This is a genomic window from Enterococcus sp. DIV2449a, assembly GCF_051711225.1.
Classification (GTDB): Bacteria; Bacillota; Bacilli; order Lactobacillales; family Enterococcaceae; genus Enterococcus_D; species Enterococcus_D casseliflavus.
The window spans coordinates 1-48,776 of the sequence record NZ_JBIOME010000004.1; the positions used below are offsets into that span (position 1 = coordinate 1).

Here is a 48,776-nt window from a genome sequence, read left to right on the forward strand (position 1 = left end):
TCACTAGGGGATGAGGGCAAAAAAAATCAGGGATCCTATGAATTAGTAGTGACACATTTGGGAGAAATAATTGCCCAGCAAACAGATGCATGGCAGACAATCAACGGTCGAGGAGAGCTAAAGATTGAGTGGGAGCCACCACATACCGATTTTCAAGGATATCTATTGCAAATCAATGTAAATAACGAAGCAGGTAAGACAGTTACACAAGCAAATAAAGCAATTGATGTCTCTAGCACATGGACAAAATTTCCGAGATATGGGTATTTGACGAATTTTGGCAAAGATGTAGATACAAAAGCAATCATTGAACAAATGAGTCAATGGCAATTAAATGGTATTGAATATTATGATTGGAAATATCTTCATCATCAATTAATTCCTGAAGATGGTTCAATGGAATGGCAAGATTGGGCGGGACGAAAAATTAGTGGAGAAACAGTCAAGCGTTATATTGCAGATGCCACAGCCAAAGGTATGACAAATATGTCATATAATATGATTTATGCAGCGACCAATAATTATGCTCAATATGGTATTAAGGAAGAGTGGGGATTATGGTATGCAGAAGATCACGATGTTGGTAAAAATAAAGGGGATCGTTTTCAATTTTCAATGGGGGCAAGTCCTACTGGTCAATCCAATCTTTTTTTCTTTGATATACAAAATTCCGAGTGGCAGGACTATATTCTTACAAAAAACTTAGAAGCCTTACAGATAATGGGTTTTGATGGCTGGCATGGAGATACCGTCGGCGAATGGGGTAAAATGTGGACCTATGACATGATTGGGGATGAGACCAAAGGCATTTATGTGAAGGATGGCTATAGAGCATTCTTAGATAAGGTAAAAGACGAATTAGATGGCTATCAATTATCATTTAATCCCGTAGGCGCTCAAGGGATTGAACAAGTAAATACATCAGCTGTGGATGTTTTATACGCAGAAATTTGGCCATGGGATACATCGAGTGATGGAGAACAGTACAATACCTATCAAAGTCTAAAAAATGTGATTGATACATCAAGGGCTCAAAGTGGAGGAAAATCTTTGATAATTCCAGCATATATGGAATATGACTATGCAGAAAGTGTGTTAGATGAACCTTTTAATTTGTCAGCTGTACTTCTAACAGATGCTGCCGTATATGCGGCTGGTGGGTCACGTATAGAGCTAGGTGATGGTGATAAAATGCTATCTAACGAATATTTTCCTAAGCACAATTTGTATATGTCTGATGAACATAAAGAACGTCAAAAAGAATTACAGAATTTCATTGTTGCATATCAAAATCTTTTACGAGATGGATTAGAAGATAATGGACATCTGATTGAAGTTGTCAACCATGAGCAGTCAACAGATGGACAGCCGAATAGAGTCTGGGTATATAGTAAGTCAGGAAATGGTTTTGATACCATTCAAATGATTAATTTGCTTGGTGTGTCAGATAATGATTGGCGAGCCAATGAGGGCAAAAAAGAAACGCCGACTATAGTTGAGGATGTGACCATTAAGTATTATACGGATGCCTCATTTGAAAGTGCTTGGGTTACTTCCCCAGATCCCGCATACAATTCTGTTGCTAAAGAATTAAAGATGGCATATGGCTCTGATACGCAAGGGAACTTTATTGAAATCACAGTTCCTTCATTGGAATATTGGGATATGATTTATTTTCGTTCTACAAAGGAATGAAAACTAAGCGAATACTTTTGCTGATAAGCATGATTCACACCTTGAAAAGGTAAAGTAGAATATGAACCAACTGTTCTTAATTATGAAATAATTGAAGAACAGTTGGTTTTCTACTAAAAATCTCTCGCATTTCCTAGATATTTGTGTAATACTATAGCTAATAACGTAAGCGTTTACTCAGGAGGTTTTTATGCAATATACAATTAAAGATATTGCCAAGAAGGCGAATGTCTCAATAGCTACTGTTTCCCGAGTGATTAATGATCGTGGTGGATATAGTGAAGAAACAAAACAAAAAATTTTAGCTATCACGCACAAGTTAGGATACAGTCAGAATAAATCCGCAGTATCATTGGTAAGTAAAAAATCCGACCTACTTGGTATTATTATGCCACAGTATGCGACTACTTTTTATGGAGATATTATTAGTGGTATCGAAGATGAGGCGTATCAAAGAGGCTACAATGTTATATTGACCCACGCAGGTGTAGACGGATCCAGAATGAAGGAAAGTATAACACTTATGAAGGAGAGAAATGTTGATGGATTTATTATTTTCTCTGTGGACTTATCAATCGATGAAATTAATTTGATCAAGCAACATAACATTCCGTGTGTTTTACTTTCCGCAGACACGGTGAGTGGCGATATTCCTTTTATTAAGGTCAATGATGAAGAGGCGATTGCTGATGCGACTTCTTATTTAGTCAAGAAAGGAAGTCGAAAGTTAGCTTTGATTGGTGTAAATCCATCAGATCGTATTGCGGGTAAAGCACGGATAAAAGGATTTAAAGAAGCATTAATCCATCATCAAATTGCATACTCTGATATGGATATTTATTTTGGTGATTATAGTTTTGATTCTGGAAAGCAGAATATGAAGAAAATTGTACAAGCAGGTCTTGCCTATGACGGAATTGTCTGTGCCAGCGACGAGACAGCATTAGGAGTAATGTCAGCTTGTTCTGAAGTAGGGATTAAAATTCCCAATGAACTTTCAATAATAGGTTATGACAATTCATTAGCTGCAAGAATGAGTACACCAGCATTAACAACAGTGTCACAACCTTTTCATGAGATGGGTAGTGATGCAATTGGTATGTTACTAAAAATCGTGGATAAAGATGAAAAAGTAAAATCCAAAATTGTAAAGCACAAAATTGTAGTAAGAAATTCTGTTAAGTGAAATCACTCTAAAACGATAATTAAACAATGCGAAAATAATATTTAAATTTAACTTAGATTTTTAAAATGATAAATAATTTTTAAATTACATCCAAATCACTGGTCAAGTTTATGTTCACTTGTCATTTAAAAAGTGTATAAATTTTTTTATATTTTTAAATTAAGTTTAATGCCTTATCGCTAGTTTAATAGTTTGAAGGTTCTATGTAAATCTTTTGAAACAAATGTGACACAATCTGATTCTGTCACATTCGTTAAAATTGCTCAATCCTTAGAGGCTCTAAGAGGAAATCACTTTTCTTTTAGAGCCTTTTTTCTATAGCTTGTTTAAATGTGACTTATTATCTGTTATAATCATATTAAGTAACATTTGAGAGGGGACTAAAAATGAAGAGCGTGGAACCGATTCGCGACAAAAAAAAGATCGATGCCATGAAGGCCATTTTGGCTTCCGGAAAATATGGGCAACGAAATTTGGTGCTTTTTTCGATCGGGATCAATACAGCGTATCGAATCTCCGATTTAAGGCAGTTGAAATTAAGTGATGTGTTAGAAATTTCCCGTGGGCGGGTGATTGTCAAAGAACGTCTGGCCATGAAGGAACAAAAAACGGCCAAACATAATTCGGTCTTCATTTCAAACAAATTACGAAAAGTGATTCTCGATTATGTCCAATCAGAATTTCCTGAGCAGCTGCAAGTACAAGACTTCAGCAATTATTTGTTTCCAAGTCGCAAAGGAGCAGATACGCCTTTGACCCGACAAAGTCTTTGGCGGATCATTCATGAAGCAGGAACGGCGGTTGGGTTAAAAGAAATTGGTCCCCATTCGATGCGCAAAACCTTCGGCTATTTTTTGTACAAACAAGGGACCAAAACAGAAATTATTCAGTCGCTGCTCAATCATTCTTCACAACGGGAGACCTTACGCTATATTGGGATCACTCAGGAAGACAAAGATACTGCCGTAAAGAGTTTGGATCTATGACAGAATAATACGCTATATAATAGAAGGAAAAATTCAAGAGGTGAGAAAATGAACGAAGAAAAGCGACCTAACTTTCCGGATAAATACCACTTATCGCGCAAAGAGTCGGTGTATTTATTGAAGAAAAATATTGTGGAACTGGTGTATAATGCGGGGAAATTTGAAGGATTGAATACAACGCTATTACAAACAGAAGAGATTATCAAGTATAATCGGGCCAATAACGTGGCGGTAGATGATGTCCTGACCGTCGTTAACTTAAAAAGAGGCTTTGAAATGCTTTTAAACGACGTACAGGAGCCCCTGTTAGAGACAAGTAAGCGGATTAATCGGATCGTTGCAGCGGAGGATGCCCTTTTTCCTGGTGAAATACGAACCGGGGGAGTAGAAGTCTCGACTATTCAGGGAAGGTATGTTCCTCCAATGTTAACTGAAGATGAGATAAAGAATCAATATGACGAGATAATGAATCAAGAGATATCAGAGACAGAAAAAGCATTGCGACTGTTTCTATTCATTGCGAAAAATCAAATATTTTGGGACGGCAATAAGCGAACAGCATTGTTAACTGCTAATAAGATCATGTTTAGCCAAGGATTAGGATTGTTGTCTATTCCTGAAACGAAATTTGTAAAGTTTAATGAACTTCTATCCAATTATTATAATAGTAATCTATTATTGGATGAGTTAACTATAATTTCATATATGTATGAGTATTGTATTTTTGGCATATATTACGGTTAAAATTTTCAGGTGGATACTAGCAAATATGCTATTCTCACCTAATTGTAGATAATAAGGAGAATTTAAATGGAAGTTTTTCAAGATGTTAGGGGAGCTATTGTAGGAATACTTGTTACAGCCATGATTACTAATAGAAAGAAAATAGTTACAAGAATTAAAGGACTCTTTTTAAGCAAGAAAAAAGTAAGAATGAGTTTATCATATTTATTTTCTATTTGTATAGATAATAAATATTTGTTGATTAAAGGAGGCAGAGTTGACCAATTTCAACCATTAGGTGGAGTTTTTCATTATTTTGATAGTTTTAATGAAATAAAGAACAGATTGAATATTTCTGATGTAACATCCAGTCAATTCCATGACAAAAATGATTTAAGAATTTTTGTTCCAGGTAATAATGTATTAAGTGTTGTTGATTGGTTTCATTCTAGAAAAAATAGGGAATGTACAGTTACTAGAGAATTTATTGAGGAGTTGGTAGATACAGGCGTACTTGAAATTCAGGATTTGAAGGAAGTTCAATTTGAATTTAAAAAAAGTATTGAAACGGGTATAAGATTTAGTGAACCATTTAAAATGAATGAGTACAATATTTATGAGATTTATAAAGTTACTTTTAGTGATAAGTCATTAGAAACCAAAATTTTGGCAAATACAAGTAAAAATAAACAGTATTTATGGTGTGATAATTTAGATATTGAAGCTACAAAGGTGTCTCTAGATGGTTTGGATAGAAAAATAGGTCAACATTCCAAATACATCGTATAGATTAAATATTATATCTATAGTATATTAAAGTTAGTTATGCTTTTAAATATATTCAAATTAATAATTTGAGGAATGAGGCAACTATGATAAATGAAACTTTGAGTAAAATTTTTCATCATATTTCAGAGTCTTTAAATATTTCAAGAACGGATAATGAAGAAATTGTTAACTCATATAAGGCTGTAGGATCCTATTTAGGAGAATTAGAAGAAGAGTTAAATATCTCTATATTTCCACAAGGATCATTGAGCTTAGGGACAATTATTAAGCCATTAGCCACAGATCGAAATGGTGAATATGATGTTGATCTTGTATGTCGTATTACTAATGGACAAAATTTAACACCCAAAGAAGTGAAAAATATTATCGGTAATAGACTAAAACAAAGTAAGCTCTATTCAGAAAAGCTTGATAGTGAGGGGAAAAGATGCTGGACTTTAAACTATTATAAATATCATATGGATATATTGCCATGTATCCCTTATTCCACAAGTGAGTTTGATACAAAAATTGTATTGACTGAAAAAATTGACTCAGGTGAGTATGTATTTGGTCTTAGTAATCCAAAGGGGTTTCGCAATTGGTTTACTAATGAGATGTTAGACATTTTTAACGAATCTAGAGAAGCTTTTTCCAAAAGAAACAATGTTGATATAGAGGAAGTGAAACTATATCAGGTAAGAACTCCTTTACAAAAAGTTATTCAAATACTTAAACGTCATAGGGATATAGCATTTGAAGGAGAAAAATACAGACCAAGCTCAATAATAATTACTACGTTGGCAGCAAAAGCATATAATGGTGAACAAGATCTATTTATAGCATTATCAAACATTATATATAATATGGAAAAATATATCGAGATTGATCAATATGGGAATTACAATGTTTATAATCCGGTAGATTCTACTGAAAACTTTACAGATAGATGGCGGGATAATCCCGAAAGAAAAGATGCTTTTTTTTCTTGGCTTTTAAAAGCCAAATCAGATATCGTAGATGATCCTGTAAACTTTATTGAAGGTTTGGATTCTCTTAAGGAAAGACTCTCAAGAAATTTTGGTCAAGATTTAGTTAACACTTCCTTTGAGTCTTATGGAGAATCAATTTCTAAGATCAAAAACAACAATGGATTAGGGTTGAATGAGAACGATTTCTTATCGACCGATAGTAATAACAAAAAGAAACCAATAGCTAACCATACATTCTATGGCGGTGAATAAGTATTAAAAAAACTTTAGCCCAACAATATTTAGATATGAAGATTCACTATCCTAATGCTAATATTAAATTGAAAAATAATAGATTAATTATCAATATATTGTTAAAACCTACGGAAATTTCTAAAAAGTATTCTATTGAAATTATCTATAACATTGATGGTATTTGTGAATCGTGGCTTAATAACTTACCAACGAATATAATAAAAAAAGAAATACCTCATATTTATAAGAAAGATATAAAAAATAAAAAAATAAGTTTGTGTCTTTATAATCCTGGGAAATTTGAATGGAAAAGGGATAATTGGATTTCTAACACAATCATCCCTTGGATTATAGAGTGGTTATTCTTTTTTGAGCTTTGGTTAGCTACAGATAAATGGTATGGTGGTGGAGATCATCCGCCATTATAGGTAACATCAAATAATAAGGAGGTAATATTGTTATGATTAAAGCAACGAAGATAAAAATGAATGATGGTAAAGAAAATACTGATTCCTTAACAGAGATAAAAGAAATTTATTTAGAAGGTGTTGTAAACTCTGGCTTTTATATGAAGGAAACCATTCACGACTTCATTGTTGAAAATCCAGATTCTAAAATTGTTGTAGATTTAAAGCCGTTTCCTGTATTGTTAGCTGCTAAAAATGGAACTCAGAAATATGTTAGATCGCAACCAAATAGCAGTGAAAATGATAACTTATTAAAATTGCCGAGAGTATAATTAATAAAACCAAAAAGAAGCTTGTATAATATTTAAAAGCTTCTTTTTTTGTTTTGTTAGTTTACATAAGATATATTATGCAAAGTTATCGGTGATAGGCGAATGTTAAGATTAAGCGCAACTATACATTGCTTTTATATAAACATAGTTCGTCTTTTGCTCTTTTTATCCCTATTGATAAACTTGAATTGATACGATTGTTCGACAAAATCATTTCATAACGAATGAAATGTTCTCTTGAAAATATCATGTAATTCTCGCGTATTCTAGTTTAAACTTTTGAGCTGGTGTTTTCCACTTTAGAATTTTTCTTGGTCTAGTATTTAAGTTTTCTACAGCGTCATCGACGATACGTTGCGAGACATTCTTAAAATTAAACGGTTTAGGGAAATATTCTCTAAGTAATCCATTATGATTTTCGTTAGAACCACGTTCATGAGGTGCATACGGATTTGCATAGTAAATTTTGCACCCGAAGGTGTCTTCAATAAGACCGACTTGAAATTGATTTACAAATTCAGTTCCTCGATCACAAGTAATAGATTTTACCCCTTGAGGATACATTTCTATTAGTTTTTTAATCGCTGCCATCATAGCGCGACCTGTTTTATTAGGGAGTTTAATCGCTACGTATTGTCGTGTCTTTCTTTCGATAAAAGTTGCGAGACAGGTTGATATGCCTCGTTTTGAAACTACTGTATCAGCTTCCCAATGACCAAATTCTGTACGAAGCTGAACAGCTTCTGGGCGCAAATCAATGGTTCTATTTTCAAAGAAAGCTCGATCAATGCGAATCTTCGATCCAGATGACTTTACTTTATATCTTTTTCCATGTCTCCTAAGCTTTTTGATGTTGAAATCAATGGTTTTTGAGTAAATCCAGTTATAGATCGTGGATGTACATACCTTTACGCTTTTAACGGAATGTGCAATTTGTTCTGGAGAATATTTTAGATTCAGATATTTTAAAATAGTTTTAGTATTATGAATCGTGGCTTTTTTAGTAACTCCACAGTTCTTTTTCCGCAATTTAGCGATATTTTGTGCACTTGAAGCTTGATAAGGCAACCGTGCGATACTGTTGGCTTTTCTAGCTTCAGTCCCCCGTTGAATCTCCCGAGTGATTGTTGAACGATGGCGATCTAATCTACGTGCTATTTCAGCTGGTCGTAATCCTTCGTCAAGATAGGCCTCAATTTTCCCACGCTCTTCAGCGGTTAAATGCTTATATACCATGTATCAAACTAGCTCCTTTGCTCTATTAATTACTACGGCAACGAATGATTTGACAATGAACCTTCACAGATATGAGATCCGCTTCCAACTAGGACCTAACTTAAGACAAGTCAGCTCAGCCGATACAAGGCTATCATATCTGTGTTCATAATCAAATCGTATTACCTACCGTATGCAGGCACATCGTATCATATTAAATAACGAGCATCAATATAAGTTTGCGGAGGTTTGTTGCGCTTTATTTTGCTATCCAGCAGTTATCGGTGATAAATAGCTTTAAATCAGCATGATTATTGTGTTGATTATATTTATGTCAACTAATTTCTCGTTATCATAAATATAATCAACTTAGCTAGATGAATTTTACTTGATTGGCTATCTTGATAACAAAGCTATTCATAATTACGTGATTTAAAAAAGAAATCATACAATTAGTTGATCCATTTCTTTTTTTATTCGGTAAACTGTTTGCCTAGTCACATTATAGTCTTTTGCAATCTTTGAGATAGCAACTCCATTCTCCAGATCCTGAACGATGCTTTTATAAACAAGGCGTCGCTGAGGATCTTTTGTTTCTGCACTGTATAACTTAGGACGACCTTTATAGACGCCGTTTGCTTTAGCAATCTTAATTCCTTGTGCCTGGCGTCGTTTAGATTCAGTACGCTCTTGTTCGGCAATCATGGCTAAGATTTGAATGATTAAGTCTTTGATGAATTTATCCAGGAGAGGATTTCCGATTGCTTCAGCCATGATTGGTAAACTGGTGATAATAAGTCGCACATTCTTCTTCTTTAGATAATTAACTGAATCGATAATTTCGTCATAATTTCGTCCAAGTCGATCAATGGCTTCTACAATAAAAATATCTTGCTCTCTGACAAAATCTAAAGCTTCCTGAAAAATTGGCCGATGACTGATAGTTGCTCCAGATTGCTTTTCTATAAAAATTTTTTCAGCGCCAAACTTTTCCATTTCTTCAATTTGGCGTTGTTCATTTTGATCGATGGATGAAACTCGAATATAAGCAATTTTCAAATTTATTTCCTACTTTTCTTAAGCATTTAAAATACACCCTAATCATACGTCAGAACGCTAGATTTTTCAACATAATATCAATGTGTATTTAGGGTACACTTTAAACATGCAATGAGCTTTTGAATTGTAAATACTAAATAGTTTATAATAGAAGAAAAAATGGAGTGGTGAATCCCTAGATTGAAAAAAAAGATAAGTACTATAGATTATTACATATGACATCTGAGTCAGGATGGATGAATTTTCCAGAAATTGTAAAAGAAGTTCAAAAGATAAGAGCAGCTATTTCTGATGGTCGAGCTTCTCCTATGAACTACCATGATGCAAATGGAATAAGAGTGATTGATCAAGAAAGCAATGTAAGGAAGTACTCAACAATTAACGAGTGCGTGATCAATGAAAAATTATGTAGAGCGACCATAATGAAACACATTAAGAATAGAAGCAAAGCAAAAGACGGTAGAACATTTAGCACCTTCTAAGTTTTTTCATAATTGTTTGTTATGATATACTTAGATCTTCGTCATTAGACTTGCGCTGCCCGTTATTGAAGTTTCAGGCAGCGTTCTTTTTGGGGGATCGATAATGGAAGAAGAAAAAATATTTGAAAAGCGCTGGCAACTGGCTTCAAGTGAGCAAAGAGCAAGGTACACCAATTTGCTGTCGTCCTACCCTACTGTCGACTGGACATATAAGGAAAAGAAATACTTGCTTTGGCTGTGCCAGTTAGATATAGATACCTTTGAAACATTTGAAGTGATCCTAGATAGAATTAAACAGAATTGATCATAAACAAGCGAATCTGAACTGCTCCCTGTCAAGTAGACAGTCAAAAAAAACAAAAAGATTTGTTCGAGTTTCACTCGAACTGGCCTTCAGAGGAGATAGAGAAAGTCCCTTTCTCTATCTCCTCTTACAGGTTAATAAAAAGACTTAAGCGACAGCCTTACTTCTGATTTCCATCGGAGTGAGTCCGTCGTGTTTTAGTGTGATACGTTTGTGATTATAGAAGTGAATATAGTCTTCCACGTCCGTGACCAAAGCTTCTCTGGTCGCATAGTTATTCAGGTAGTAACGCTCTGCTTTTAAAGTGCCCCAAAAGCTTTCGATTGGTTGGTTATCTAGACATTTCGAAACTCGTGACATACTTGCGGTAAATTTGTACGTATCTCTCAATGTTTTGTAAGCATGAGAAGTATACTGGAACCCACGGTCACTGTGGATCAGTGGTCGTGCTCCTGGGTTGGCTTCAAAGGCCTGTTTTAGTGTATCCATGACGATTTCATTATCATTTCTAGGACTCAATACATAGGCGATGATAGACTTGTCCCAAAGATCAACGATCGCACTCAGAAATTCTTTCTGACCATTCCCATATTTAAACTCAGTGATGTCTGTACACCAAATCTGATTTGGGGACGTGGCGGCGTCGAAGTTACGATTCAAAATATTCTCTGCTAGATGAATAGGATTTGACCGTTGCCAAGACGGACGCGGTCTTCTAATAACCGAATAGAATCCTAGAATACGCATAATACGGTGAATTCGTTTGCAATTATAGCGCGTTTCCAGCTTTTTATTCACAGCCACTGTCATTCGGCGATAACCGTAGATTTTCTTACATCCAAGATGGATTTCAGTATTGACTTCAGCGATGTGTTGCGTTTCTTCATCCTGGCTAGTCGGAACACGTTTGCTCCATTTGTAATACCCCTGCGTTGAGACAGTTACTAGTTGGCAAAGTCGGCTGATTGGCCAACCACGCTCTTCATTAAGCTCTTTGACTGCTAAAAATTTCGCTTCTTTTCGAGATAGCGCTAGCGTTTGAATCGATCCCGAATTTCTTGCAACTTTTTTTGGATAGCCACCTCCATCTCAAGGTGTTCTTTTTCTGCTTGAAGCTTCTTATTTTCTAGTTTGAGACAATCTAGCTCTGTTAGTTCCTCTAGACTCTTTTTGCGACCACGTCCGTCTTTCAATCCTTCTTGTCCAAGTGATTGGTATTTTCGCACCCACGAATAAACCTGTTGGTAACTCACCTGATACTTCTCGATTGCCTTATCATAGGCAAGTTCATGAGCAATCGTGTACTGCACGATTTCAATTCGTTCTTTATAGTCGGTTTTTCTGCCTTTAGTCATACGGGATTTTGACCTTCCTTTGCTAGTGGATTTAACTTCGCTACCACTAGTATACTTGGAAATCCACTTATTCAAAACACTGTTACCTGAAATAGAATACTTTTTGACTACAGACAGTTTGGATTCCCCTCCGTCTATGACGGCTTTAACAGCACATAACTTGGTTTCCTCTGAGTATGTCGTCCACGTTCTAAGTTCCTTAAGTCGTTCAGAACCACCTTCTTCGAACTTACGAAGCCAATCATGCAAAGTCCCGATACTGATACCGATTCTTTTTGCTTCAGCATTTCTAGATATCCTCCCTTGTAACACTTGATTAACAGAATATAATTTTTCATCAACGCTAAACTTTACTCTTTTTGACATATAAAAAACTCCCAACATAGTAGTCTAGAAATTTTTGTTTTTTCTAGTGTCTACTATGTTGGGAGCATATCAAAACAATTGCTGGATTTTCTGGTTTATTGTCGCTGAATCATTCTATCTCAGCCTCTTTACTATTTTGTATCATTTCGTGCTCGTAAAGCCGATAAAATCGCAACCGTATCTATCACTTCTTGTAAAGCCGCCCCTAATAATGTTGGAATGATTCCAAAGCTAGCTATTACCATTAATACACAACAAATAATGATACCAATCAATACCGATTGTTTCGCTACGACCATTGTTCGTTTAGCAATGTCTCTGGCTTGAGCTACTTTAGCCAAATCATCTTTCAAAATAACAATATCTGCACTTTCACTGGCAGCTGTCGAACCATGCGCCCCCATCGCTATTCCGATATCCGCTACGGAAAGAGCTGGAGCATCATTTACTCCATCACCGACCATGACTGTTGGTCTAAGTGGCGCTGGGATTTCTTGAATATAGGCGATTTTATCTTGCGGTAGACAATCAGCATGCACCACATCAATGCCTACTTGGTCTGCAATACTATCTGCTACTTCTTGCTTATCTCCTGTTAATAAATGGATGCTCTCTACTCCTTCCGCCTTTAGCATTTGCATCGTTTCCTTTGCCTCTTGACGGACTTGATCTTTCATAGTCACATGTCCTATCATGACACCATTCACAGCAACAAATACCGCGACTTCGTTTGTTAAGCGATGGACATCTTTCTTCCCTACGAAGGTCGATTTACCTACTTTTACTTCGTTTCCTTCAATAAAGCATACGACACCTTGACCAGTCACTTCTTCCAAATCTTTCACTGGCAATAATGCCACACCTTTTTCTTTGGCTTCCCGAACAATGGAGCGTGCAATGACATGCCCCGATTCTTGCTCCGCACTGGCTACGAGTTGTAAAAATGTTTTTTCCGTATAACCACTCGTATAAGATAATTGATCAATGTAGAGCGCTCCTTCTGTTATTGTCCCCGTCTTATCAAATGAAAAGCTTTTAGCGGTTGCAAGTTTTTCGATGGTTGTCCCATTTTTCACCACGATACCATTGCGGCTAGACCGACTCATACCTGCGACTAGCGCAATCGGAGCAGCTAAGATTAAAGGACACGGTGATGCGACTACTAGGACTTCTGCAAAGCGTACCGGATCTTTAGAGAAAAACCATGCCAAACTACCAATCACATACGCAATAATCGTGAAAGGTACCGCATACCGATCTGCTAAACGAACAAAATTGGCCGGTTTTTGAGCCGATTCTTTTACTAATTTGACCAATAATTGGTATTGACTATCAGCAGCTACTTTAGTTACTTTAAAACGAAATGCTTGATCGCCATTTAGCGACCCTGACATCACTTCATCGCCAATTCCTCTTTCGACTGGTAATGACTCACCTGTTAAAGAAGATTCATCCAACGTCGTCTGACCTTCTTTAATCACACCATCCACTGGTACAAGCTCACCTGGTTTAACTAAGACAAGCTCACCGAGTTGCACCGTCTCAGCTTTGCAATCAATGATTTCCGCTCCCTTAATCACATGAGCAAGTTGAGGGGAATGGCTTAACAATTCTTGTAATTCTTTACTAGCTTGTCGGCTAGCATAATCTTCTAGACTATCTCCACCAGTAAGCATAATTAGCACAACTAAACTAGCCCAATATTGACCGACCGCCAATGTCGCTACAATGGCAGTAATAGCTAAAATATCCACACCGTATTTTCCCGAACGCAGTGTAGCAATCATGCCAATCAACATTTGAATGGCAATTAACCCACCCGTAATCGCTACAATCATATAAGCTATTGTCGGATTTTTGAATAGAAATTCAGCTAGTAAGGCTGCGAAACCGATTGTTAAAGTTAGAATAAATCGTTGGTAATTTTTCATTGTTCTCCTCCTCTATTTCACAAAAAGAGTGTAGCACCACAACTTTTCGAATGATAATATAATCCTCTAATTGATAACGATAATCAGATGCAACTATCAAAATCCTATTTTATATTATATTTATTTCAATTTAATACGTTAATCCACTAGGTAGTTAGAGTTAAACGTCGATGTGCCTATCATTTTTTTTAGGCATTCCGAAAAAAATCCTTTTTTTTTTTTCATTTGAGGAGTAAACTAGCGTTGAAAAGAAATGAAAGGTGGTTATCTTCTTGAGTAAAAATGAAAATCATGCTCATAAGCACAAGTTGATGGAACACGCCAATGGTCCATCACTTGAGGAAATAAATGGGACGGTCGTTGTTCCTAAAGGTATGGGATTTTGGAAAACATTGTTCGCATACTCGGGGCCGGGTGCACTTGTGGCAGTCGGCTACATGGATCCGGGAAACTGGTCCACTTCTATTACTGGTGGACAAAATTTTCAATACCTATTAATGTCGGTGATCTTAATGTCTAGCTTGATTGCTATGCTTTTACAATACATGGCAGCTAAACTAGGAATCGTCACTCAGATGGACTTGGCGCAAGCGATTCGAGTGCGTACGAGCAAATCATTAGGTATTATTTTGTGGATTTTAACTGAATTAGCGATTATGGCCACAGATATTGCCGAGGTTATCGGGGCAGCTATTGCCTTATACCTACTATTTGATATTCCCTTATTGTATGCTGTTTTTATTACCGTCTTTGATGTCTTGTTGCTTTTATTGTTGACAAAAGTCGGATTCCGTAAGATCGAAGCAATCGTGGTTTGTTTGATTTTTGTCATTCTTTTTGTCTTTGTCTATCAAGTTGCTCTATCAAATCCAGATTGGGCTGCCGTGATGAAAGGCTTTATTCCAACAAGCGAAACATTCTCTTCATCGAAAAGTATCGGCGGTCAAACTCCTCTAACAGGCGCACTAGGAATTATTGGAGCAACTGTGATGCCGCATAATCTGTACTTGCATTCGGCTGTTTCTCAAACACGTGCCATTGATCATAGCGATGAAGATGATGTTGCCGAAGCAGTTCGCTTTACCACATGGGATTCTAATATTCAATTAACGATGGCTTTCTTTGTTAACTCGTTGCTTCTTATTATGGGTGTTGCTGTATTTAAAACTGGAGCTGTCCAAGATCCATCCTTCTTTGGATTGTATGAAGCCTTATCAGATCCTTCAACTTTAAGTAATGGTATCCTAGTTCAGGTTGCGAAATCTGGTTTATTGTCTACTCTCTTTGCAGTTGCGCTACTTGCATCTGGTCAAAATTCTACGATTACTGGTACTTTGACAGGACAAGTAATCATGGAAGGTTTCATTCATATGAAAATGCCGATTTGGTTACGGCGCCTTGTTACTCGTTTAATCTCGGTGATTCCGGTTTTAGTCTGTGTGGCGTTAACCAGTGGTAAATCGGCTATTGAAGAACATACTGCGTTAAATACGTTAATGAATAATTCTCAAGTCTTTCTAGCTTTTGCCTTACCATTCTCAATGGTCCCACTACTCATGATGACGGATAGTAGTCTTGAAATGGGTGATCGCTTCAAAAACTCATGGATCATTCGCTTATTAGGTTGGATTTCAGTCATCGGATTAACATATTTAAATCTAATCGGATTGCCCGGACAAATTGAAGGGTTCTTCGGTGACAACGCAAGTAAAACAGATCTTGTCATTGCAGATAGCATTGCCTACTTTACGATAGCTATTGTGCTTCTTTTGTTGGCATGGACAGTTTATGATCTATATAAAGGAAACAAAAAATTAAATGCGCGCATTCAATTAAATAATATGCGTGAAACGGAGTAGGAGGAGCAATATGTATGCGTTCAAACGAATTTTAGTTGGTGTGGAAGAGTCAGAAGATGCGTTAAAAGCCTTCCATTATGCTGTCCATCGCGCGAAACTAGAAGACTCTTCGCTTATCATCGCACTTGTTTTAGAAAACGAAGACATTAATACGTATGAAATTCTGGATAAGACCTTTTTAAAGAACGCTCGAGAAAAATTAATTCGCCAAGGTGAAACCTATCGTACTTACGCAAAAGAGCAAGGACTAACAGATGTGGAAGTTCTCATTGGTCAAGGAAATCCGGGTGAAGTTATTGTCAAAGAATTTATTCCAATTTCAAAGGCTGATTTATTAATCATTGGTTCTAAATCACGTAACCCTATCCGGAAATACTTAGGCACACAGGCTAGTTACATGGCGAAAAATGCGACAATTTCTGTTTTAGTATATCGTTAAAAAGAGGCGGAAACAGAATTATTTATCTACGAGCAAAAAGACCATAAAATCCAAAAGTTATTTTGAACTGCTCCCTGTCAAGTAGACAGTCAAAAAAAACAAAAAGATTTGTTCGAGTTTCACTCGAACTGGCCTTCAGAGGAGATAGAGAAAGTCCCTTTCTCTATCTCCTCTTACAGGTTAATAAAAAGACTTAAGCGACAGCCTTACTTCTGATTTCCATCGGAGTGAGTCCGTCGTGTTTTAGTTGGCGCACATGTGCGTTTCAATCACAAAGCTTTTTCTTTTGCGTACCAGTTTCATTGTGAATCCGAGAAAATCAGATTTCTGTTTCTTTAGATTCACTACCTTTGATTTTTCAGCACTTATATCAAGTTTCAGTCGGTCTTTTAACCATAATTTAGTGGCTAGAAAGATTTTGTCTGCGTCACTTCGTTTTCTACAGAAGATTTTGAAGTCATCTGCGTATCTAACAATATAAATCTCTTTTAGTTTCGAAGCACGCAGTGCTCGATATTTGTTGCTCTTAATCCATTGCTTTCTTGTTTGATGATAACAATCGTAGTTTTTCCTAGTCGGGTGTGTTTCCCATTGAGAAGATATCCACCAGTCCAGTTCATTCAAAACAACATTGGCAAGAAGTGGAGAGAGAACACCGCCTTGCGGGGTTCCTTTCTTTGGATGTTCAATGCGTCCATCCCTATGAATAATAGGTGCTTTAAGCATTGCTCGGATAACACCTAGAAGCCATTTATCACGTACCCCTAATGTCCAAAACTGTTTAATAAGTTTTGAATGGTTTACGTTATCAAAGAATCCTTCTATGTCTATGTCTACTACAAAAGTTAGTTTTGAAAGTTGCGCCATTCGTACTGCTTGAGCGAATGCATGATGTGCCGACCGGTTAGGTCGGAAACCATAGTTCTTATCATGAAACTTTGCTTCCATGATCGGTTCTAAAACTTGTAGTAGACACTGTTGTATGATTCTATCCCATATTGTTGGTATACCTAGTGGTCTAGTTTTCCCATTTGGCTTAGGAATATCTACTCGTTTAACTGGTTGCGGTTTATATTCTGAAAATTTTGTTTGAACAGTTTTTATAAACTCGATATTCGGTATTGCTTTTAAATCATCAATATTCTTTTTGTCGACGCCTGGGGAAGTACTACCAGAATTTCCTTTAACATTCCGAAATGCCAATAGAATGTTATTAGGAGAAGTGACAATTTCCATAAGGTTACTGAAAATTTTGTTCTCGCTACTCTCTTTGTAAAGAGAATCAAAGCTATCAATAAGACCATAATATTCCATATGGCGAATTGAATGTGATGCTGATACGTTTTCCATAGCACCGCCTCCTTTCGGACGTCGGCGTTTATTTTGTCATACTCGATTCTATGGATTGTATCATAACTGTTAGTAAAGCAAATTGACTTGTGGCTATCCCTCCACAGCTTATTATCACTGCTTCATAGGTACTGTGCCACTACTCTCACTAGTGTAAATGAGCTTATTATTCTTCGTCTCAACCGTTTCAAAGGAAGTTAGTCCTCCACGACACTAGCTTTCAACGTTCCAATGATTTTATCCCTACATTTACTTTTAGGCGCTCACTCTGAACCTGTAACTTTCCAATGCCTACTACATTGCACGGTTGTTCATATCTACGATTCTTACTTAACCGCAAGCTACACCCTTTGTCACAGTAATATTTGTGCGGGTAAGATACATTTCTGTACCCCAAGCTTATAGATTCGTACATTCGCGAGTTCGTCAGTGCAGCTGCACATTCTCACCATGAGTAATTTCTGGACTCCCGGCCTATAGGTTACACCATTCACCGCTGAACAGCTTTCGATTGCATAATGCAACTGCGGTAACTCTCAGCCGACTTTACCGAGCTTTTGACAATTCCTATTCTAACTTAAGGTATTGCCAATCGGAGTATCAGAGGGAGCGCTTCAGGGCGTTACACCGTCATTTCACTCCTCAAATCATTAGTTCTACACAAGAAAATCTTGTGTGCCTAACCTTTTCAGTTAGGAACGTTTCGCACCATAAAATGACTTACAGTCGATACAAAGAATATCTCGTGAGGGTTCTTTAGTATAGTCAAACCTTGGATTTACGCCAAATTGCATAACCATGATAAATCCCCTTTTCTAAAAAAAGATACGTTTTATATACGCAGATTGTCAAATTAAGTGCAACACCTTGTCATAAAAGACCTCATAAGGTGTTTTCCAACCCAAACACTTCTTGGGTCGTAGATTTAGTTTAGAAACAAATAGATCCACTGTACTGTCTAATACTTCAGTTAAATCTTGCCCTTTGGGTAGGTATTCTCGCAGTAGTCCATTAGTATTTTCATTTGTTCCCCGTTGCCAAGGACTATAAGGATCCGCAAAAAAACAGTCAATACCGCATGCTTTACTAAATTCATGATAAAGCATAAACTCTTGTCCCCTGTCAGGCGTAATCGTTTTAAGATTTGCTTGTTTGACCCCGGAAAACAAATCAATAATTGTCTTCTTGACCGATTTAGAGTCTTTTTTTGGTGTCTTCTTTGCCAGAAGAAAACGTGATTTCCGATCAACAAGTGTGACCAAACAAGTTTTCCCTTAAGCACCAATCACTGTGTCGGCTTCCCAGTGACCGATTTCACTTCTTTTTTCTGCTGAAATTGGTCGATCGTGAATTCTAGGGGCATCGTTGAATTGTCCTCGTCCATCAAGAGCGCTTTTTTTAGGCTTTCCTTTGCGACGCAGCTTCCTTCTAGCCTCTTTACTATCTTTTGTAAAACCATCATTGAATAATCCACGATAGATAGCGCGATAAATCGTGTTATAGCTAATCGATTCACCGTTATTTTCTAACTTGATTCTCTGAGAAATTTGTTCTGGAGACCATTGGTTTTCTAAAAATAACTTTCTAACACATTCTTTTAATGGAGAGGAATCTAGCAATCGCTTCTTACCACAACGTTTCTTATTTTTCTTGTATGTTTTTTGAGCAACAGATGGTGAATAAGCGCGTTTCTTTGTCGAGTGACGTTTTAACTCACGCATGACAGTTGAAGGGTTTCTTTTGATAAGCCGTCCGATACGGCGATAAGAAAATCCAAATCCGTGGTATAAGAATATCAATTCTCTTTCATGTGTAGTAAGATGTGTGTATGAAGCCATGGCTAAATTCCTCCTAATGATTGTTCGTCAAACACCATTATACAGGAATTTAGTTTATGGCTTTTTTTGGTGTTGCACTTAAATTGTACATTCACCATACACATTAGAACACACGTTCGCTTTTCTAGTCAAGAGAACACGGCTGGGTATATTTATAAATTATAAAATATAAATTATAAAACAATATTTATAAAACCTCTGCCAGCGAGTAATTATGTGTATTTAAAGGCTTAATTTTTGTTACAATTTATAATTTGCAAAATATAAATTATAAATTGTACTTTACAAAATATAAAAAGGAAGAAGATTTATATCTTCTTCCTTTTTTCTTTCTTATATATCCGTTCTCTTTCCTGATCTTTCTTACGCTCTAATATTCGGTTGTAGGTTGTTTTTTGATTGTGATCGAAACGTGCAGTTCTTTCGTGAATTAATTCTTCGAGTAGTTCATAGGTATAATCATTATCAGTAGTATCAAGCAAAGCAGTAAATTCGCACCAGACTATGGCTGGTATACCAAGCGACTTGTTGTTTATCTTTAATACGTCTTCTTCAGGGTGAATATTTTCTAGTAAATCTGTGTTGTCAGAAGTAAATGCTGATTTCGGTTTAGGGATTTCTTTATAAGAATTATCAGGTTTTTGCTTTGAAAAGAAACCTGGTTTTGCATTATCGGTCATGTTAGTTTTCTCCTTCGAATAACTTTATTCTATGAATGAAATCTTTTGCTAAAGGTACAAAAACTTCTTCATAAGCAAGTTTGTCCCAATAAGTGTCAGTATTTAAACCTGTCCTCGGTGTTGTTTGCACTCGCTTAACATGTGGTAAAATATTATCAAAAAGGTTTTGATCACCAAACTTTTCGATAGCATCATTGACAACTTGGCGATCTATACTACCTTTACTCAACTGATTTGGAAGTATTCCAACTATTTCAGTCTTACAATCAAATTTTTCAACAAGTGGAGTGACTTCTTCTGATATATAATCTTCAACGCCATCTAAGCTGTCAGATTGAGTTTGAAAAGCCATAATAATATAGTCAGAAGCGTAAGCAGCATTCCTAGTGAAATCAGACATAGTAGGTGGGGTATCGATGAGAACAAAATCGTAATCCGGCTTGACTGGTTCAAGTAAATCTTTCAAGACTGAAATTCTGTTTTTTTCGACCTCGATATAATCAGCGTCTATTCCTTCTATAGCGTCCCCATAAAGCTTAGTTAAATATTTTGGAAAGTTTTTAAAATCTATATGTGATGGAATGCAATCCAAGTTTTCAATTATTGGAAGAACTAATTGTTTCAAATCTCGTTCAACGATTCCAGCTAGCATAGTTTTTTCAATAATGAAAATGTCATCGTCTTTAGAGTGATAATTTTTAGTCAACAACATTGTCTTTGTAGTATTTGATTGCGGATCGGCATCCACTACCAACACTTTAAATCCCATATTAGCAAGTACATAGCTCAAGTATCTTATAATAGTAGTTTTACCTACTCCACCCTTGGAATTTGCTACAGTAATAGTTAATGGTCTTCTGACGACATTTCTATATTCAAAAACAAATTTCAAGTTTTCTTGCGATAATTCCATTAAACAAACCTCCCGTTTATAAAATATAAAATATAAATTGCAAAATATAATATATATATCTGTCTAAGAACATTATACCAGAAGGAAATATGTTGTCAATTATATTTTATAAATTATAGTTTATAAAATATAATTTATAATCAAGCCACTTGATAATCTTTACAAATGTTTAAAAATAGGGTAACTTTGTAGTATAAAAAAAAGGTTTACAGCATTAAAAAAAAGTTTACACTTTAAAAGAAAATTACATAAAAAAAAAGAGACGGATAAAAAAGTGAAATTGGCCTCACTATTCTATCTGAATCACATAAAAAGCCTATGTGTTCTCGCTCGTCTCAGAAGTTATGTAAGTGGCTGACAACCACTTATGTAATTTTGATAAGTTTTTCGGACTGACAATCCGAACTTACAGACTTATTCTACCATTTTTTGACGAGCAACTCAATATATACACGCTTATTTTGTCATTCATTTAAGACTTCTAAGCTATTGGGAGAACACAAATCTTTAAGATTATTTGTGTTCTCTTTTAGTTTGGGAAGGAATAAAGTCATGGCAGCTTCTTTGGATGTCGTATATTCGACGGTATTACAAAATGGTATCCGTAAATTTAAATATAAAAACAGCCACTTAAAACCGGTCTCTTTTAGTGATCAGTCGGGAAAGGGGGCTATTTTTGCGTACCGTTCAAAGGAACACATGATCGAGGGGATTGGACTAGTGATCACTTCAGAAGAAGGGGTGATCGAAAACAATAATCGATTCACTCATTGGACACCAAATGTATTTCGCTATGGAACGTATGCTGATGAAGCCAGAATGTTTACAAAAGGTCATTCTGAGGACAATTTACGCCAAATCAATACTTTCTTTGTTGATTTTGACACATTGGATCCAAACTTTGACTACGGAGAAATTATCTTAGCTAGTCACGAGATCGGCTTTATGCCGACAATGATTCTACGTACACCGCATGGATTTCAAGCTTTCTATGTACTAGACAAGCCTGCATACGTGACGAAGAAATCAAATTTTAAAGTGATCAATGTGGCCAAAATGATTTCAAAAAATCTAAGAAACAAATTTTCAAATGATTATCGGTTTCCAGTTGATGTAAATGCCAATCATTTTGGGATCACACGAATGCCTTCTGAAGAGAATGTTTTATTCTTTGAACCACAGTATCGTTATAGTTTCGAAGAATGGATCGACTGGTCAATGAGAGAAGATGCGGACAAAAAAGCGGAGATCAAGAACGTTTTTGTATTACCATCTACTCAAGAATTTCGTCAAGTCGATGAACCATGGTTCCAGCTGTTGCTAAAAAGTCAAAAAATACAAGGTGAAAAGGGCGTATATGGTCGAAATAATGTCATATTCACCTTGTCTTTGGCATACTTTTCGTCAGGATACGAAGTAGAAGCATGTGAATTGACGATGTTAGAATTCAATGACCGCTTGGCTAACCCTTTATCTGATCGAGAATTAACCAGAATCATTCGTTCCGCTTACTCCGGAAAATATCAAGCAGCGCACAGAGAAAAAGTTGTCCTATTATGCCAAGAGTGGGTCGATGCCAATCTTTCTGAAGAGCAGCTATTCAATAAAAAACGGGGTTGGTGGAAATTCAAGAAAGAAAGAGCTGTTCGCAAGTACTCACATAGTTATGAATGGGCAGAAGATCTACTGTCCTATTTGAATGAGCAATCCTATGAAGAACAACCATACATTCTTTCTACAAAAAAAGAGTTAACTGAACGTTTAAAGATCCCAAAACGTTCCCTGGACAAAGTACTGAAGCAGTTAAAAGAAGAGAACAAAATTCATTTTCGTGTTCGTGCTGGTCGTAATGGAGGTATTATGCTAGCTTCGATACATGGATTGATGCGCTCCGTTATCCGGCTAAAAAAAGAAAGCCATGGGGCTTATTTCACTGCGATCTCAGAAGCTTTTGGAAGAGAATACACGTTTATCCAGACAGCCCTGAAACGCTTGATAGAACCTAATAGGATCGGTGTGCAAACAGATCTGTTCATGATCGATACAGGTTGAAACTAAAAGGTGCAAATTGCCTTTTACATTATATCTATGATACGTTCCTTTTTTTCTCCGCCTTGCTTGCTGGTCTTAAGAAAGAGTAGTATTATTATCGCAAACGTAATAATATGGTGGGAGGTCTTTCTGACTATGAGTATCAATACCTTTGTATATCCCTACCCGATCAATGTATTTATTATTTCGCGGCTAGGGATGACAGTAGAGCAATTTTGTGAGTTGCATGGCTATAAGCAGAGTACAGTAGCAAGTTGGGTAACAAGAAACCGTACCGTAAAGACGTTGCCTTGTGATTTTTTGTATTGTCTTAGTCTTTCTTCAGGCTGGTCGATGGATGATGTTTATCGTCATTTATTGGTATTGGAGGAGAGGTTTTTAAAGAGTATTGATCCAAAGAAGAAGAAAGAACAGGTGGACTGATTCATGACGGAGGAGGAGTTATCTGTTCTTAATAGAATCAAAGAATGGTCTGTTCTTTTGAAGATTTATTATGGTATTCTGTTCTTTTCATTTGTTACAGTAGGCTTAGTTTCTCTTTTGTTGACTTTTTTATCGTTATGGACGAATATGATGTTATTTTTATATTTACTTTTACTGTTTTTCTTAGGATTAGGGGGAGTAGGTACTGCCATTCTTGATGATTATAAGTGGTCATTGTTTAGTGGAATTTGCAGGAGAATGAAAAAAAGTGCAACTGTTGAGTCTTATGAATGTTGGAAGAAGGAATTGAAGGTATAGATATATGTATCTATAAAAGCTGAGTAAAGAATACTAGGCTTTCTCTTATGTTTTTAAAATGTATACAGGTGGAATATGAGTATTATTTGGACAGGTAGTATTTTTGTCAGAAAAATGGTGTAAATAGATCTATAGTAAATTCCTAAAGGATTGCGTCCGCATTTTTAGTTTTCAAGAAACCATGTGAGTTACTGTGGCGATTAATTTATCTAACATAATTAAAAGTGTCTTTAACGTTGAAGTTGATCCATTTTCAAAATGTATTGCTATTTTATGTATAGTTGTTACAGTATATCTCTTAGTTTTTAATTATAGCGATTTACTTGACGAATATAATGTGTATGAATAATCATTAAAATTTAAATTATAATATCGGTTAACATAAAAAAAAAGTTCCAAAATGATTTTCTCAAAGGAAGGATAAAAATTGTTGATCAAAATGCTACCACTTTTAATACTCATAGGGTTTTATATTTTTATTAGTATTAAGATAAGAAATGCGAATGATATTAGCAAAACGACTAAATATGTTTTCTACTTTTTTATTGTTTTGGGAGGGGGAATCCTCCTTTATATTGCATTTGTTTTCTTATTTTTTGGTATAAATTTTTGAGGATGGAGGAGATGTAATAGTTATGAAGAAGACACTTGTTTTCTTTAAAATACATTTATAATACTAGTATCTAATCCAGCAAATTTGACAGTGGATAAATTAATATCTAGCGATTATGAACTATCTTAATTTATAATAGATTCGTTAGAGAAGAAGAATCTATGTTTTGTCAGTGATTGAAATCAGGATATATATTTGGTTTTAAAAAATGATCTTGTTAACCAAGATCGAGATTTATTAATACAATAGGTGAGGCGTTAAATAGAAGTAAAGAAGAGAATAAACTTCACTATACTAATAATTTATACTATCTAGAATATCATATGGAAAACAATATGGACTAGGGAATAAATAAGATAAATCCTATTGATCATTTAGATAAAGCTCGTAAAATGCATGACGGTTGTTACAAATAGAGGGGGATAATACAATATGAAGATTTATATAAAGTATTTAGCACAACCAAAACCCACTAACATTATGTGCACCGTTGTTTCTGAATATTTTAATTGCTTATATTTATTATACTTAAGAAGTAGTAAAATATACGACTAAAAAATAAACAGACTGAAAGAAGTGAAAACAAATGACAAAGGAACGGCTGCAAATTTATATTGATCCTGAACATAGAGAAGCATTAGAAGAATTAAAAGAACTGTTAGCAGTGGAAGATTCAGCAACGGATAGTGCCTTAATTCGCTATATTATTTTGGAATTGTATCGATTAAAGACAAAAGAAAATATCCAAATGCGGGCACTTTTAAACCGTTTGGATGAACTTTTAATTTTTTCAAATAGTTTTGCGGAAACGATGGACGTCGATATTTTTGATCTCGAAAATTCTGAAAAATACAAAGAAGTAAAGGCACAACAAAGAGGAAAATGGGCGAATAGCCGGCGAAAAAAAGCAAAAAATAAATCACAAAAAAGACCCGTTAATAATCAAAAAGAGAAAGCAAAAGAAGAAAAACTAAATTCAGAATCGCTCACTTACAATGATCTGATCGCGAAGTATTTGTAAAAATTTGTCTTTCAAAAAGGACGATCGATGGTGGTACCTAGAGACTACTTTTCGCAAAAATGACTACTTGAGTAGTCTCTGAACAACTCCCTGACAACTGCTAAAAACTATGCTGTGGTATCACATTTATTTTCTTCAAAACGCAATAGGCACAGCCTATTTCCCCACTTTCAACATGAGAGTGGTGCGTTTACCTTATGCTCTTTCCCTTTTTTTGATCTAAAAGAAGCAATCGATTTACCTGTTCCTTCCCTTTTTTATCAATATTTTTTCCTAAACGCTGAGTATTAATTGTCGCTTTTCATTTTTATTTTAATATTCAAATTGAAGACAAGGAGTTCGGTTCTTTGATTTATACAATTAGTGACATTCAAAAATTATGTACACCAATATTTTTAGAATGGGAAATAAAAAAAGCTTTTTTGTTTGGATCATACGCTCGAAACGAGGCAACAGAAACCAGTGATTTAGATATTTTAATCGACGGTGAAGGGTCTTTGCTCCACAATATATTTGATGTGATTCGGTTAAAAAGTAAATTAAGTAGCGCATTAAAAAAAGAGATAGACCTTATTACACTACGCGCAATCAACGCAGAAACAAACAAAAAAAGAAACCCTCTTCTCAAAGAAAATATAGAAGCAGATTGTGTAATGATTTATGATTTTAAAACGAGCAACTCATTTAAAGTAAAGGGTTGAAGCGCAGATATCATTGATCAATTTTTACAAAACTTTTGATTAGCTAGAGAGAAAAAACTTTGCAAAATAGTTTACTTTCGTTATGATAAAAAAGAGAAATGGCGTACAGTGTTTGCTGTGCAGACGCTGTAGGATTTTTGCGCTAGCAAAAAATCCTTGTAGCCTTTCTGGGCCACTTCAGCTTGCTGTGCGAGCTGAAGTGACCGTGAACCCCCATTTACTAATAGGGGGGTTAGGAAACGACTTCCTACATGTAACGAGGTCAGAAAAACCTTAATGCTGCAAGGGATTGAGCAATTTTAAAGTTGGTTACATTTTTGACCGATAAAAGTTGAGAATGTAACCACTTTGTTAGACAGAAAATCGCAAATAGTTTCAATGTGAAAAAACGATCGGTACTGATTGCTGCATTTTGATTTTTTCAAAATTTCTTGCTATAATAAATGTGCGAAGCGATATTAAAGAACAAGCATGTTTACACCAAAAAGCCCTCCTACTGCGAATAGGAGGGCTTTTTTTGCGCTGTTGCGACTCCAGCGTTGGGGCCAGAAGGCAACTGCTTCGACTATCGGCTAATCGTCTAGCCAGCGATCAACTCGTAAGAGTACTAGACCCACGAATAGTGGAGCGATAATCAGCGATATTAAAGTTTCTAGCATATTTACACCCCCTCACGGGGCAGTTGCCATTAACGAGTATGACATGAACAATTCAAGTGATCAGTTGTTTCTTTATTTTCTATTGCCTTTATAATAATCCATAAAAAGAGGAGTTGATCTTGTGCACGGTGCAGAGGATTCTTGGCTAACCTATGAACTTTCCCGCTACTTGACCAATACAGAATGGGATCGAATCGAGCGAACCAAAAAAATTTATGAAAGGATCAAGAGTGAGGAAGAACTGAACCGACTCAGTAAATCCACAAAAATCCCTTTCGACCATTTACTGCTGATCATGCAAGGTGAGATCATAGCGGACGACTATACACTAAAATTACTAGAAGAAAACATGTAGTTTTCTTACTGCATGTTCCTCTACTTTGATTGCTGCATTCAATCGGTTTCGCTTGGCAAAGCGAATTCATGTATACTAAAAGAAAAACAAACGAGGTGGCACCCTTGTGACAACGGACAGATAACCAAAACAAATGTTGACAGTAAAAGAACTTGCTGAACTTTTTGGTATCAGCAGACAAGCTATGAGGAAACATGCTGACAACCTAGAACCAACGTACCTTGCCAAAAACAGCCAAGGGTATAAGACAGTTCTGTGGTCGGGAGTGTTGCACCTTGCTGACAAGCTAGGACGTGGCTAGGACGCGCTGAGTTGCTTGAAGCGTTCGAAATTCCTGACGTAGCAAGCTCTGACAGTATAGAAACGAAGTTGTTTGCACAGTTGCAACAAAAGGATGCACAAATTGATCAGCTACAGTCGTTATTAGCCCAACAACAAAAACTTCTTGATCAGCAACAACAACTAACTTTGCAAGCGAACAAACAAATACTGTTTCTGACGTCGCAGGAACACTTCTCAGAAGATTTAAACAAAGAATGCAACAATGATACCAAAAATTTTAAAACGTCTCAAAGTGGTTATGAGACCCCCTCAGAACATAAGGGGAAATTTACTCCTGAAAATGAAGTCGTGCGACTGAAACAAGAAGGACAGAAGAAGTGGTGGCACTTTTTCCGTGAAACCTAAGATAGCGTTGAAAGGATGAATTGTGTATGTCGTTTTCAGCTTACGTTGACAGCTATCCTGTGACTGCGTATATCGTAGGTCACCTTGGTTTATCAGTGGGTGATTTTTGTCGACAGTATGAATTCGATCCCACAATCGTCACGGGCGTCACGGGGTGGCGAACAGCGAATCGTTCCGTTTTCTCCTTGCCTGCTGACTTTGTGGAATGCCTGGCTATTACGTCCGACAAAACAGCGGATCAAGTCCGCTACATTTTACGCTTGTTAGAAAAGCAACATTTCGCTTATCTTGCGACGAGTCCAGTTTGGAACATAACACCGTTCCAACTCGTCCCCCCGATTTCTTCACAAAAGACCCAAAGAGAAGAAGCTTGATTTACCGACGTTTTAGGCTCCCAACATAGCTAGACCAATTGAAAATCACAAAGAACGCCCGTCAATCGTTTGATTGACGGGCGTCTTGTGTTAACTAATATTTAAACTAACTGAGTTAATCCAAAAGTGTTATTGTTGCGATTGCTGTTTTCAATATGATTAAGTGCTTTTTTGTTGTTTCAACTTCTACTCTCATAGAATCTTCAAAAATATTTATTACTGTACCTCTAATATTTTCTATTTTATCGTTTAAAAATAGAATGTCTACTTGTGAGCCTAATAATACTTTCATTTCTAAATACCTCTTATTTCCTTTCAAGAATCACTTTTTTAGATGGCATATTACCATGTATTATAAACTCGAATATGATCCAGAACTTCCTCTGTCGTGCTTACTTGCTTGATATAAATTGCATACCCACTTACCCATTCATAACCATTTCGAACATTTAAAGCCTTATAGCGCTTATTATAATAGTCCCCAACTGCTGCTCCTGTAGCAATTTTATGCTTTCTATAAGCTGCAGATAGAACATCCACTCTGTAAGCACGTGTGCGATTAAAAACTGGTATAGGATCTTCAACAGTATATTTATATACAGATCCAACTTCTTCTGTCGAGTAACCATATTCTTCTAAAATCGAGCTAATTGTTTCTAAGTCTTCAACTTTTTCTAAAACTACCGTTTCGTTGTCAATAGTAGCAACCTTCGTTTCTGAAGCTTCAACATTTTTAGAAAACAATACGCCCAAAGACAAAACTACTCCCAATAAAAACAAATATTTCTTCATGCACAACACTTCAAACTATTGCTAATTTTGATTGATTTGATTCCACTCATCTTTCGCATTAGTAAAAACATATTTAACAACTTTTATATCTTCACTAGAAACTGTTTTTCCAGTTGTTTCGTCTATAACGTTAAAACTCGAATCCATGTGTACCGTTTCACTGATATTTCCGCTTTTTGTCCATGTCACTTGAAAATCATTGTCATTTCCATCGTAATCAACTAATACGCCATTTTCATAATCTGTAGCTGTAATAGGAAGACTGGCTGGCACTTCGAATATATTTTCAGTATTAAGTTCAACAACAGAATACCCAATATCATTTTCATTGGTAGTATACGTTCTCCCAGTTTTTTCCCATGTTGAAACTTGGGAATACAAATCAGAGAGTTTATTGTTTTGAACTGTAGCAAGTCCTGTAACTCCCCCACTCAATACCACAAAAAACAAAATAACTACAATCACCATTTTTTTGAGCACTTCATATTTTTCTTATCTTCTCCTTTCTTTCGAATTTCTTACTCGAACATTTAATATTTTGAAAAGTTTAAATATTGTGAAAATTATATCGAATCAATATATTTATATCAAATAAATTTATCGAACAAGCAAGTGGACTATAAATCCGTCCACTTGCTTGTTCTTGTTAAGGATACATCGGAATGGGACTATCTGAAGTGGTTTCCAATGACTGAAGCCAGTCAAATTCTTCGCTGATTGAGGTAAATGGACTCTTCCCTCCCAGATTTGGACTGCCAGGGGGGCAAATCGATCAAGCTGAAGTGATAAAAGAGTTTGATGCCCAACTGGACTATTTAACTAGGCTTGGCTTAACTATAAGCTACTTTGATACGCATATGCTGCTCGAACTGTATTATCCGGAATTAATCCCGATTTTACGTGAGTGGACGAATCAAAAAGGCTGATTAATCATCTTGACTGGTACGATCTGAGACAAGACCTAGTACCTCACAGTGTTCCTACTGTAGAAACCGGTTTAAAGCTTTGGATAGATTGGCTGAGTGAACGAACGGAAGACTATCGGTTTACGTTGATGCATCCAATGCTGCCTAGTCGTGAGGAATTGTCATTTACCAATAGTCGTTCATCTATTTATTGATTATGATATGTTGGTTGAATTACTGAATACCATGAAAGACAATGGCCATTTTGAAGAATTCAAACAGCTGGCAAAAGAGGAAGATATTTTCAAGAAAGCTACTTATGGTGAGGGAGATCCTAACAAAGAGAAAAAATCATTTTACGAGGGCCGAATGTACGGGCCGGATGGCATATATTATCGATTAGGAAACAGTATCCTCCAAGAACTGAAAAAGGAAAATGATTCTTCCCAACAAGACAACCCTTTCCGTCCGTCTTCGCTATCAGGTAAACAAAACCCTAACAAAGAAATATACAATAGAATGAAACAGGAGTACTTCAAGGGGAAAGAAACGAATGAAAGTCGATCACCGCCAAAGCGAAATCCAAATGAGCGAATCAAACCATTTAAGGAATCATTCAAGTATCGTCGGTCGGTCACAAATCAAGTCAAACACCTGGAACGGGTGACGAGCAATGAATTTGATCAATTCAAAAATAAAGTAGCTTTTGAAAAGCTGCAGCGTGAAATCGAACAAGCAAAAATGAGTCAAGAGTCAGACCTATTCAATTAGGAGAAAGAGGAAAGTCATGGAAAATTATTACTTTATCAATAGCGTGGATCCAGAGAACCAAATGATGCGTATTCAAGAAGTGGGTGCTGGCGAAATGAGTGCGCAACAGGTACGTATCACGAAAGAGGATGCCGATGTTTATTCTTTAATGTTGGATGAAGCAACGCAAGAAGGGGAGCCGTTGATCGTTCAGCTGGATCTAAAATAAAGTCAAAATCAGCCGTAGAAAAATTTTTTTCGACCAGTACAAATAAAAACCGATTTTCTTTTTTTAGAAAGTCGGCTTTTAATAACGAAGCTAATTTAGTTGAAGTAGTTGCTCAATAATCGAAGAGCTGCCTGGTAAAAATAAAAGTAGACTACCTATGACTAACAAGATCCCTAAAACAAAACAGGCTATTACGAATTTGGTTGATCTAGATACTTCTTTATTTGAAACACTTATGATCAACAAAGTTATACCGACAGCTAACGTTAAAAAATACCAAAATCCCATTGTTATCGCCCACTTTCTTTGAATAGTTTTTACTTTCAAACTGTTTAATAAATTTTATCATAGACAAGAAGAACTAATCCTTGTACAAGAAAAATATATGTAAAGTTTAAACTTTCTTATACTAAATAAACTAAGTATTTAGAAAATTGATCGTAAACCACCTTCAAGGAAACTGATAGAACAATTTAAAAATTGTTAGAGTTACTTTCAATTAGTAAATAGCAGAATAAAAAAAATAAGATCGGCGAAAGCCGGTCTTTTTTTGGAGGGAAATTTGATGGAAGAATAGGACAATAATCGACAAGAAATAGACAATAGTCGATTAGCAAGAGCAAAAAGAAAGTTGGAACGTCTGAAGAGAGACTACAGTGCGCAAATTTCAAGAGTCTTTGACCATCAAGCACAAACAAACGGTCAGACGAGCTGGTCTATCAAGTAAACGAGGGCGAACATCAAAGAAAAAAGTCTCTCGAACAGTGACTACTTTAATATGAAAAGAGGAAAAACGTGCGATTATTTGATGTTCACCAATTTGAATTACCTGAAAAAGAGGTGATTGATTGGGATAAAACCAAAAGAGAGATCGGATCGATGTTCTCTAGTTATCTTGTTTCAAGAGAAAGGATGGGATTGACGAGGATGTCGCCGATCCATTCAACGTATTCGCTCTTAGACCAAGATATACCAGAAATCAAACACTCTAGCTTTGTTCAAGAAAATCAGCAGTTCAAACAAGAGTTTCTTTATTTTCACCACTTATTTTCTTTGGGTCTGACGGCCATTAGCCATCCATATAAACCAGAAATCACCGATCGGAGACGAAAGATTTTTTTGATGCGTTTTGTCTACGGATTATCAATCATGTGAGCGATCGGATCCATTATCAGAAAAATGTGATCGTCGATGATTCTCAATCCAGCTTACTGCAGTTTGCGAATGCTTTGTCTATTTTAGCTTTAAAAGAACAAGAGATCTCTGCCTGATGTTGGTACTTTTTTCTATTGATCACTTCGGGTTGTGTCCACAACACGGTTTCTGAAGGAGCGGTGGTGGTAGCTGGAGTGACTGAAGGAACAAGCTTATTGGCTTAAATAATGTTGATAAAAAAACGCTAAAAACCTTGATAAATATAGGTTTTCAGCGTGGGTTATGGTATAATATGAGTACAGTAAAGTTTGTGACGGTGGCTATCTTTTGGAAGGTGGTGATGCTTATGAAAGTAAGTGTTCACTCTTTAGAAAGGAGAAGCTTTTTGTCTGTAGCTGAAGCATTAGGGCTAATGATTAGTTTCGGTTCTTTAATCGCAACGATCATCTTTGGCATCCTAACAGCAGTGAAAAATGACAAAAAAAAATAACCGTCTACTTTAGCAGGTCACGGTTATTTTCGTTTAAATAATAGTACTGCCACCGTCTTAAACGGTGCTGTAGGGGAGTTGTTCGCGCAACTCCTCTTTACATATTTAGTATAGCAAGATTTCAGTGAAATATCAACCTTTTGCTCTACAGACGTGCCTTGCACGTCTATTTTTTGGCCCTCTTAAGTGGTGGAGGCGGCTGGAACATGGAGGGCAAAAAAGATCACTTTTCTTTCTTAAAAAAGGTCTAATTGCCACCATTGTTCCGAAATATAAACAACCATTTTCTCGGTATTCTTAATCCATCAGGTACTTGAAACACCTTTCATACGCATGAAGAAACTGAGTGAACAATGAAAAATGGTACAACAGAAAATAAGGGCACCTTTTTAGATCTTTTCAGGAATCGGAGGATTTCGTTTAGGGATGGACCAAGGTGGCTACCGATGTGTTGGGTATTGTGAGATCGATGGCCATGTCTGAAAAAGTTATCAATCAATTTTTGACAAAAAACAGTAGGTAGAAATGCATGATATCACAAAACTTTCAGATGAATTTATTCAAGGAATAAAAGGTTTTTCAGATACTATTTGAAATGGTATATTTTTAAAAAAGGAGGATTTTAAATGAAAAAAGTTATTTGGTCAATGCTTATTTTAGGTTCTGTTATTGGTAGCACATCAATCGTATCAGCAGATTCTATCTCTAATAGTGAGGACACCGTGGAACTATCTCCTAAGTAGGAACAAGTTCAAATAGCAGTCGAAAACAATGATGTATTATCGGAGGTTTCATGGGCTTTAGATTATACACAACCTGTACAAATTCAAGCATTAGCAAAAGCGGTAAGTGATTACAGTCATTCAGATTATTTTTCTTCGGTAAAATGGATCACTAGAGATGGTAAAGTATCTTTGAGTATAACTCCTAAGGCTATATTAACCAAAAACCTTCCTTCAGGAAATGGAGGAGCTGCACATATTGGTAACGCTTGGAACAAATTATTGCCTAAACATAAAAATGATAAGAATTGGAAAAACACAAATGGTATGCTAGATCAATATTTGTGTCATGCACAATGGGCCAGTGGTATGAAAACTCCATGGAATATTGAGCCGTGGAGACCAGATGTTAGCTATGCTGCTACTGTTGCAAAGGCATGTAATCCTTAATGAGAATAGTAATTAAAGTTATTTCAAGTATTTTTGCTTTGATCTCGATTTTGCTTGTATTATTTTTGTTTAAAAATCAGTTGACCTCTGGATCAGTATTTTCATATAGTTATTATGAAAAAGAAATCTCTGCAAAAACTTCAGTGACTACTAAATCAGATATTAATAACTTTGACTATGTACTATTTACAAGAGAATCTTGTCCGTATTGCAATGCATTTGCTCCTAAACTATTTTTATCTTCTCAATATGAAGATAAAAAATTCTTGATTATAGATACGGACACAAAAGAAACTAATCCTTCTACTTTATGGTATATTAATGAGTTAGAGATAACCGAAGTTCCAACTACAGTAAATATGAAAACTAAAGAGCGCTTATCTTATACCGATCAAATTGGTAGCATAAATAATTTTTTAGAATAGAGGTTGATTTGATGTTAGAAAATATCGTTTTTTTTCTTACTGTTGTCCCATTTTTGCTACAAGTGTTTTTGTTACTTATAGTCTATAAAAAGGATAATAATCGAGAAAAATATAAAAATTACTTACTTTATATAATTACTATATTGAATATCATTTCAGTTCTTGCATTTTCTGTAATGCAAGGATACCTTGTAGATGCATACGTAATTGAATCAACATACGTAATGTTCGTCCCTGCAGTCCTAACAGGAATCGCTGCTTTAATTACATTTATAAAGATCTAATTAGAAAGAGGACAATTATTGTTCTCTTTTTTGTTAGGATAGGGTGCTCTTGATATTGTCGATTTATTGTGCCGCTAAGACAAAAATAGATGAGAATAATATGGTTTTCTATTTTCAAGTTTAATACAAAAGGGTCAGAAACTTAAGGGTTTATGAGCTCTCTTTGATTGCTATAACTATAAAAGAATTCAAGATAGAATATTCTTTAACAGTTTTTCTATGCTAAATTAACCTACAGTGAGAGTACTAACTATGCTATTAATTCCTATTTACTTAGAAATTATGAGTAAACAACTTGACCTTATATAGATGGTTGTCTATATTAAATATATAGACAACCATTTATATAAGGAGGGTCGAAAAATGAATTATGAATCTCTTTCATTAGTATTAAAATCTCTAGCGAATCCAAATCGTATGAAAATAGTAGATGTGCTTTCTTGCGGTAGTTTGTGTGCATGTGATTTACTTGAATATTTTGATTTTACGCAGCCTACACTTTCTCATCATATGAAAGTACTTGAAAAAGCGGGTGTCGTTTGTGTAAGTAAAAAAGGGCAATGGCACCATTATTCATTGAGGGAAGAATTTGTTGTAGAATTTATGGAATCTATTCAACAATTACTTGTAAATAATGAAGACAACTGTGTATGCAAAGTAAAAGAAGAATCTAAGTAGGAGGAAAGTAAAAATGAAATCAAAAGTTAAAGCTGAAGGGTTAGGCTTTTTTGAAAAGTATTTAACTCTATGGGTAATTTTGTGTATGATAATCGGAATATTGATTGGACAGTTTGCTCCAGCTATTCCTGATACATTAAGTCAATTTGAGTATTTTCAGGTCTCAATTCCAACGGCTATTTTGATATGGTTGATGATTTATCCTATGATGTTAAAAATTGATTTTACCAGTATTGTTCGTGCTGCTAAAAAACCTAAGGGATTAGTTATCACGTGCGTTACTAATTGGCTTATTAAACCGTTTACGATGTATGGAATTTCAGCACTCTTTTTTTATGTGATTTTCCAACAATTGATTCCAATAGAACTAGCAAAAGAATACGTCGCTGGTGCAGTTATTCTAGGAGCAGCACCATGTACAGCGATGGTTTTTGTGTGGAGCTACCTAACAAAAGGTGACTCTGCCTATACTTTGGTTCAAGTCGCAATCAACGATTTAATTATCCTAGTATTATTTGCACCTATTGTTGCTTTCTTGTTAGGTGTTGATAATGTAAGTGTCCCCTTAGCTACTTTATTACTGTCTACTGTTCTTTTTGTAGTTGTTCCATTGTTTTTAGGCTTCATTACTCGAGTGTTGATCATAAAAAAAAGAGGGTTAACATATTTTGAAAATGTCTTCTTGAAGAAATTTGATTCAGTGACGATTATTGGTTTATTACTAACTCTGATCATTATCTTCTCCTTCCAAGGTGAAAGAATCATTGCTAATCCATTGCATATTTTATTGATTGCAATTCCTTTAACGATTCAAACGATTTTAATATTTACAATTGCTTATAGTTGGGCAAGATTTTGGAAGTTGCCACATAATATTGCTTCTCCTGCTGGAATGATAGGAGCAAGTAACTTTTTTGAGTTGGCAGTAGCGGTATCAATATCACTTTTTGGATTACAGTCGGGAGCAACTTTAGCAACAGTCGTAGGCGTACTTGTGGAAGTGCCAGTTATGTTACTTTTAGTTAATGTTTCTAATAAAACAAAAGGCTGGTTCATAAATCCGGAATCTTTGAGTGAAATCAAGAACGTATAAAGGATAGGTGTGGAGAAATGAAAATCATCATTATTGGATCTGTCGCTGCTGGAACAAGTGTCGCTGCAAAAGCAAGAAGAAATACGGAAGATGCAGAGATTGTTTTGTATGATAAAGATATGGATGTGTCTTACGCAGTTTGTGGGATTCCATATGCAGTGGGGGGAGAAGTGGAAAACTTTGATGAACTGACGCCTCGTAATGCTGAATGGTTTAACAAAAGGTACGACGTAGATATTCATACCTCTCATGAAATAACTCAGGTTGACTATGATAAAAAATTGGTGCACGGAATCAATCTAATTACAAAAAAATCATTTACCAATAATTTTGATGTTTTAGTGTTGGCTACAGGATCGGTTTATAATACCCCAGAAATATTTGTTAATAGACATTTTGATAATGTTTTTCAGGTGAAAAATATTTCGAGTGGGAAAAGTATCAAGAAGTTTGTAGATGAAAACGAGCCAAAAAAAGCAGTTGTCATTGGTGCTGGATATATTGGTTTAGAAATGGCCGAGCAGTTGCAGAGACTAGGTCTTGAGGTCTCGTTACTTCAACGAAGTAAATATCCCATGTCCCATTTAGACTGGGACATGTCTTCAAGAATCATTAATGAAATGAAAAGGAAAAACATTGCCTTTTTCCCTGAAGAAACCGTCAGAAAAGTTAACGGTGATGGTAGTCTGAAGTCTATTGAAACGGCTAAAGGAACTATCTTTTCGGCAGATATTTTTGTATTAGCTACCGGAGTAAAGCCGAACACCGCATTAGCAAAATCTATGGGAATTAAATTAGGAATTACCGGAGCTATAGAAGTAAACGATAAGTTAGAAACCAATTTTCCAAATGTTTATGCTGTAGGTGATGTTGCAGAAAGTTTTGATCGCATAACTAGGCGACCAATTTATCGACCTTTAGCTTCAACAGCCAATAAAATGGGAAGGATCGCAGGAGATGTTATTACAGGTGGCAATCTACGACACAAGGGAATCTTAGGAACTGGTATTTTACGATTCTTTGATTTAACAATTGCTCAAACTGGTCTCACAGAAAAAGATGCTTTAGCAAATAATATAGCTATTACTACTTTATATAATATTAAACCTAATAAGCCGGACTATATGAATGGTAAAGAAATGGTGATCAAAGCAATCGCAAATAAAGAAAATGGAAAGATACTTGGGGCTCAAATCATAGGTTATGATGGGGTAGATAAGCGGATCGATGTGCTTGCTACTGCTATTTCATTTGGCGCAGCTGCTGAAGATTTATTTCACTTGGATTTAGCATATGCTCCACCTTTTTCTACAACAAAAGATCCCATTCATTATACTGGGATGGCTTTGAACAACGATATAAATAATGATACCCCGTTAATGACCCCTATAGAGCTATTGAGAAGAATTGATAGCGGCGAGAAATTACAAATTATTGATACCAGATCAAGAAAACAGTTTGAAACTTCGAAAGTTGAGGGAGCAATTCACATACCTTTAGCTGAGTTAAGAGATCGATATGAGGAATTGGATAAAGAATGTGTGACAGTAACTTATTGTAATAAAGGCGTTACTGGAAATGCAGCACAAAATATTTTACTGAACAAAGGATTTAAACAAGTTTATAATTTATCCGGAGGAAATAAAAACTATCAAGAAGTTTGTGAAACGATACAAAAATTATGATAGAATTACAAATATTGGAATAATTAGGAAGAAACTTATTTTGAGGTTTGATGTAACATTTGTATTTTTTTCAAGCTTCATTTTTTTATATATTATGGACTACTAGAGGTGAAATTGAAGATGGTAGATTTAACTAAAATTGAATACCGAGTTTTGATTTCATTATATGAATGCGAGGGAGGGATAACAAAACGTAACTTTGTAAAAAAATACCCAGAATTTAAGCTGAATACAGCTTATTTAGTTATTGATCGGCTAGTAGACAAAGGGTACTTAGAAATGAATTACTCAAAAAAAACTGAATTATCAGAAAAATTGTTTAGTCCAATCAAATCAATAACTGACTTCTATTCTGATATGTTTGGTATTTGCGCAGTTGATCGTACGGTGAAAAAAGTAATACGTGAACTAACTGATTATAGTCAAACAAGTTTTATTCTAGATAAAATAAGAGAAACAAAAAGATATGCAAAATAAATTTATATAGTTGGAATGAAAAGGTAAAATCTCATACTTATAGTCTTGGTATACAGTAAAAAAGAAATGGAGAAATGTCTATGGGACTTTTACATTTGCTTTATGTAATATTGTATTCAATTATAGTAATTAGCTTACTTATTTCCTATGATTTATTTGTAAAAAATTTTAAGAAACTCCATTTACGATATTCTTTTAAAATAATTATTGGTTTAATATTATTTGTATCGCAAATGTATTTTATCATAACTTTTGAGAGTGTAAAATATTTTGTGTAAATAGAAAAAAGGAAGTCCCTTCTGTAGAATAGAGTTACCACAACACATTCACAGAAGAGAGGACTTCCCTATGAACGATTTTACTACAGAAATTCTAAAGACTCTAGCGAACAAAGGCGATTTGAATGAATTATTCCGTGTCCATTTGGAGAAAGCAGTCAATACGCTTCTCAAAACGGAGTTAACGGCTTTCCTAGATTACGAAAAGTATGATCGCATTGGTTTTAACACGGGTAATTCTCGTAACGGCTCCTATGACCGTACGGTCAAGACCGAGTATGGGGAACTTCATCTCCAGATTCCGCGCGACCGCAATGGCGAGTTCAAGCAACAGACTGTTCCTGCTTATAGACGGATGAATGACACGTTAGAGGAGACCGTCATTCACCTCTTCCGAAAAGGTATTACCATGTCGGAAATCGCAGACTTGATTGAGAAAATGTATGGGCATCACTACACGCCCCAAACCATGTCCAATATAACAAAATCATTTACAGAAGAGGTAACGGCGTTTAAAGGGCGGGAGCTTCATGACCGTTATGCTGCTATTTATATGGACGCAACGTATATTCCGTTAAAGCGGAAAACCGTCGCCAAGGAAGCTATTCATATCGCAGTTGGCATTCGCCCGGACGGATCAAAGGAAGTATTGAGCTATGCGATTGCACCGACTGAATCCATCACGATTTGGGAGGAAATTTTATTGGACCTTCAAGAGCGCGGTTTGAAAAATGTCCTCCTGTTCATCACGGATGGCTTAAAGGGGATGGTAGGAGCGATTAGTCGGTTCTATCCCAAAGCTCGTTTTCAACATTGCTGTGTACACGTTTCCCGTAATATCAGTCACAAAGTGCGTGTCGATGATCGTAAGGAAGTCTGTGATGATTTTAAAATGGTGTATCAAGCCTCATCTAAAGAGGTGGCGTTGGAAGCACGTGGTGCTTTTACGGAAAAATGGAAAACCAGCTATCCAAAAGTGGTTGAATCGATTCTTTCGAACGATCACTTGCTCACTTTCTATGATTTCCCCTTGGCCATACGCAAGAGTATTTATTCTACGAACTTGATTGAATCCTTTAATAAGCAAATCAAGAAATACAGCCACCGCAAGGAACAGTTCCAAAACGAAGAGTCGCTGGAACGTTTCTTAGTCTCGTCTTTTGATACTTACAACCAAAAATTCCTAGGTCGCAGTCATAAAGGCTTTCAACAGGCCGAAGGCGAACTTGAACAAATGCTAAGCCAACTGATTGAGAATTAGAAACAATCTACAGTAGGGAAGAATCATTTACACAAAATTATTGACGCTCCCCTCAAAATTCTTAATCTTGTTCTTTATTTATATTTAAAAATGAATACAAGATAACTTAATTTTGAAAACAATATAAATGAAAGCGCTATTGACAAATATAATTGTTAGATGGTAACATAATTAAGTAAACGTTTACGTTATTTTTGGTTTCGTTTCTTCATTTTTTTTTAGCATTTTAAGTAAACGGTTACGTAAAACTATTAAAAGGAGCAGAGTAAATGAAAAAGATGCATAAATTTTTAACAGGTTCAATTGTATTAGGTAGCATGTTTGCTCTCACCGCCTGCGACGGTGAAACAAACAAAGAAGCCAAAACCGATGCTGATGGAAATATTGTTATGACCATAGGCCAACAAACACAGCCCAACTCTAAACTTCCTGAAGGAGATTCTTACTCGGATAATGCTTACAGAAGACTGATCAAAGAAGAATTGGGCGTGAATATTGAAAGTGCATTTGAGGCAAATGGGGATGACTATACAAGACAAGTGTCGCTTGCCATCGCTTCGGGTGATCTTCCAGATGTAATGGTTGTCAGTAGAGATGAAATGGAAGAATTGGCAGATAATGATTTAATTGCTGATTTAACTGATGTGTATGAGGAATATGCGAGTGATAATATTAAAAGTATGTATGAATCCTTTGACAATGTCCAAATTGATTCTGCAAAAATTGACGGCCAAATTATGGGAATTCCTGGTACTGGTAACGATATAGGTCCTAACTTGGTTTGGATTAGACAAGACTGGTTAGATAGCTTAGGTATTCAGTTGGATGCAGATGGCAATCATGCCATTACGTTGGAAGAACTAGAATCAACGGCTAAAACATTCAAAGAAAAAGACGCTGGGGGAACAGGTAAAACACAAGGCTTAGCATTTGCCAATTGGCTAACCTCAGATAGTCATGGAGGATCTGGGTATACAGCAACAGCCATATTCAATTCCTTTAATTCGTACCCTAAAAATTATTTAGTTGGCGAAGATGGACAATTAGTCTATGGATCAAATACAGAAGAAACAAAAGAAGGATTGACTTACGTAAAACAGCTGTTTGATGAAGGCATCTTAGATGATCAGTTTGGAACTAGAACTTACGATGATATCAATGCCATGATGATTAATGGAGAGCTAGGTATTATACCTGGACCATGGCATTTATCCGATTGGGCATTGGTTCAAGCCAAAACAGCAAATCCTGATGCAGCATTTACACCATATGCAATTGAAAGTAGTGACGGACAAGTAAATGGTGTGAGCAAGTCTAGTGTAGGTGGGTATGTCGTTGTAAGTAAAGATTTTGCTAACCCTGAATTAGTTGTAAAAATGATTAACCTACTATTTGATGAAGTACCAAATTCACCAGATATGGAAAAAGATTATCCTGAAATTTATGCCTATGCGCAACAAGCTGTAGATGGTTCGGTGCGACCAGTAAATATTGAAATATTTGATCTTTTAAGTGGAATTTCAGATGCAGTAGAAGCTTCTCAAGCGGCTGAAGGTGAGATAAACATCGATGATATTTCAAGCTTTACTGTAAAAAATAATGCAGAAAAGATCAAAGCGTATCTTGATGACCCAAGCAATGCAGATCCAACAGATTGGGCCGTTTATGCGTCTAGATTATTGGCTGTAAATAATGTAATGAACGGTGTACGAGAAGAAAATATTTACAATGAAATTACGCCGTTTACGACATTTGAGACCATCAAAGCAAGTGAGCGCAATGGTGCTCAAATTTCAAAACTAGAAGAAGAAACCTTTATCAAGTTTGTAACAGGTGAAGAATCTTTAGATAATTTTGATTCTTATGTAGACACGTGGAACAGTCAGGGAGGACAAGCAATTTTAGAAGAGATGCAAAAGCTCGCGGATAAATAAGCGTATTTTTTTAATAAAGGTAGAGCATTTGTTCATTACTACAAATGCTTTACTATTCTTATCAAGTAAGGAGAAAGTGTATGGATAAGCTTGCAGTAAAAAAGAAGAAATTGTTCTCTAAGGACCAATGGCTATTTATCGCAATGATTGCCCCAGGAATAATTTTTCTATTAATCTTCTCATATGCACCAATGTTTGGTCTCGTTATGGCATTTCAAGATTTTGTGCCCGCTCGCGGTTTCTTAGGCTCTGATTTTGTAGGATTAAATAATTTTATCTATATTTTCAATTTGCCAGATATTTGGCAAGTAACCTACAATACGGTGTTTATCGCAGTAGGAAAAATTATCCTGAATACAATAATTCCAATTATTTTTGCCATATTGTTAAATGAAATTCGAATCAAATGGATGAAAAAAACAATGCAAACGATTGTGTATCTACCCTATTTTTTATCATGGGTAATCTTAGCTTCAGTCATTCTCAATTTATTTAATTTAGATGGTACGGTGAATCAAGTATTGCAAAATCTGGGCTTTGATCGAATTAACTTTTTGGGTAGCAATACGGTGTTTCCGCATTTGTTGATTTGGACAGACGTATGGAAAGGCTTTGGCTACAATTCCATTATTTTCTTAGCTGCGATTACATCTATTGATCCCGGTTTATATGAAGCAGCAACAATGGATGGCGCTAGCTGGTTTCAACGAGTGAAGCATGTCACGATTCCGGGCATGATGTCCTTTATTATTTTGATAACAATCTTGGCTTTGCCAGGTATTCTAAGTGCCGGATTTGATCAGGTGTACAACTTATATTCTCCGCCAGTTTATGCAAGTGGGGATGTACTAGATACCTATATTTATAGAATTGGATTAATCGGTCGTGATTATAGTTTAGGGGCTGCAGTAGGTCTTGTTCGATCAATCATCGGTTTAATTTTGATTTATGTATCGAATAAAGCTGCTGAAAAAGCAACCAATCGCGTGATGTTTTAATTCGCTGAAGGGAGAAAAAAATGAAGGAAAAATTTGGTATTCGTCAATTTGTAATCTATGTAATTGTTATTCTATTAACCCTATCTTGTTTAGTCCCTTTATTAAATGTATTGTCCCTTTCATTAAGTAGTTCTCAAGCGGCTGCAGGAAATCAAGTTGGGCTTTGGCCAGTTGATTTCACGTGGGCAGCGTACGAAAGAATCATTAATGATACACAGTTTTGGCGGTCATTTGGCATTTCTGTTTTTCGAGTATTTGTTGCGTTGATTTTGAATTTAGTCATGATTGTTACCTTAGCCTATCCGTTATCCAAATCAAAAAAAGTGTTTCGGACAAGAAGACTCTTTATGGGCTTAATGGTGTTTGCGATGTTGTTTAATGGTGGGATGATTCCAACGTATTTGATTGTTCGCAATCTGGGGTTAATCAACAGCGTTTGGTCGTTAATATTACCTGGAGCTGTGCCTATAGGCAGTGTCATTTTGGTGATGAACTTTTTCCGTGGTGTTCCTAAATCACTTGAAGAGTCTGCGTTGCTAGATGGAGCAAATGCATTCGATGTGTTGCGTAAAATCTATATTCCAATATCTTTGCCTTCGCTAGCAACTGTATCTTTATTTAGTATTGTTGGTAGTTGGAATGATTTCTTTGGTGGCTTAATTTATATGACAAAAATTGAAAATTACCCGTTAATGACGTATATTCAATCGCTATCTGTCAATATTGCAGAAACCTTGCAAAATGCTAGTGGTATGACGTCAGAGCAGTTGCAAAGCCTATTGGCTGTGTCGGATCGTAATTTGAATGCAGCCAAAATTATTGTTGCAATTGTCCCATTGTTAGTTATTTATCCATTTTTACAGAAATATTTTGTCCAAGGAATTGTCGTTGGTGCTGTAAAAGAATAATATGAAGCATTCGAGGATGAAAAAACAAATCAATGGCTTGAACTAAGAACGTAAGAAAGAAAGGAAGTAGATCAATGAACTCTTTTTTTCGAATAGATGGTCCTGTATATAACGTCTTGATGAAGTTATGGAGTCTGCTTGTTCTCAATTTGTGTATTTTAATTGGAAGCATCCCGATTATCACGATTGGTGTAACGATTAGTGCGGCTTATTCAGTTTGTTTTAAATTGCAAGAAGCGAATGATACGCGTATCTTAGGAAATTTTATTTTGGCCTATAAACAGAATTTCAAGCAAGCGATAGGCTTTAGTATTCTTCAAACAATGGTTTTTTTCATTGTTCTAGTTGATTTGAATTACATGATTCATTCCGAACAAAAAAATGTCATTGGGTTAATAGGTGTATCCATTGTTGGTCTGATTCTTTTGTTAAGCAGCCAATATACGTATGGATACATCGCGCGTTTTAGAGATTCAGCGAGGTCTATCTTCATGAACTCTATGAAGCTTTTTATAGCAAACTTTTGGATGAGCGTGATACTGTCTCTCATAACATTGTTCTTATTCGTTTTGGTGGGAACATCACCCATTGCATTTGTGTTTATTTTGTTTATAAGTATCTTTATTGGCTGTAGTTTTCTTATATTCTTAAAGTCATTATTAGTGTTAAGTGTGTTTAAAAAATATGAATTGTCAAAGGAGCGGTAACATGAGTGCATGGTGGCAAAAAGCAGTGGTATATCAAATTTATCCGAGAAGTTTTCAGGATAGCAACGGTGACGGGATTGGAGACATTCCAGGTATTATTTCGCGGTTAGATTATTTGCAATTTTTAGGAATTACGGCCATTTGGCTATCTCCTGTCTATCAATCGCCCAACGATGATAATGGGTATGATATTAGTGATTATGAAGATATTATGAGTGAGTTTGGCTCGATGGATGATATGAAAAAACTAATTCATGAGGCCGATAAAAGAGAAATAAAATTAGTGATGGACCTTGTTGTCAATCACACCTCTGATGAGCACGCTTGGTTTGTAGAAGCAAAAAAAGGCAAGGACAATCCATACCGTGATTATTATGTATGGAGAGACCCAATCAATGGTGGGGTTCCCAATGAATTGCACTCAACATTTAGTGGAAGTGCATGGACATTGGATGAACAATCAGGACAATACTATTTACATCTTTTCAGTAAGAAACAGCCAGATCTGAACTGGGAAAACGATAAAGTTCGTCAAGAAGTGTATGACATGATGAATTTTTGGTTAGACATGGGGATTGGCGGTTTCCGAATGGATGTGATTGATTTAATCGGAAAACTACCAGATCAAGGCATCACAGGGAATGGTCCACTTTTACATACCTACCTACAAGAAATGAATCAAGCAACATTTGGCTCTCTTGATGTGATGACTGTGGGAGAAACATGGGGGGCAACGCCCGAGATTGCAAAATTATATTCGGATCCTGAGCGAAAAGAGCTTTCGATGGTTTTTCAATTTGAACACATAGGGTTAGATCAACAAGAGGGTAAAGATAAATGGGATCTAAAAACACTATCTATAGGTCAATTAAAGCAGGTTTTATCCAAGTGGCAAACATCGTTGGGCCATCAGGGATGGAATAGCCTCTTTTGGAATAACCATGACTTGCCAAGAATTGTTTCTCGCTGGGGAAATGATCAAGAGTATCGCGTTGAAAGTGCAAAAATGTTTGCTATTCTTTTGCACATGATGAAAGGAACACCTTACATTTATCAAGGAGAAGAAATTGGAATGACAAACTGTCCAATTTCATCTATTGAAGAGGTAGATGATATCGAAAGCATCAATATGTATAACGAGCGTTTGACTCAAGGGTATACTAAAGAAGCCATTCTGTCATCGATTAATGCTAAGGGACGTGACAATGCACGAACACCGATGCAATGGGATGAAAGTGAGAATGCTGGGTTTACAAAGGGCACACCATGGTTACATGTCAATCCAAATTATCCAATGATTAATGCTAAGGAGAATTTAGCAGATACGAATTCAATTTTTTATACATATAAAAAATTAATTGAATTGCGTAAAGAGCATGCGATTGTAGTATGGGGCGAATATGAATTAATAGAAGGAACACCGGAAGAAGTATTTGCCTATTATAGAGTATTGGATGGAGAAAAATGGATAATCGTAGCGAATTTTTCAGCATCTGAGAAAACGTTTACGTTATCAGAAGCAATTGAAGAAGTACTTATTCATAATTATCAAGATACATTACCTAAAATAGGCGAACTATCACTGAAGCCTTACGAAGCATTTGTTGCAAAAATTTAAAATTCTTAGAGGGAGAAAAGAATGACTCAAACAGTTTTTCAGGGGAAATATTACCGAATAACTATTTTAACGAATCAGTTGGTTCGTATGGAATACAGTGTAGAAGGACAATTTGAAAACCGACCTACGCAGACCATTGTCAATCGAATATTTGAAGAACCGGAAGTCTCATTTTCTGAGACCGAAGACCAATTAGACATTCATACGCCGAATATGGACCTTTTTTATGAGAAAGAGAAGGAATTTAATGAATATACTGTCTCAATGGATGTACGTTTTGCAACAGGGTATATGCATCATTGGCGCTTTGGCGACACTGAATGGAATTTAAAAGGAACTACTCGAACACTGGATGGAGCAGACGGGGAAGTACCACTGGAAAATGGTATCCTAAGTCGGAATGGGGTCACAATGCTTGATGATGCAATAACCTTTGCGTTAGATGAAGGGCATCACCCTGTAAAACGGCAAGGAAGTGAAGTGGACTATTATCTTTTCGCTTATGGCCATGATTATTTCCAAGCACTAAAAGATTTTTATCATTTGACTGGAGAAACGCCATTGTTGCCGCGTTATGCGTTAGGAAATTGGTGGAGCCGTTATTGGAAATATACGGAAGAGAGTTACCTCAGCCTCATTGAGCAATTTAAAGATGAAAAGATCCCTTTGTCCGTTTCGGTTATTGATATGGATTGGCATTTAACAGAAGTTCCTGAACGGTTTGGGAACGGTTGGACAGGGTACACATGGGATCAACAAATATTTCCAAACCCAACACGCTTTATGAAAACACTGCGTGACCGCGGCCTTGCTATTACATTAAATGTTCATCCAGCTGATGGCATTCGCGCATTCGAGGATGCCTATCCACGGGTAGCGACACGCTTGCATCTTGACCAAGAAATAGAAGAGCCTGCTCGATTTGACTTAAATGATGAAAACTTCCGCGTGAGTTACTTCGAAGATGTACACCATCCAATGGAAGAAGATGGTGTTGATTTTTGGTGGATTGATTGGCAACAAGGAACAACAAGTGAAGTTGCTGGTTTAGATCCGCTTTGGCAGTTGAACCATTATCATTTTCTTGATCAAGCAAAGCGTAAACACGATCCATTGATTTTATCACGTTATGCCGGCCCTGGGAGTCATCGTTACCCTCTTGGTTTCTCAGGAGACACCATTATCACTTGGGCATCTCTTGATTTTCAACCGTATATGACATTAACAGCTTCTAACATCGGCTACTCATGGTGGAGTCATGATATTGGTGGCCATATGTCGGGATACAAAGATGAAGAACTATCCTTACGTTGGTTACAGTTTGGTGTCTTTAGTCCGATCAATCGATTGCATAGTTCGTCTAGCGCGTTTACTAGTAAAGAGCCGTGGGCTTTTGAACCGACAATTGCCGGAATTATGAAAGATTATTTACAATTTCGTCATGCATTGTTGCCTTATTTATATACGGCGAACGTACACACACACGAACAAGGTGAGCCGTTGATGCAGCCTATGTATTACCGCTATCCTGAAATAGATGATGCTTACCGTACACGTAATCAGTACTTCTTTGGGTCAGAATTATTGATTGCACCTATTACTCAACAAATGGATAAAACGACAAAACTAGGAAAAGTAGACGTCTTTTTACCACAAGGGGACTGGTTTGATTTTTTCAGAAATTGTCGTTATGAAGGAGATACGACGATCACCATGTATCGTCCGTTAAATAACATTCCTGTTTTAGCAAAAGCAGGGGCAATTTTGCCTCTGGACGCACATCCTGAAGAAACGAAAGCGAATGAATTACCTGCAACAATTCGTTGGGAAATCTTTCCTGGGAGTAGCAATCAATATGAATTAATTGAAGATATAAAGGGTCTGCGTTGCATCACCCGTGTTCGATTGGATAATGAGGCACAAACGTTAATGATTGAAACGGATGGGGAAAAGAGCATCTTACCGAAAAATCGCCAGCACGAATTCCACTTACGTGTTACAGATGAAATACAAATAAATGGAGATGCGCGCTCATCTATCTATGATAATCAATCAAAAGAACAGATCATTTTAATTCATCAACCAGAAAATCAACAAACTTTCCAACTTGCAGGGTTTGCTTATAGCAAAACACAAACAAGTGAGCAAGACGTATTTGATATTTTAAAACGAGCCAACATAGAAAATGAAGCCAAGGATCAATTGTGGGCACGCTATCAAAATGAAAAAAGTAAAAAGAAACGGTTCAATTTATTTTCGCAATTGCCTTCCCGTGATTTATCACAAGCGTTATTTGAATGTGAATATACAGATCAGCGTATGGACTGAGTATCAACTAGCCGAATTATATTGATGGCCGTCTTAACTTGTTGCAAATAGTAACAGGTTGGCTACATTATAGTTCGGATTTTTTTCGATAAAACGGTATTTCTTCAATAAGATATTGAAAGGAGCAAATATGAAAAAGAAATATTGGAGAGTAGTGAGTGTAGCGTTAACTATTGTCGTAATTTTGGGAGTGATTAGAATGAGTAGTGAAAAACAAGACAACATTTCAATTGATAACGTATCTGCAAATAAATCAATATATCAGCCTGGTGAGAAGGTAAAAGTAACTATC

The 48,776-nt window shown here is 36.0% G+C and carries 50 protein-coding genes and 1 pseudogene; 38 read left to right on the plus strand and 13 right to left on the minus strand.

What is annotated here, in order from left to right:
• From IGI76_RS17250 to IGI76_RS17285, 8 genes are all read left to right on the plus strand, one after another.
• A partial coding sequence (locus tag IGI76_RS17250) for a glycoside hydrolase family 66 protein (RefSeq protein WP_438791800.1) occupies positions 1 to 1,695 on the plus strand: 1,695 nt, incomplete at its 5' end.
• A 190-nt stretch (positions 1,696 to 1,885) separates the two neighbouring features.
• Complete coding sequence (locus tag IGI76_RS17255; RefSeq protein WP_118214701.1) at positions 1,886 to 2,881, plus strand: LacI family DNA-binding transcriptional regulator; 996 nt, start codon at positions 1,886 to 1,888, stop codon at positions 2,879 to 2,881.
• Between the two features lie 386 nt (positions 2,882 to 3,267).
• Positions 3,268 to 3,867 carry a tyrosine-type recombinase/integrase gene (locus IGI76_RS17260; protein WP_008382128.1) on the plus strand — a complete coding sequence of 200 codons (600 nt, stop codon included), beginning with the start codon at positions 3,268 to 3,270 and terminating at the stop codon, positions 3,865 to 3,867.
• Positions 3,868 to 3,915: 48 nt separating this feature from the next.
• On the plus strand, positions 3,916 to 4,611 hold the full coding sequence (locus tag IGI76_RS17265) for a Fic family protein (RefSeq protein WP_438781884.1): 696 nt from the start codon (positions 3,916 to 3,918) through the stop codon (positions 4,609 to 4,611).
• Positions 4,612 to 4,677: 66 nt separating this feature from the next.
• Positions 4,678 to 5,379: a hypothetical protein gene (locus IGI76_RS17270; RefSeq protein ID WP_231432482.1), complete on the plus strand. Its 702-nt coding sequence runs from the start codon at positions 4,678 to 4,680 to the stop codon at positions 5,377 to 5,379.
• Between the two features lie 83 nt (positions 5,380 to 5,462).
• Positions 5,463 to 6,602, plus strand: coding sequence for a nucleotidyltransferase domain-containing protein (locus tag IGI76_RS17275; RefSeq protein WP_231432483.1), 1,140 nt, complete (start codon positions 5,463 to 5,465; stop codon positions 6,600 to 6,602).
• A gap of 35 nt (positions 6,603 to 6,637) precedes the next feature.
• Complete coding sequence (locus IGI76_RS17280) at positions 6,638 to 7,012, plus strand: hypothetical protein (RefSeq protein WP_231432484.1); 375 nt, start codon at positions 6,638 to 6,640, stop codon at positions 7,010 to 7,012.
• Positions 7,013 to 7,044: 32 nt separating this feature from the next.
• Positions 7,045 to 7,323, plus strand: a complete 279-nt coding sequence (locus IGI76_RS17285) for a DUF3892 domain-containing protein (protein WP_177952505.1) — start codon at positions 7,045 to 7,047, stop codon at positions 7,321 to 7,323.
• 246 nt (positions 7,324 to 7,569) lie between these two features.
• Here IGI76_RS17285 and IGI76_RS17290 read toward each other — a convergent pair whose 3' ends face one another.
• Positions 7,570 to 8,559 carry an IS30 family transposase gene (locus IGI76_RS17290; RefSeq protein ID WP_438781357.1) on the minus strand — a complete coding sequence of 330 codons (990 nt, stop codon included), beginning with the start codon at positions 8,557 to 8,559 and terminating at the stop codon, positions 7,570 to 7,572.
• A gap of 423 nt (positions 8,560 to 8,982) precedes the next feature.
• A complete protein-coding gene (locus IGI76_RS17295; RefSeq protein WP_002345745.1) occupies positions 8,983 to 9,597 on the minus strand; it encodes a recombinase family protein in 615 nt (204 codons plus the stop codon).
• A gap of 236 nt (positions 9,598 to 9,833) precedes the next feature.
• On the opposite strand from IGI76_RS17295, the gene IGI76_RS17300 reads away from it, so the two are divergent.
• Positions 9,834 to 10,079, plus strand: a complete 246-nt coding sequence (locus IGI76_RS17300) for a hypothetical protein (RefSeq protein ID WP_246873371.1) — start codon at positions 9,834 to 9,836, stop codon at positions 10,077 to 10,079.
• A 103-nt stretch (positions 10,080 to 10,182) separates the two neighbouring features.
• Positions 10,183 to 10,383, plus strand: coding sequence for a hypothetical protein (locus tag IGI76_RS17305; protein ID WP_005237664.1), 201 nt, complete (start codon positions 10,183 to 10,185; stop codon positions 10,381 to 10,383).
• 147 nt (positions 10,384 to 10,530) lie between these two features.
• On the opposite strand, the gene IGI76_RS17310 is transcribed toward IGI76_RS17305, so the two are convergent.
• From IGI76_RS17310 to IGI76_RS17320, 3 genes are all read right to left on the minus strand, one after another.
• Positions 10,531 to 11,427 carry an IS3 family transposase gene (locus tag IGI76_RS17310; protein ID WP_142437796.1) on the minus strand — a complete coding sequence of 299 codons (897 nt, stop codon included), beginning with the start codon at positions 11,425 to 11,427 and terminating at the stop codon, positions 10,531 to 10,533.
• Entirely contained in the window at positions 11,415 to 12,104 is a 690-nt protein-coding gene (locus tag IGI76_RS17315; protein ID WP_034879047.1) for a helix-turn-helix domain-containing protein, read from the minus strand. The genes IGI76_RS17310 and IGI76_RS17315 overlap by 13 nt, the downstream gene beginning before the upstream one ends.
• 131 nt (positions 12,105 to 12,235) lie before the next feature.
• Positions 12,236 to 14,035, minus strand: a complete 1,800-nt coding sequence (locus IGI76_RS17320; RefSeq protein ID WP_005237655.1) for a heavy metal translocating P-type ATPase — start codon at positions 14,033 to 14,035, stop codon at positions 12,236 to 12,238.
• A gap of 311 nt (positions 14,036 to 14,346) precedes the next feature.
• On the opposite strand from IGI76_RS17320, the gene IGI76_RS17325 reads away from it, so the two are divergent.
• Both IGI76_RS17325 and IGI76_RS17330 read left to right on the plus strand, forming a co-directional pair.
• Positions 14,347 to 15,894, plus strand: coding sequence for an Nramp family divalent metal transporter (locus IGI76_RS17325; protein WP_438781814.1), 1,548 nt, complete (start codon positions 14,347 to 14,349; stop codon positions 15,892 to 15,894).
• Positions 15,895 to 15,904: 10 nt separating this feature from the next.
• On the plus strand, positions 15,905 to 16,333 hold the full coding sequence (locus tag IGI76_RS17330; protein ID WP_005237651.1) for a universal stress protein: 429 nt from the start codon (positions 15,905 to 15,907) through the stop codon (positions 16,331 to 16,333).
• Between the two features lie 243 nt (positions 16,334 to 16,576).
• Here the strand turns inward: IGI76_RS17330 and ltrA are convergent, their stop codons facing one another.
• The 4 genes and pseudogenes from ltrA to IGI76_RS17350 all read right to left on the minus strand — a co-directional run bounded on the left by ltrA (position 16,577) and on the right by IGI76_RS17350 (position 21,114).
• A complete protein-coding gene (ltrA, locus tag IGI76_RS17335; protein ID WP_225582047.1) occupies positions 16,577 to 17,683 on the minus strand; it encodes a group II intron reverse transcriptase/maturase in 1,107 nt (368 codons plus the stop codon).
• Positions 17,684 to 18,531: 848 nt separating this feature from the next.
• Positions 18,532 to 19,521, minus strand: a pseudogene (locus tag IGI76_RS17340) (IS30 family transposase).
• A gap of 308 nt (positions 19,522 to 19,829) precedes the next feature.
• Positions 19,830 to 20,201, minus strand: coding sequence for a hypothetical protein (locus IGI76_RS17345; RefSeq protein ID WP_016612373.1), 372 nt, complete (start codon positions 20,199 to 20,201; stop codon positions 19,830 to 19,832).
• A gap of 1 nt (position 20,202) precedes the next feature.
• Positions 20,203 to 21,114, minus strand: a complete 912-nt coding sequence (locus IGI76_RS17350; RefSeq protein ID WP_005237640.1) for a ParA family protein — start codon at positions 21,112 to 21,114, stop codon at positions 20,203 to 20,205.
• 552 nt (positions 21,115 to 21,666) lie between these two features.
• Here IGI76_RS17350 and IGI76_RS17355 point away from each other — a divergent pair.
• From IGI76_RS17355 to IGI76_RS17375, 5 genes are all read left to right on the plus strand, one after another.
• Positions 21,667 to 23,166, plus strand: coding sequence for a primase C-terminal domain-containing protein (locus IGI76_RS17355; protein ID WP_192415568.1), 1,500 nt, complete (start codon positions 21,667 to 21,669; stop codon positions 23,164 to 23,166).
• 135 nt (positions 23,167 to 23,301) lie between these two features.
• Positions 23,302 to 23,589 (plus strand): PrgN protein, encoded by a 288-nt coding sequence (locus tag IGI76_RS17360; RefSeq protein ID WP_012481689.1) that lies wholly within the window; start codon positions 23,302 to 23,304, stop codon positions 23,587 to 23,589.
• A 3-nt stretch (positions 23,590 to 23,592) separates the two neighbouring features.
• Positions 23,593 to 23,907 carry a hypothetical protein gene (locus IGI76_RS17365; protein ID WP_142437834.1) on the plus strand — a complete coding sequence of 105 codons (315 nt, stop codon included), beginning with the start codon at positions 23,593 to 23,595 and terminating at the stop codon, positions 23,905 to 23,907.
• Positions 23,908 to 25,106: 1,199 nt separating this feature from the next.
• Positions 25,107 to 25,541, plus strand: coding sequence for a hypothetical protein (locus IGI76_RS17370; protein WP_201691732.1), 435 nt, complete (start codon positions 25,107 to 25,109; stop codon positions 25,539 to 25,541).
• Between the two features lie 347 nt (positions 25,542 to 25,888).
• Positions 25,889 to 26,242 carry a nucleotidyltransferase family protein gene (locus IGI76_RS17375; protein WP_201690308.1) on the plus strand — a complete coding sequence of 118 codons (354 nt, stop codon included), beginning with the start codon at positions 25,889 to 25,891 and terminating at the stop codon, positions 26,240 to 26,242.
• A gap of 572 nt (positions 26,243 to 26,814) precedes the next feature.
• On the opposite strand, the gene IGI76_RS17380 is transcribed toward IGI76_RS17375, so the two are convergent.
• Positions 26,815 to 26,901, minus strand: a complete 87-nt coding sequence (locus tag IGI76_RS17380) for a type I toxin-antitoxin system Fst family toxin (protein ID WP_201691645.1) — start codon at positions 26,899 to 26,901, stop codon at positions 26,815 to 26,817.
• Between the two features lie 121 nt (positions 26,902 to 27,022).
• Here IGI76_RS17380 and IGI76_RS17385 point away from each other — a divergent pair, with 121 nt between their 5' ends.
• From IGI76_RS17385 to IGI76_RS17395, 3 genes are all read left to right on the plus strand, one after another.
• A complete protein-coding gene (locus tag IGI76_RS17385; protein ID WP_438781888.1) occupies positions 27,023 to 27,256 on the plus strand; it encodes a hypothetical protein in 234 nt (77 codons plus the stop codon).
• Positions 27,257 to 27,568: 312 nt separating this feature from the next.
• The gene (locus tag IGI76_RS17390) at positions 27,569 to 27,943 is read left to right on the plus strand and encodes a hypothetical protein (RefSeq protein ID WP_249641317.1); all 375 of its coding nucleotides are present in this window, start codon (positions 27,569 to 27,571) and stop codon (positions 27,941 to 27,943) included.
• Between the two features lie 26 nt (positions 27,944 to 27,969).
• Positions 27,970 to 28,317, plus strand: coding sequence for a hypothetical protein (locus IGI76_RS17395; protein WP_213357269.1), 348 nt, complete (start codon positions 27,970 to 27,972; stop codon positions 28,315 to 28,317).
• A 115-nt stretch (positions 28,318 to 28,432) separates the two neighbouring features.
• Here the strand turns inward: IGI76_RS17395 and IGI76_RS17400 are convergent, their stop codons facing one another.
• The 3 genes from IGI76_RS17400 to IGI76_RS17410 are packed head-to-tail and all read right to left on the minus strand — an operon-like array spanning position 28,433 to position 29,577.
• Positions 28,433 to 28,609, minus strand: a complete 177-nt coding sequence (locus tag IGI76_RS17400) for a hypothetical protein (protein ID WP_010748115.1) — start codon at positions 28,607 to 28,609, stop codon at positions 28,433 to 28,435.
• 50 nt (positions 28,610 to 28,659) lie between these two features.
• Positions 28,660 to 29,109, minus strand: coding sequence for a hypothetical protein (locus IGI76_RS17405; RefSeq protein WP_229078527.1), 450 nt, complete (start codon positions 29,107 to 29,109; stop codon positions 28,660 to 28,662).
• A gap of 21 nt (positions 29,110 to 29,130) precedes the next feature.
• Positions 29,131 to 29,577 (minus strand): hypothetical protein, encoded by a 447-nt coding sequence (locus tag IGI76_RS17410; protein WP_438781865.1) that lies wholly within the window; start codon positions 29,575 to 29,577, stop codon positions 29,131 to 29,133.
• Positions 29,578 to 29,861: 284 nt separating this feature from the next.
• On the opposite strand from IGI76_RS17410, the gene IGI76_RS17415 reads away from it, so the two are divergent.
• From IGI76_RS17415 to IGI76_RS17500, 18 genes are all read left to right on the plus strand, one after another.
• On the plus strand, positions 29,862 to 30,035 hold the full coding sequence (locus tag IGI76_RS17415) for a ChbG/HpnK family deacetylase (RefSeq protein WP_353957180.1): 174 nt from the start codon (positions 29,862 to 29,864) through the stop codon (positions 30,033 to 30,035).
• Positions 30,036 to 30,236: 201 nt separating this feature from the next.
• Entirely contained in the window at positions 30,237 to 30,785 is a 549-nt protein-coding gene (locus tag IGI76_RS17420) for a hypothetical protein (protein ID WP_225582131.1), read from the plus strand.
• A gap of 16 nt (positions 30,786 to 30,801) precedes the next feature.
• On the plus strand, positions 30,802 to 30,993 hold the full coding sequence (locus IGI76_RS17425; protein WP_002314345.1) for a hypothetical protein: 192 nt from the start codon (positions 30,802 to 30,804) through the stop codon (positions 30,991 to 30,993).
• 795 nt (positions 30,994 to 31,788) lie between these two features.
• On the plus strand, positions 31,789 to 32,148 hold the full coding sequence (locus IGI76_RS17430; RefSeq protein WP_225582132.1) for a transcriptional regulator: 360 nt from the start codon (positions 31,789 to 31,791) through the stop codon (positions 32,146 to 32,148).
• Between the two features lie 346 nt (positions 32,149 to 32,494).
• Positions 32,495 to 32,638 carry a putative holin-like toxin gene (locus IGI76_RS17435; protein WP_221928441.1) on the plus strand — a complete coding sequence of 48 codons (144 nt, stop codon included), beginning with the start codon at positions 32,495 to 32,497 and terminating at the stop codon, positions 32,636 to 32,638.
• 890 nt (positions 32,639 to 33,528) lie between these two features.
• The gene (locus tag IGI76_RS17440) at positions 33,529 to 33,810 is read left to right on the plus strand and encodes a DUF2599 domain-containing protein (RefSeq protein WP_118214682.1); all 282 of its coding nucleotides are present in this window, start codon (positions 33,529 to 33,531) and stop codon (positions 33,808 to 33,810) included.
• Entirely contained in the window at positions 33,810 to 34,235 is a 426-nt protein-coding gene (locus IGI76_RS17445) for a thioredoxin family protein (protein ID WP_118214683.1), read from the plus strand. Before IGI76_RS17440 ends, IGI76_RS17445 begins: the two co-directional genes overlap by 1 nt.
• Before the next feature lie 647 nt (positions 34,236 to 34,882).
• Positions 34,883 to 35,197: an ArsR/SmtB family transcription factor gene (locus IGI76_RS17450; protein ID WP_005225242.1), complete on the plus strand. Its 315-nt coding sequence runs from the start codon at positions 34,883 to 34,885 to the stop codon at positions 35,195 to 35,197.
• A gap of 13 nt (positions 35,198 to 35,210) precedes the next feature.
• On the plus strand, positions 35,211 to 36,290 hold the full coding sequence (gene arsB, locus IGI76_RS17455) for an ACR3 family arsenite efflux transporter (RefSeq protein WP_438781869.1): 1,080 nt from the start codon (positions 35,211 to 35,213) through the stop codon (positions 36,288 to 36,290).
• Between the two features lie 17 nt (positions 36,291 to 36,307).
• Positions 36,308 to 37,975 carry an FAD-dependent oxidoreductase gene (locus IGI76_RS17460; RefSeq protein WP_438781871.1) on the plus strand — a complete coding sequence of 556 codons (1,668 nt, stop codon included), beginning with the start codon at positions 36,308 to 36,310 and terminating at the stop codon, positions 37,973 to 37,975.
• 120 nt (positions 37,976 to 38,095) lie between these two features.
• Positions 38,096 to 38,452: a hypothetical protein gene (locus tag IGI76_RS17465; RefSeq protein WP_010748150.1), complete on the plus strand. Its 357-nt coding sequence runs from the start codon at positions 38,096 to 38,098 to the stop codon at positions 38,450 to 38,452.
• A gap of 348 nt (positions 38,453 to 38,800) precedes the next feature.
• On the plus strand, positions 38,801 to 39,991 hold the full coding sequence (locus IGI76_RS17470) for an IS256-like element ISLgar5 family transposase (RefSeq protein ID WP_438781873.1): 1,191 nt from the start codon (positions 38,801 to 38,803) through the stop codon (positions 39,989 to 39,991).
• A gap of 269 nt (positions 39,992 to 40,260) precedes the next feature.
• Entirely contained in the window at positions 40,261 to 41,925 is a 1,665-nt protein-coding gene (locus IGI76_RS17475) for an extracellular solute-binding protein (RefSeq protein ID WP_270274662.1), read from the plus strand.
• A gap of 80 nt (positions 41,926 to 42,005) precedes the next feature.
• Positions 42,006 to 42,923 (plus strand): ABC transporter permease, encoded by a 918-nt coding sequence (locus IGI76_RS17480; RefSeq protein ID WP_086293217.1) that lies wholly within the window; start codon positions 42,006 to 42,008, stop codon positions 42,921 to 42,923.
• A gap of 20 nt (positions 42,924 to 42,943) precedes the next feature.
• Complete coding sequence (locus tag IGI76_RS17485) at positions 42,944 to 43,831, plus strand: carbohydrate ABC transporter permease (RefSeq protein ID WP_270274660.1); 888 nt, start codon at positions 42,944 to 42,946, stop codon at positions 43,829 to 43,831.
• 74 nt (positions 43,832 to 43,905) lie between these two features.
• Positions 43,906 to 44,538: a DUF624 domain-containing protein gene (locus tag IGI76_RS17490; RefSeq protein ID WP_375350839.1), complete on the plus strand. Its 633-nt coding sequence runs from the start codon at positions 43,906 to 43,908 to the stop codon at positions 44,536 to 44,538.
• Position 44,539: 1 nt separating this feature from the next.
• Positions 44,540 to 46,156, plus strand: a complete 1,617-nt coding sequence (locus tag IGI76_RS17495; RefSeq protein WP_438781877.1) for a glycoside hydrolase family 13 protein — start codon at positions 44,540 to 44,542, stop codon at positions 46,154 to 46,156.
• A 21-nt stretch (positions 46,157 to 46,177) separates the two neighbouring features.
• Complete coding sequence (locus IGI76_RS17500; protein WP_438781879.1) at positions 46,178 to 48,484, plus strand: TIM-barrel domain-containing protein; 2,307 nt, start codon at positions 46,178 to 46,180, stop codon at positions 48,482 to 48,484.
• Positions 48,485 to 48,776: the final 292 nt, after the last annotated feature.

Bases quoted from the DNA above. Each gene is read 5' to 3' on its own strand.
- arsB (WP_438781869.1), top strand. From the start codon at position 35,211: ATGAAATCAAAAGTTAAAGCTGAAGGGTTAGGCTTTTTTGAAAAGTAT.
- IGI76_RS17450 (WP_005225242.1), top strand. From the start codon at position 34,883: ATGAATTATGAATCTCTTTCATTAGTATTAAAATCTCTAGCGAATCCA.
- IGI76_RS17425 (WP_002314345.1), top strand. From the start codon at position 30,802: ATGGAAAATTATTACTTTATCAATAGCGTGGATCCAGAGAACCAAATG.
- IGI76_RS17400 (WP_010748115.1), bottom strand. From the start codon at position 28,609: ATGAAAGTATTATTAGGCTCACAAGTAGACATTCTATTTTTAAACGAT.
- IGI76_RS17355 (WP_192415568.1), top strand. From the start codon at position 21,667: ATGGCAGCTTCTTTGGATGTCGTATATTCGACGGTATTACAAAATGGT.
- IGI76_RS17305 (WP_005237664.1), top strand. From the start codon at position 10,183: ATGGAAGAAGAAAAAATATTTGAAAAGCGCTGGCAACTGGCTTCAAGT.
- IGI76_RS17395 (WP_213357269.1), top strand. From the start codon at position 27,970: ATGTCGTTTTCAGCTTACGTTGACAGCTATCCTGTGACTGCGTATATC.
- IGI76_RS17460 (WP_438781871.1), top strand. From the start codon at position 36,308: ATGAAAATCATCATTATTGGATCTGTCGCTGCTGGAACAAGTGTCGCT.
- IGI76_RS17265 (WP_438781884.1), top strand. From the start codon at position 3,916: ATGAACGAAGAAAAGCGACCTAACTTTCCGGATAAATACCACTTATCG.
- IGI76_RS17495 (WP_438781877.1), top strand. From the start codon at position 44,540: ATGAGTGCATGGTGGCAAAAAGCAGTGGTATATCAAATTTATCCGAGA.
- ltrA (WP_225582047.1), bottom strand. From the start codon at position 17,683: ATGGAAAACGTATCAGCATCACATTCAATTCGCCATATGGAATATTAT.
- IGI76_RS17345 (WP_016612373.1), bottom strand. From the start codon at position 20,201: ATGACCGATAATGCAAAACCAGGTTTCTTTTCAAAGCAAAAACCTGAT.
- IGI76_RS17475 (WP_270274662.1), top strand. From the start codon at position 40,261: ATGAAAAAGATGCATAAATTTTTAACAGGTTCAATTGTATTAGGTAGC.
- IGI76_RS17290 (WP_438781357.1), bottom strand. From the start codon at position 8,559: ATGGTATATAAGCATTTAACCGCTGAAGAGCGTGGGAAAATTGAGGCC.
- IGI76_RS17380 (WP_201691645.1), bottom strand. From the start codon at position 26,901: ATGCTAGAAACTTTAATATCGCTGATTATCGCTCCACTATTCGTGGGT.
- IGI76_RS17490 (WP_375350839.1), top strand. From the start codon at position 43,906: ATGAACTCTTTTTTTCGAATAGATGGTCCTGTATATAACGTCTTGATG.
- IGI76_RS17435 (WP_221928441.1), top strand. From the start codon at position 32,495: ATGAAAGTAAGTGTTCACTCTTTAGAAAGGAGAAGCTTTTTGTCTGTA.
- IGI76_RS17255 (WP_118214701.1), top strand. From the start codon at position 1,886: ATGCAATATACAATTAAAGATATTGCCAAGAAGGCGAATGTCTCAATA.
- IGI76_RS17360 (WP_012481689.1), top strand. From the start codon at position 23,302: ATGAGTATCAATACCTTTGTATATCCCTACCCGATCAATGTATTTATT.
- IGI76_RS17320 (WP_005237655.1), bottom strand. From the start codon at position 14,035: ATGAAAAATTACCAACGATTTATTCTAACTTTAACAATCGGTTTCGCA.
- IGI76_RS17275 (WP_231432483.1), top strand. From the start codon at position 5,463: ATGATAAATGAAACTTTGAGTAAAATTTTTCATCATATTTCAGAGTCT.
- IGI76_RS17365 (WP_142437834.1), top strand. From the start codon at position 23,593: ATGACGGAGGAGGAGTTATCTGTTCTTAATAGAATCAAAGAATGGTCT.
- IGI76_RS17485 (WP_270274660.1), top strand. From the start codon at position 42,944: ATGAAGGAAAAATTTGGTATTCGTCAATTTGTAATCTATGTAATTGTT.
- IGI76_RS17280 (WP_231432484.1), top strand. From the start codon at position 6,638: ATGAAGATTCACTATCCTAATGCTAATATTAAATTGAAAAATAATAGA.
- IGI76_RS17405 (WP_229078527.1), bottom strand. From the start codon at position 29,109: ATGAAGAAATATTTGTTTTTATTGGGAGTAGTTTTGTCTTTGGGCGTA.
- IGI76_RS17325 (WP_438781814.1), top strand. From the start codon at position 14,347: ATGGAACACGCCAATGGTCCATCACTTGAGGAAATAAATGGGACGGTC.
- IGI76_RS17445 (WP_118214683.1), top strand. From the start codon at position 33,810: ATGAGAATAGTAATTAAAGTTATTTCAAGTATTTTTGCTTTGATCTCG.
- IGI76_RS17465 (WP_010748150.1), top strand. From the start codon at position 38,096: ATGGTAGATTTAACTAAAATTGAATACCGAGTTTTGATTTCATTATAT.
- IGI76_RS17350 (WP_005237640.1), bottom strand. From the start codon at position 21,114: ATGGAATTATCGCAAGAAAACTTGAAATTTGTTTTTGAATATAGAAAT.
- IGI76_RS17370 (WP_201691732.1), top strand. From the start codon at position 25,107: ATGACAAAGGAACGGCTGCAAATTTATATTGATCCTGAACATAGAGAA.
- IGI76_RS17270 (WP_231432482.1), top strand. From the start codon at position 4,678: ATGGAAGTTTTTCAAGATGTTAGGGGAGCTATTGTAGGAATACTTGTT.
- IGI76_RS17500 (WP_438781879.1), top strand. From the start codon at position 46,178: ATGACTCAAACAGTTTTTCAGGGGAAATATTACCGAATAACTATTTTA.
- IGI76_RS17410 (WP_438781865.1), bottom strand. From the start codon at position 29,577: ATGGTGATTGTAGTTATTTTGTTTTTTGTGGTATTGAGTGGGGGAGTT.
- IGI76_RS17285 (WP_177952505.1), top strand. From the start codon at position 7,045: ATGATTAAAGCAACGAAGATAAAAATGAATGATGGTAAAGAAAATACT.
- IGI76_RS17315 (WP_034879047.1), bottom strand. From the start codon at position 12,104: ATGTCAAAAAGAGTAAAGTTTAGCGTTGATGAAAAATTATATTCTGTT.
- IGI76_RS17300 (WP_246873371.1), top strand. From the start codon at position 9,834: ATGAATTTTCCAGAAATTGTAAAAGAAGTTCAAAAGATAAGAGCAGCT.
- IGI76_RS17480 (WP_086293217.1), top strand. From the start codon at position 42,006: ATGGATAAGCTTGCAGTAAAAAAGAAGAAATTGTTCTCTAAGGACCAA.
- IGI76_RS17330 (WP_005237651.1), top strand. From the start codon at position 15,905: ATGTATGCGTTCAAACGAATTTTAGTTGGTGTGGAAGAGTCAGAAGAT.
- IGI76_RS17260 (WP_008382128.1), top strand. From the start codon at position 3,268: ATGAAGAGCGTGGAACCGATTCGCGACAAAAAAAAGATCGATGCCATG.
- IGI76_RS17420 (WP_225582131.1), top strand. From the start codon at position 30,237: ATGTTGGTTGAATTACTGAATACCATGAAAGACAATGGCCATTTTGAA.
- IGI76_RS17470 (WP_438781873.1), top strand. From the start codon at position 38,801: ATGAACGATTTTACTACAGAAATTCTAAAGACTCTAGCGAACAAAGGC.